Origin of the sequence: Rahnella sp. ATs2 (assembly GCF_051851855.1) — a bacterium.
GTDB lineage: Bacteria > Pseudomonadota > Gammaproteobacteria > Enterobacterales > Enterobacteriaceae > Rahnella > Rahnella variigena.
The window spans coordinates 171,874-229,544 of record NZ_JBLYPL010000002.1 but is presented as its reverse complement, the minus strand read 5'-3'; the positions used below and the strand labels follow the sequence as shown (position 1 = coordinate 229,544).

General features: G+C 53.3%; 50 protein-coding genes and 3 pseudogenes (2 of these 53 only partly in view). 24 read left to right on the top strand and 29 right to left on the bottom strand.

Translation table 11 applies throughout. The annotated features are described in order from the left end of the window. The 3 genes in view from ACJY2G_RS02740 to ACJY2G_RS02730 are tightly spaced (each overlapping or abutting the next) and all read left to right on the top strand, a layout consistent with a single transcriptional unit that may run on beyond the window. Positions 1–300, top strand: partial view of a type I restriction-modification system subunit M gene (locus tag ACJY2G_RS02740; protein ID WP_439291168.1) — the 3' portion only. Its footprint begins 2,049 nt before the window's first position; the window shows 300 of its 2,349 coding nt (coding positions 2,050–2,349); the start codon falls outside the window, past its left edge; it ends in the stop codon at positions 298–300. Next, complete coding sequence (locus ACJY2G_RS02735; RefSeq protein ID WP_430320293.1) at positions 297–1,655, top strand: restriction endonuclease subunit S; 1,359 nt, start codon at positions 297–299, stop codon at positions 1,653–1,655. Before ACJY2G_RS02740 ends, ACJY2G_RS02735 begins: the two co-directional genes overlap by 4 nt. Next, the gene (locus tag ACJY2G_RS02730) at positions 1,652–4,900 is read left to right on the top strand and encodes a type I restriction endonuclease subunit R (protein ID WP_430320294.1); all 3,249 of its coding nucleotides are present in this window, start codon (positions 1,652–1,654) and stop codon (positions 4,898–4,900) included. Before ACJY2G_RS02735 ends, ACJY2G_RS02730 begins: the two co-directional genes overlap by 4 nt. A gap of 45 nt (positions 4,901–4,945) precedes the next feature. On the opposite strand, the gene ACJY2G_RS02725 is transcribed toward ACJY2G_RS02730, so the two are convergent. Both ACJY2G_RS02725 and ACJY2G_RS02720 read right to left on the bottom strand, forming a co-directional pair. Beyond that, positions 4,946–5,242 (bottom strand): SelT/SelW/SelH family protein, encoded by a 297-nt coding sequence (locus ACJY2G_RS02725; RefSeq protein ID WP_430320295.1) that lies wholly within the window; start codon positions 5,240–5,242, stop codon positions 4,946–4,948. A 49-nt stretch (positions 5,243–5,291) separates the two neighbouring features. Further along, positions 5,292–6,194, bottom strand: a complete 903-nt coding sequence (locus ACJY2G_RS02720) for a LysR family transcriptional regulator (protein ID WP_430320388.1) — start codon at positions 6,192–6,194, stop codon at positions 5,292–5,294. A 122-nt stretch (positions 6,195–6,316) separates the two neighbouring features. Here ACJY2G_RS02720 and ACJY2G_RS02715 point away from each other — a divergent pair, with 122 nt between their 5' ends. Then, positions 6,317–7,414: an NADH:flavin oxidoreductase/NADH oxidase gene (locus ACJY2G_RS02715; RefSeq protein WP_430320296.1), complete on the top strand. Its 1,098-nt coding sequence runs from the start codon at positions 6,317–6,319 to the stop codon at positions 7,412–7,414. A gap of 190 nt (positions 7,415–7,604) precedes the next feature. Next, the gene (locus ACJY2G_RS02710) at positions 7,605–8,108 is read left to right on the top strand and encodes an SRPBCC domain-containing protein (protein ID WP_430320297.1); all 504 of its coding nucleotides are present in this window, start codon (positions 7,605–7,607) and stop codon (positions 8,106–8,108) included. Positions 8,109–8,187: 79 nt separating this feature from the next. Here ACJY2G_RS02710 and ACJY2G_RS02705 read toward each other — a convergent pair whose 3' ends face one another. The 10 genes and pseudogenes from ACJY2G_RS02705 to ACJY2G_RS02660 form a co-directional block, all read right to left on the bottom strand. After that, positions 8,188–8,394 carry a hypothetical protein gene (locus ACJY2G_RS02705; RefSeq protein WP_430320298.1) on the bottom strand — a complete coding sequence of 69 codons (207 nt, stop codon included), beginning with the start codon at positions 8,392–8,394 and terminating at the stop codon, positions 8,188–8,190. A gap of 640 nt (positions 8,395–9,034) precedes the next feature. Next, a complete protein-coding gene (locus tag ACJY2G_RS02700) occupies positions 9,035–9,265 on the bottom strand; it encodes a hypothetical protein (RefSeq protein ID WP_430320299.1) in 231 nt (76 codons plus the stop codon). 13 nt (positions 9,266–9,278) lie between these two features. Next, positions 9,279–9,422: a hypothetical protein gene (locus tag ACJY2G_RS02695; protein ID WP_430320300.1), complete on the bottom strand. Its 144-nt coding sequence runs from the start codon at positions 9,420–9,422 to the stop codon at positions 9,279–9,281. Next, positions 9,396–9,473: pseudogene (locus ACJY2G_RS02690) on the bottom strand (integrase); the annotation flags it as partial. The pseudogene ACJY2G_RS02690 and the gene ACJY2G_RS02695, both read right to left, overlap by 27 nt. Next, positions 9,473–9,876, bottom strand: a pseudogene (locus tag ACJY2G_RS02685) (transposase); the annotation flags it as partial. The pseudogenes ACJY2G_RS02690 and ACJY2G_RS02685, both read right to left, overlap by 1 nt. Before the next feature lie 226 nt (positions 9,877–10,102). Further along, positions 10,103–10,492 (bottom strand): contact-dependent growth inhibition system immunity protein, encoded by a 390-nt coding sequence (locus tag ACJY2G_RS02680; protein ID WP_430320301.1) that lies wholly within the window; start codon positions 10,490–10,492, stop codon positions 10,103–10,105. Beyond that, positions 10,489–10,923, bottom strand: a pseudogene (locus tag ACJY2G_RS02675) (VENN motif pre-toxin domain-containing protein); the annotation flags it as partial. The pseudogene ACJY2G_RS02675 and the gene ACJY2G_RS02680, both read right to left, overlap by 4 nt. Before the next feature lie 17 nt (positions 10,924–10,940). Further along, entirely contained in the window at positions 10,941–11,240 is a 300-nt protein-coding gene (locus tag ACJY2G_RS02670) for a hemagglutinin repeat-containing protein (RefSeq protein WP_439291200.1), read from the bottom strand. A 164-nt stretch (positions 11,241–11,404) separates the two neighbouring features. After that, positions 11,405–11,671, bottom strand: a complete 267-nt coding sequence (locus tag ACJY2G_RS02665) for a hypothetical protein (RefSeq protein WP_113878396.1) — start codon at positions 11,669–11,671, stop codon at positions 11,405–11,407. Beyond that, positions 11,664–13,163, bottom strand: coding sequence for a VENN motif pre-toxin domain-containing protein (locus ACJY2G_RS02660; RefSeq protein ID WP_430320302.1), 1,500 nt, complete (start codon positions 13,161–13,163; stop codon positions 11,664–11,666). The genes ACJY2G_RS02665 and ACJY2G_RS02660 overlap by 8 nt, the downstream gene beginning before the upstream one ends. Before the next feature lie 5 nt (positions 13,164–13,168). Between ACJY2G_RS02660 and ACJY2G_RS02655 the strand changes: the two genes are divergently transcribed. Next, the gene (locus ACJY2G_RS02655) at positions 13,169–13,273 is read left to right on the top strand and encodes a SymE family type I addiction module toxin (RefSeq protein ID WP_430324181.1); all 105 of its coding nucleotides are present in this window, start codon (positions 13,169–13,171) and stop codon (positions 13,271–13,273) included. A 36-nt stretch (positions 13,274–13,309) separates the two neighbouring features. On the opposite strand, the gene ACJY2G_RS02650 is transcribed toward ACJY2G_RS02655, so the two are convergent. Next, positions 13,310–13,552, bottom strand: a complete 243-nt coding sequence (locus tag ACJY2G_RS02650) for a hypothetical protein (RefSeq protein ID WP_113878388.1) — start codon at positions 13,550–13,552, stop codon at positions 13,310–13,312. Then, positions 13,552–13,737 (bottom strand): hypothetical protein, encoded by a 186-nt coding sequence (locus tag ACJY2G_RS02645; protein ID WP_147243288.1) that lies wholly within the window; start codon positions 13,735–13,737, stop codon positions 13,552–13,554. Before ACJY2G_RS02645 ends, ACJY2G_RS02650 begins: the two co-directional genes overlap by 1 nt. 8 nt (positions 13,738–13,745) lie before the next feature. Between ACJY2G_RS02645 and ACJY2G_RS02640 the strand changes: the two genes are divergently transcribed. After that, the gene (locus ACJY2G_RS02640; protein ID WP_304486050.1) at positions 13,746–13,859 is read left to right on the top strand and encodes a SymE family type I addiction module toxin; all 114 of its coding nucleotides are present in this window, start codon (positions 13,746–13,748) and stop codon (positions 13,857–13,859) included. 40 nt (positions 13,860–13,899) lie between these two features. Here ACJY2G_RS02640 and ACJY2G_RS02635 read toward each other — a convergent pair whose 3' ends face one another. From ACJY2G_RS02635 to ACJY2G_RS02625, 3 genes are read right to left on the bottom strand one after another with little or no spacing between them, the layout of a single operon-like run. Then, on the bottom strand, positions 13,900–14,124 hold the full coding sequence (locus tag ACJY2G_RS02635; protein WP_113878390.1) for a hypothetical protein: 225 nt from the start codon (positions 14,122–14,124) through the stop codon (positions 13,900–13,902). Then, on the bottom strand, positions 14,125–23,733 hold the full coding sequence (locus tag ACJY2G_RS02630) for a hemagglutinin repeat-containing protein (protein WP_430320303.1): 9,609 nt from the start codon (positions 23,731–23,733) through the stop codon (positions 14,125–14,127). Between the two features lie 21 nt (positions 23,734–23,754). Further along, positions 23,755–25,413, bottom strand: coding sequence for a ShlB/FhaC/HecB family hemolysin secretion/activation protein (locus tag ACJY2G_RS02625; protein WP_430320304.1), 1,659 nt, complete (start codon positions 25,411–25,413; stop codon positions 23,755–23,757). A gap of 346 nt (positions 25,414–25,759) precedes the next feature. Here ACJY2G_RS02625 and recC point away from each other — a divergent pair, with 346 nt between their 5' ends. From recC to recD, 3 genes are read left to right on the top strand one after another with little or no spacing between them, the layout of a single operon-like run. Further along, positions 25,760–29,218 (top strand): exodeoxyribonuclease V subunit gamma, encoded by a 3,459-nt coding sequence (recC, locus tag ACJY2G_RS02620; protein WP_430320305.1) that lies wholly within the window; start codon positions 25,760–25,762, stop codon positions 29,216–29,218. Next, positions 29,215–32,928: an exodeoxyribonuclease V subunit beta gene (gene recB / locus ACJY2G_RS02615; RefSeq protein ID WP_439291165.1), complete on the top strand. Its 3,714-nt coding sequence runs from the start codon at positions 29,215–29,217 to the stop codon at positions 32,926–32,928. The genes recC and recB overlap by 4 nt, the downstream gene beginning before the upstream one ends. Further along, entirely contained in the window at positions 32,925–34,976 is a 2,052-nt protein-coding gene (gene recD, locus ACJY2G_RS02610) for an exodeoxyribonuclease V subunit alpha (RefSeq protein WP_430320307.1), read from the top strand. The genes recB and recD overlap by 4 nt, the downstream gene beginning before the upstream one ends. 21 nt (positions 34,977–34,997) lie before the next feature. Here recD and ACJY2G_RS02605 read toward each other — a convergent pair whose 3' ends face one another. The 4 genes from ACJY2G_RS02605 to ACJY2G_RS02590 all read right to left on the bottom strand — a co-directional run bounded on the left by ACJY2G_RS02605 (position 34,998) and on the right by ACJY2G_RS02590 (position 36,987). Next, positions 34,998–35,240, bottom strand: a complete 243-nt coding sequence (locus ACJY2G_RS02605) for a hypothetical protein (RefSeq protein WP_181955537.1) — start codon at positions 35,238–35,240, stop codon at positions 34,998–35,000. Positions 35,241–35,363: 123 nt separating this feature from the next. After that, a complete protein-coding gene (gene yniD / locus ACJY2G_RS02600; RefSeq protein WP_013574326.1) occupies positions 35,364–35,471 on the bottom strand; it encodes a small membrane protein YniD in 108 nt (35 codons plus the stop codon). A gap of 24 nt (positions 35,472–35,495) precedes the next feature. Beyond that, positions 35,496–35,645: a hypothetical protein gene (locus tag ACJY2G_RS02595; protein WP_167459610.1), complete on the bottom strand. Its 150-nt coding sequence runs from the start codon at positions 35,643–35,645 to the stop codon at positions 35,496–35,498. 97 nt (positions 35,646–35,742) lie between these two features. Further along, positions 35,743–36,987: an MFS transporter gene (locus tag ACJY2G_RS02590; protein ID WP_430320308.1), complete on the bottom strand. Its 1,245-nt coding sequence runs from the start codon at positions 36,985–36,987 to the stop codon at positions 35,743–35,745. Between the two features lie 114 nt (positions 36,988–37,101). On the opposite strand from ACJY2G_RS02590, the gene ACJY2G_RS02585 reads away from it, so the two are divergent. The 4 genes from ACJY2G_RS02585 to ACJY2G_RS02570 all read left to right on the top strand — a co-directional run bounded on the left by ACJY2G_RS02585 (position 37,102) and on the right by ACJY2G_RS02570 (position 40,802). Next, positions 37,102–38,010 carry a LysR family transcriptional regulator gene (locus ACJY2G_RS02585; protein WP_430320309.1) on the top strand — a complete coding sequence of 303 codons (909 nt, stop codon included), beginning with the start codon at positions 37,102–37,104 and terminating at the stop codon, positions 38,008–38,010. Positions 38,011–38,026: 16 nt separating this feature from the next. Next, a complete protein-coding gene (locus ACJY2G_RS02580) occupies positions 38,027–38,518 on the top strand; it encodes a GNAT family N-acetyltransferase (RefSeq protein ID WP_430320310.1) in 492 nt (163 codons plus the stop codon). Positions 38,519–38,630: 112 nt separating this feature from the next. Continuing rightward, positions 38,631–39,110, top strand: coding sequence for a 2TM domain-containing protein (locus ACJY2G_RS02575; protein ID WP_112288955.1), 480 nt, complete (start codon positions 38,631–38,633; stop codon positions 39,108–39,110). Positions 39,111–39,299: 189 nt separating this feature from the next. Further along, positions 39,300–40,802 (top strand): diguanylate cyclase, encoded by a 1,503-nt coding sequence (locus ACJY2G_RS02570; protein WP_430320311.1) that lies wholly within the window; start codon positions 39,300–39,302, stop codon positions 40,800–40,802. A gap of 69 nt (positions 40,803–40,871) precedes the next feature. Here the strand turns inward: ACJY2G_RS02570 and ACJY2G_RS02565 are convergent, their stop codons facing one another. After that, complete coding sequence (locus ACJY2G_RS02565) at positions 40,872–41,144, bottom strand: hypothetical protein (RefSeq protein ID WP_113875950.1); 273 nt, start codon at positions 41,142–41,144, stop codon at positions 40,872–40,874. Between the two features lie 90 nt (positions 41,145–41,234). After that, the gene (locus ACJY2G_RS02560; protein ID WP_112288952.1) at positions 41,235–41,963 is read right to left on the bottom strand and encodes a DUF3053 domain-containing protein; all 729 of its coding nucleotides are present in this window, start codon (positions 41,961–41,963) and stop codon (positions 41,235–41,237) included. 176 nt (positions 41,964–42,139) lie between these two features. Here ACJY2G_RS02560 and ACJY2G_RS02555 point away from each other — a divergent pair, with 176 nt between their 5' ends. Both ACJY2G_RS02555 and cspE read left to right on the top strand, forming a co-directional pair. Continuing rightward, complete coding sequence (locus ACJY2G_RS02555; protein ID WP_430320391.1) at positions 42,140–43,201, top strand: DUF1615 domain-containing protein; 1,062 nt, start codon at positions 42,140–42,142, stop codon at positions 43,199–43,201. A 365-nt stretch (positions 43,202–43,566) separates the two neighbouring features. Continuing rightward, positions 43,567–43,779 (top strand): transcription antiterminator/RNA stability regulator CspE, encoded by a 213-nt coding sequence (cspE, locus tag ACJY2G_RS02550; protein ID WP_056781364.1) that lies wholly within the window; start codon positions 43,567–43,569, stop codon positions 43,777–43,779. 683 nt (positions 43,780–44,462) lie between these two features. On the opposite strand, the gene ACJY2G_RS02545 is transcribed toward cspE, so the two are convergent. The 3 genes from ACJY2G_RS02545 to ACJY2G_RS02535 form a co-directional block, all read right to left on the bottom strand. Then, positions 44,463–44,600, bottom strand: a complete 138-nt coding sequence (locus tag ACJY2G_RS02545; RefSeq protein ID WP_430320312.1) for a hypothetical protein — start codon at positions 44,598–44,600, stop codon at positions 44,463–44,465. A gap of 514 nt (positions 44,601–45,114) precedes the next feature. Then, entirely contained in the window at positions 45,115–45,276 is a 162-nt protein-coding gene (locus ACJY2G_RS02540; protein WP_244220231.1) for a hypothetical protein, read from the bottom strand. A gap of 178 nt (positions 45,277–45,454) precedes the next feature. Beyond that, positions 45,455–46,705, bottom strand: a complete 1,251-nt coding sequence (locus ACJY2G_RS02535) for an L-lactate MFS transporter (RefSeq protein ID WP_120161497.1) — start codon at positions 46,703–46,705, stop codon at positions 45,455–45,457. A 361-nt stretch (positions 46,706–47,066) separates the two neighbouring features. On the opposite strand from ACJY2G_RS02535, the gene ACJY2G_RS02530 reads away from it, so the two are divergent. The 6 genes from ACJY2G_RS02530 to ACJY2G_RS02505 all read left to right on the top strand — a co-directional run bounded on the left by ACJY2G_RS02530 (position 47,067) and on the right by ACJY2G_RS02505 (position 53,066). After that, positions 47,067–48,116 carry a FecCD family ABC transporter permease gene (locus tag ACJY2G_RS02530; RefSeq protein WP_439291161.1) on the top strand — a complete coding sequence of 350 codons (1,050 nt, stop codon included), beginning with the start codon at positions 47,067–47,069 and terminating at the stop codon, positions 48,114–48,116. Beyond that, positions 48,113–48,889 (top strand): ABC transporter ATP-binding protein, encoded by a 777-nt coding sequence (locus tag ACJY2G_RS02525; RefSeq protein WP_430320314.1) that lies wholly within the window; start codon positions 48,113–48,115, stop codon positions 48,887–48,889. Before ACJY2G_RS02530 ends, ACJY2G_RS02525 begins: the two co-directional genes overlap by 4 nt. A 14-nt stretch (positions 48,890–48,903) precedes the next feature. Continuing rightward, complete coding sequence (locus ACJY2G_RS02520; protein ID WP_430320315.1) at positions 48,904–51,036, top strand: TonB-dependent receptor; 2,133 nt, start codon at positions 48,904–48,906, stop codon at positions 51,034–51,036. 18 nt (positions 51,037–51,054) lie between these two features. Continuing rightward, positions 51,055–52,068, top strand: coding sequence for an ABC transporter substrate-binding protein (locus ACJY2G_RS02515; RefSeq protein ID WP_430320316.1), 1,014 nt, complete (start codon positions 51,055–51,057; stop codon positions 52,066–52,068). 155 nt (positions 52,069–52,223) lie between these two features. Continuing rightward, positions 52,224–52,454, top strand: coding sequence for a hypothetical protein (locus ACJY2G_RS02510; protein WP_120161506.1), 231 nt, complete (start codon positions 52,224–52,226; stop codon positions 52,452–52,454). Positions 52,455–52,502: 48 nt separating this feature from the next. Next, the gene (locus ACJY2G_RS02505) at positions 52,503–53,066 is read left to right on the top strand and encodes a DNA-binding protein (RefSeq protein ID WP_430320317.1); all 564 of its coding nucleotides are present in this window, start codon (positions 52,503–52,505) and stop codon (positions 53,064–53,066) included. Between the two features lies 1 nt (position 53,067). On the opposite strand, the gene ACJY2G_RS02500 is transcribed toward ACJY2G_RS02505, so the two are convergent. Continuing rightward, positions 53,068–53,844, bottom strand: coding sequence for an alpha/beta fold hydrolase (locus tag ACJY2G_RS02500; protein ID WP_430320318.1), 777 nt, complete (start codon positions 53,842–53,844; stop codon positions 53,068–53,070). A gap of 265 nt (positions 53,845–54,109) precedes the next feature. Here ACJY2G_RS02500 and ACJY2G_RS02495 point away from each other — a divergent pair, with 265 nt between their 5' ends. Both ACJY2G_RS02495 and mrdA read left to right on the top strand, forming a co-directional pair. Then, the gene (locus tag ACJY2G_RS02495) at positions 54,110–54,508 is read left to right on the top strand and encodes a hypothetical protein (RefSeq protein ID WP_244220230.1); all 399 of its coding nucleotides are present in this window, start codon (positions 54,110–54,112) and stop codon (positions 54,506–54,508) included. A 220-nt stretch (positions 54,509–54,728) separates the two neighbouring features. Next, on the top strand, positions 54,729–56,675 hold the full coding sequence (mrdA, locus tag ACJY2G_RS02490) for a penicillin-binding protein 2 (protein ID WP_430320319.1): 1,947 nt from the start codon (positions 54,729–54,731) through the stop codon (positions 56,673–56,675). A 14-nt stretch (positions 56,676–56,689) separates the two neighbouring features. Here the strand turns inward: mrdA and ACJY2G_RS02485 are convergent, their stop codons facing one another. Together ACJY2G_RS02485 and ACJY2G_RS02480 are read right to left on the bottom strand one after the other, a co-directional pair. Further along, positions 56,690–57,445 carry a hypothetical protein gene (locus ACJY2G_RS02485; protein WP_120161514.1) on the bottom strand — a complete coding sequence of 252 codons (756 nt, stop codon included), beginning with the start codon at positions 57,443–57,445 and terminating at the stop codon, positions 56,690–56,692. 93 nt (positions 57,446–57,538) lie between these two features. Beyond that, positions 57,539–57,671: the end of a hypothetical protein gene (locus ACJY2G_RS02480; protein WP_430324179.1), read on the bottom strand. 590 nt of this gene lie beyond the right edge of the window; the window shows 133 of its 723 coding nt (coding positions 591–723); the start codon falls outside the window, past its right edge; the stop codon is at positions 57,539–57,541.

Sequence of the window (57,671 nt, the reverse complement as noted above, 5' to 3'; positions counted from 1 at the left end):
TTCGAACCGGACGGTGATTTACGCGATAACGAAAACGTCCCGCTCGACCCTTCTGTCGTCACCAGCCAGCTTATCGAAAGCTATTTCGACCGTGAGGTTAAACCGCACGTCAGTGACGCCTGGATCAACGCCGACAAACGCGACACGAAGGACAACGAGATCGGCGTCGTCGGTTACGAGATCCCGTTCAACCGCCACTTCTATGTCTATCAGCCGCCACGCGATCTGAAAGAGATCGACGCCGACCTCGATGCCATCAGTGCCGAAATCATGGCGCTGTTGCAGGAGGTGCATTCATGAGCGGGCGGTATAAGGCGTATGGGGAATATAAGGATTCCGGGGTTGAGTGGCTGGGGGAAATACCAAGAGAATGGTCTGTTTTAATGGGAAAAAGAATCTTTTCCAGTATTCGTAAGACCGCTTTAAAAGATGATGTTCAATTGGCTGTAAGCCAAAAATATGGTGTCTTACCTCAATCATTAATGATGTTATTAAATGATTCAAAGGTAATGCTGGCTTTAAAAGGGACTGATTCATTTCGCCATGTTGATCAAAATGATTTTGTCATCAGTCTTCGCAGTTTTGAAGGCGGTATTGAATATAGCAAATACTCCGGATGTGTCTCTCCAGCTTATACTGTCTTGAATAATGTTAAAAAGATAAGCCATAACTATTATAAGTATCTTCTGAAATGTGCACCTTTCATATCAGCGTTACAATCGACAACAGATAGTCTCAGAGATGGGAAGTCAATTTCCTATGAACAATTCGGCGCAATTTGTTTGCCTTTAACCCGGCTATCAGAACAAACTCAAATCGCCGCCTTCCTCGATCACGAAACCGCTAAAATCGATACCCTGATCGATAAGCAGCAGCAACTGATTGAACTGCTCAAAGAAAAACGTCAGGCGGTGATCAGCCATGCTGTGACAAAAGGGCTGGATCCTGATGTGCCGATGAAAGATTCGGGAGTTGATTGGTTGGGGGAAGTGCCGGAGCATTGGAAAGTTTTGGCGATAAAAAAAATTGTCTCAACTCCAATCACTGATGGTCCGCATGAAACGCCAAATTTTATTGAAGAGGGAGTTTCTTTTATTTCTGCTGAAGCAATATCGTCAGGTGTTATCGACTTTAGCAAACAGAGAGCATGCATATCAATAAAAGATCATATTAGGTTTAGTGAAAAATACAAGCCTCACCTTTATGATATCTATATAGTTAAATCAGGCGCAACTACTGGAGTGTCAGCAATTGTAGAAACTATAAATGATTTTAATATTTGGTCTCCCTTAGCAGCCATTAGATGTAGTGAAATAGCGTTTCCCTATTTTGTATTGTACTTTTTAAGATCTCAGCAATTCCTTACAGCCATCGAATTAAATTGGAGTTTTGGTACTCAGCAAAATATTGGTATGGGAGTGATAGGTAATATTTATATATCTTGCCCGCCAATTAAAGAAGCAATAATAATTTCTGATCATATTCGGCAGAAATGTTCGAAAATTGAGAAGCTAATCACTCTAGCTACTCATCAAATATCTTTAATGCAGGAACGCCGCACCGCTCTGATTTCCGCCGCCGTCACCGGCAAAATCGACGTGCGTGACAGGCAGGTTCCTGTCACGCAAACCGAATCCGACGAGGTGATGGCATGATGTCGGATCCGACCAAAGAACGGATTTTTCAGGATGAGATAATCGCGCAGTTGTGCGCTAACGGCTGGATCACCGGTAAACCGGACGGCTACGATCGCGAGCGGGCGCTGTATCTGCAGGACGTTCTGACCTTTGTGCACACCACGCAGCCGAAAGAGTGGGAGAAGCTGGCGCGGGTGTATCCGCAGGATACCGAACGTCATTTCCTCGATGCGCTGGTAGCGCAGTTAAGCAAAGCCGACACTAACGCCACGGACAAACTTTCGCGTACTTACGGCACGCTCGGCGTATTGCGTCACGACCTGAAGATCCGCAATGCCAGTTTTACCTTGTGCCAGTTCAAACCCGAGCACGACCTGAATCCCGATACGCTGACGCGCTACCGGCAAAATATCTGCCGCGTGGTGCCGGAGCTGGTGTACAGCCCGTATGCCAGCCCGGAGCATTTTGCGGCAAGCGGGGTGAAAGCTAAAAGCTGGCGCATCGATCTGGTGTTGTTCGTCAATGGTCTGCCGGTCGCCACCCTGGAGCTGAAATCCGAGTTTAAGCAGACGGTGCAAAGCGCCATTGCTCAGTACAAAGACACCCGCCTGCCGAAAGATCCCGCGACCAAAAAGCCGGAGCCGTTGCTGACATTCAAGCGCGGGGCGCTGGTGCATTTCGCCGTCAGCCAGTACGACGTATTCATGACCACCCGGCTGGCGGGCGATCAGACCTTTTTTCTGCCGTTCAACAAAGGCACGCCGGAAGGCGGAAAGGGCAATCCGACGCCCGCCGACCAGACCCGTTACGCGACGGATTATTTGTGGAATGAAGTGTTGCTGCCCGATAACCTGCTGACCATTTTAGGCAGTTACGTGCATTTGCAAATCGATGAGAAAGAAGACTGGCAGGGACTGAAATACAAAAAAGAAGCGCTGATATTCCCGCGATATCATCAGTGGGATGTGGTGAATAAACTGGTGCGTGCCGCAACGGAAGAGGGCTGCGGACATAAATACCTGATCCAGCACAGCGCGGGTTCCGGCAAATCCAACTCGATTGCCTGGACAGCGCATCAGCTTTCGACGCTGTATAACGCCGGCGGACAAAAGCAGTTTCATTCGGTGATTGTGGTCACTGATCGCACGGTGCTGGACGATCAGCTTCAGGACACTATCTATCAGTTTGAACATGCCGACGGTGTGGTCGGGCGCATCAATAATAAGACCGGCGATGGCTCAAAAGCCGAGAAGCTCGCCGCCGCGCTGGAAAACTCGCAGCCGATTATTATCGTCACCATCCAGACGTTCCCGTTTGTGCTGAAAGCGATTGAAAACAGCGTGAGCCTGAAACAGCGCCAGTACGCGATCATTGCCGACGAGGCGCACTCTTCACAAAGCGGTTCAACGGCGCGTCAGCTGAAAGAAGTGCTGATGCTGGAAAATACCGGCGACGACGTTGAGCTGTCTTCCGAAGACATCATGGACGCCACGATGGCTGCCCGGCGCGGCAGCAATAATCTCAACTATTACGCTTTTACCGCTACGCCGAAAGCCAAAACGCTGGAACTGTTTGGCCGTCTTCCCAACCCGAACGAACCGGCATCTAAAACCAACCGGCCGCAGGCGTTTCATGTTTATTCCATGCGGCAGGCCATCGAAGAGGGCTTTATTCTCGACGTGCTGAAAAATTACGTCACCTATCATGTGGCTTATAAACTGGCGCAGAAACAGCAAGATGCAGATAAAGAAGTCGATAGCAAAAAGGCCGGCAGGCGGCTGAGTCAGTGGGTGCGGCTGCATGATCACAATATTGCGCAGAAAGTGAAAGTGATTGTCGAACACTATAAAAATCACGTCATGAACTTACTCGGCGGGCAGGCGAAAGCCATGGTCGTCACCAGCTCGCGTAAGGAAGCGGTGCGCTACAAACTGGCATTCGACAAATACATTATTGAAAATAATTACCAGAAAATCAGCGCCATGGTGGCGTTTTCCGGTGAAGTGGAGTTCACCGAAAACGACCCGAACAGTGACGGGCAACTGGGACAGAAATTCACGGAATCCAGCATGAATCCCGGCCTGAAAGGACGTGATATGCGCAAGGCTTTCGACAGCGATGATTATCAGGTGATGCTGGTAGCAAACAAATTCCAGACCGGATTTGATCAGCCGAAACTGTGCGCCATGTATGTCGATAAACCGCTCGGCGGCGTCGAATGCGTGCAGACCCTTTCACGCCTGAACCGCATTTATCCCCTCAAAGCCGAATCCGGCACCTTTATTCTCGATTTCTATAACCAGCCTGACGAAATCCTCGCTGCCTTTCAGCCGTATTATCAGACCGCTGAACTGATGGACGTATCCGATCCGGCGCTCGTTTTCGAGCTGTTTGAAAAGCTGCGTACCAGCGGGATTTTTCAGTGGAATGAAGTAGAACAGTTTTGCACTGCTTTTTTCAGCAAGAACAAGTCCAGCGCCGCGCTCAGCAATATCAGCAGACCGGCCGTGGTGCGCTGGGAGAAACGCTATGCCTCGGCGATTGAAGCCTATAAGCAGGCAAAAAAGATGTTCGAAATTACTAAAAAGACAAGTGAGCCAATATTAATCGCCAATGCGGAAAACACCTTTAAAGACTGCAAAAAGGAAAAAGACCGGCTGGAAATCTTCAAAAAAGACCTCGGCAGCTTTGTCCGTTTCTACGAGTTCATTTCGCAGATCGTCGATTACGATAATAAAGATCTGGAGAAACTGAGCCTGTTCGCAAGGCATCTGCGCCCGTTACTGCGTGAGCAAAACGTGCAGGAAGACGACGTGGATTTGCATAACGTGGTGATGAGCCATTACCGTTTATCGAAAATACGCGAGCAAAGTCTGCGGCTTACCGACAGCAGTCGTGACGACCGGTTGCAACCCGGCAATGACGTCGGCTCGGCGAAACCCAAAGACAAGAAAGAGGATTTTCTGTCGCATGTGCTGGAGCGTTTAAACGAACTGTTTATTACCGATAATCTGACGGATAAAGATTTGATCAGCGGCTTACACACTGTTTGCGGCAAGATTTCTGAAAATCAGACGGTTATGACGCAACTTGCCAATAATACGTCTGAGCAGGTGATGCTGGGAGACTTTCCAAAAGCGGTTGATGAAGCCATCATGGACTGTAACGCCGCCCAGCAGGAAATCATGCTGCAATATCTCTCCAGTCCCGCCATCGCTAAAGGCTATGCAAGAGTCATTTTAGATATGCTTAAGGCCGGTTAACACGTGAATGGGCTGCGGCTAAAGCCGCAGCGTCAATGCAACGACTTACTCTTCAACAATCTTCTTCTTATCCACATGCCCCAGCGATCTGTCAGGGAAACAGATATCGCGCACGCGTTGTTTGAGCGGCGCAGCATCCGGAAAACCGCCGTCGCGTTTGCGTTCCCAGATAATCTCGTCATCGACTTTGATTTCGTAAATACCACCGGTACCGGGGACCAGCGTCACGGAGGCCAGATCGGTACTGAACGAATTCAGCAGTTCCTGCGCCATCCATGCGGCGCGAAGCATCCAGTTGCACTGGGAACAATAAGTGATGGTAATGGCAGGCAGTTTTTCCATGGTGCTGACCCTTTTTGGAAGATTTTATCGACGTTTTAGAAAGCAGATATTAGTATCCGCTACAGACCTGCGCCAGTTGTTGTCTAAGCCACTGATGCGCAGCAGAAAGATGCGAGCGTTCGTGCCACGCGGCGACTTTAGTAAAGCCGGGAATGTCCAGCGGGGGCGGCATGACTTCCAGCCCTGTGACGTCGCGCACCAGCCGTTCCGGTACCACGGCGATCAAATCCGTGGTCTGTAAGACCGGCGGCAGCACCAGAAAACTGTTTACCGACAGCACCACATTGCGCTTTTTACCCAGCGCCTGAAGCGCGGTATCCGTCACGCCGGTAAAATTCTCTCCGCTTAGCGACACCAGCGCATGATCGTACTGACAAAAGGTATCGAGTGAAATCGTCCCCTGTTCCAGCGCCGGATGGCCCTTGCGCAGCGTACAAACATAGCGCTCATCGTATAAATGGCGGATATGCAGATCGGGCGGGGTAGTCTCCGGCGTCAGCAGCGCGAGGTCGATTTCACCGCGCTCCAGCCGCCCCTGAATGGTCGAATCCTCAACCCGCTGGACTGACAGATGAATGCCGGGCGCCAGCTTCTGTAACAGGGAAAAGAACGGCACGATAATCACGCTCAGCGCGTAATCGGTAGCGGCGAGGGTAAACGTCATCTCGCAGTCAGCAGGCACAAAGACTTCCGGCTGCAACAGTGCCTCGATTTCCGCCATCACCCGCTTCACCGGTTTAGCCAGCGCCAGCGCGCGTTCGGTCGGTACGATGCCGTAGCGCGCCCGCACAAATAACGGGTCGTCAAAACTTTCCCGCAGGCGCGTCAGCATGCTGCTCACGGCGGGTTGCGTCAGGGAAAGACGCTCTGCGGCGCGGGTCACGTTGCGTTCGTCGAGCAATGCATCGAAAGTCTTTAGCAGGTTGAGGTCGAGACTTTTCAGATTGCGCATGGGCAGGGCACCGATTGAGTTATAACGAAATTTGATACGCACTATAATATTTCTACACTTCTGCTTATAGCTCTTTGGCAGCACTCTGTGTGCTGAATGTGCCAATCCACCGAGGAAATATTATGTCTGCACTATTTACGCCGTTAACGTTGAAAGACGTCACCTTAAAAAACCGCATTGCGGTTCCGCCTATGTGCCAGTATTCCGCCACTGATGGCGTGCCGAATGACTGGCATCAGGTGCATTACGCCACGCTGGCACGCGGCGGCGCGAGCCTGGTGATTGTCGAAGCGACGGCGGTTTCACCGGAAGGCCGTATCACCCCGGGATGTCTGGGGATCTGGAACGATGAACAGGCCGCTGAACTGGCGAAGATCGCCAAATCCATCAAAGCTGCAGGCGCAGTACCGGGGATCCAGATCGGTCACGCAGGCCGCAAAGCCAGCGCCAATCTGCCGTGGGAAGGGGACGACCATATTGCTGAAGGCGATCCGCGTGGCTGGGCGACCATCGCGCCATCCGCGGTTGCATTCGGCAAACATCTGCCAAAAGTGCCGAAAGAAATGACCAAAGCTGATATCCAGCGCGTGATGGCCGATTTTGTCGCTGCCGCAAAACGCGCACGCGATGCCGGTTTTGAATGGCTGGAACTGCATTTCGCCCACGGCTATCTGGCGCAAAGCTTCTTCTCCGTGCATTCCAACACCCGCACCGACGAATACGGCGGTGATTTCGCCGGTCGCAGCCGTTTCCTGATTGAAACTTTCGATGCCGTGAATGCCGTCTGGCCGAAAAACCTGCCGATCACCGCGCGTTTTGGCGTGATCGAATACGATGGCCGTGATGAAGAAACCCTGGCGGAATCTATCGAACTGACCCGTATTCTGCGTGAGAAAGGGCTGGATATGCTTAACGTCAGCGTCGGTTTCTCGACCTGGGAAGCACAGATCCCATGGGGTGCTGGTTTCCTTGCGCCGGTGTCGCGCCGCGTGCGTGCCGAAGCCGGTTTACCGGTGGCAAGTTCATGGGGTGTCGCTTCCGCTGAAATCGCCGAACGCTGCATCAGCGAACAAGATATGGATCTGGTGATGATTGGCCGCGCTATGCTCGCCAACCCGCATTATCCGTATGCACTGGCGAAAGAGCTGGGCGAAGACAACCCTTCATGGGTTCTGCCTGCGCCTTATGCACACTGGCTTGAGCGTTACAGCATCAGCTGATATTCGTTTTACATCAGCGCATTAACCCACAGGCAGAAGCTTTCTTCTGCCTGTTTTTTTGTCCGGCGCTTAGATATAAAAATAATGAATATTTATCATCACTAGCGGTGATTTCCTTAATATCTCAGCGATGCGTATTCTTTGTGAACACCAGCCAGCGAGCTGTTCCACAGATAAAAAGGAAACACACATGAATGCGATTAACTGGCCACAGGGCTACATTCCCGGCGAAACCGACAACTTCGCGTCTAACGAAATGATCATCACCGGTGTGACCTTGGAAGACCTCTGGGCACAACTTGATAACACTGCCGCCTGGCCGGTTTACTACAGTAATGCATCTGATATTGACTTCCACGACGGCAGCGGACCGGGCCTGAGCGATGGCGCACGTTTTCGTTTCAGCACCTTCGGTTTTCCGGTGGAAGCGCAGGTTAATGAATATGTCCCGCCGGTCAAAGGCCAGCCAGCGCGTATGGCGTGGCACGGCTGGGCAGAAGGCGATGCCGACACCCGTCTCGACGTGCATCACGCGTGGCTTATCGAAGAACTGTCCGGCGGCCGCGTTCGTATCCTGACGCAGGAAACCCAAAATGGAAAACCCGCACGCGAACTGGCAGTAACGCGACCTAATCCGATGATCAACGGTCATCAGCAATGGCTGGACGGGATGATTAAAGCGGCGCGGGGATAGCTGATCATCCGGCTGGCGACCGAAGGGTAATTAGCTGACGTATAAAGTAAGATCCCGCCAACGAGGGCGGGATTTCTTATTAAAGTTTAATCTTATTAGCTTCCGCAATATCACTTAGCAAAGCACCGAATGCTAAAAGCTCTTCTCTAGTCCAGCCCGTTAAAGTGGGTATCTCATCTTTACTGCATGATATCAGTACGGCTGACTCTAGTTCTCTTATGAGATTAAATTCCCTATGTGTAATTTCAACCATAAGCAACTCATCATTTTTATCTATTATTTTCAATCGACTATCCTCGTTAATTCATTGATGGAGGTGCGCACGATGTCCGCGACTTGCGAGCCAATCTGCGCGATGGCGCGGTTCTCGTCGATGCGCTGCTGTTCTTTGGCGGGGATGATGATCGTGCTGCTGGCAATGGCACAATCATGAAGTTGTCACCGTGTTTTTATAAGTAATGCTGAAGAGGATATGTACATCGGTAATGATTTAAGGCAAAGAGCTTTTAATTATTGGGTTGTTAAAGAGCAACAATCAAACAAAGTCCATCTAACATATTCAGTGCATAACTCAGAAAATCGACAATATATTCCCAGCTAGCATCCAAGGGTAACTGGCCAAAAAGAGTATCCGTTGCGAAGTCCGCCAGCTAACACCACTTTTCCTAGTGCAGTCAGCAGATTACAACCTATTTTCGCCAGTGCATTCTGATGTACGGACGCATAAGCCCCGAAGTGCACTTTTGCACCCCGTTTCCCGCGCAGCCAGAGATCATGCATACTTTGAAGAAGGTCTGTAAGCTCTCAGGCCGCAAGCAACAGCAGCTCATTAATTTTATTGAGATGTTCACGGCTAAGCGACCCCCAATGGGGAAGTGGATCTGACAGGTAAAAAAATCCCAACCGTAAGGGTTGGGATTTTTATGTTATTTAGATAACGGCTCAAGATTAAGAAGATGGGATTTTGCTTTTTCTATAACCTGCAAAAACTCATCATAATTAAAATAAAGGATATCGCTATCATGCGGATAAATACTAATATTCACAGATTTTTTATCATCCGAGAGCGATATTTCCCCCCATTGGACCCGGTTAAAAGATAGTTCCGCATATAGATCATCTCTTTCTATTGAACTACCTACACTATATTCCAACATATTGAGACTCTCTCTATTTGATTGGTGGCTCACGGAAGCCTATTAGCCTTGAACCATCTGCATTAAATCTCAATGCACGACCATCAGGTGCAGTTGCTTCTGTAAGCATACCTGTTTTAGTTCCACATACTTTTGAGAGTTCCGGTTTTTCAGCCATCAGCCGGTATTCTTCCGGCGTCAGGTTATTCAGGGATTCATGAGGCCGCTCACCGGTTCATCACGCCGGGTATCGGGCTGATAAAAATACACCGTCCTGCTCAGCGATACTGTCCTGCATGCCTGGCGGATGCTCATGGAAAATTGTGCAGTCAGATAGCTGACAAGCTCCCGCTTTATCGCTGGTTTTAGAGCTTTTTTTCAATAACGTCCTTCAGCGCCCGGCATTCCAGACTCAGATCGGCAAACATCTGCTTCAGACGACGATTCTCGTCCTCAAGATCTTTGATTTTTTTGATATCAGCGGCTTCCATCCCGCCATATTTCGCCTTCCAGTTGTAGTAGCTGGCTTCGGAAATAGCGGCTTCGCGGCACACATCTTTGACGGTGCGCCCGGCTTCGACAGACTTCAGAACGGCGATGATCTGGTGCTCGGTGAATCGGATCTTACGCATAGCGATCTCCACTGGTGACATAATCAGTATGTCGGAAGATCTCTAAAAGTGAATGGTTCGGTTAAGCGGGATACTTACAGTATTTCTACCCGTATACGGGTTGCCATCAGTGTTACCTGTATTGCTTGTTGACCCACCATTAGAGATACCAGCGGGATAAGCAACGATGTGCTTCGGCTGACTGACAGACAAAAAGATCCCGACTTGGTGGCCGGGATCTGTATTTCTAACAAGAAGTTAATTGATCTATTTTCTTTATATCTAACAGTAGCCGCTCATTAAAATCACTTTTATCTAATTGATTTAAAATTAAACTTATTCTTTTAAGATAAGGTAATACGCTTTTTGCTTCGTTAGGGCTCAAGGATGCGATTGATGATATTAGCTGCCCATCGTAATCATCCCCAGCTAAGGGGTCACCTTGCAAAATAGCCTCTGCTCTTGGTAACACATCACCTAAAAACAGATTTTGTCTTATAGCTCGTGCAATATCTCCAACATCCAGTTTATCAAGTGGTACATCTACAATACTGCTAAACCACTCATCAAGAGATGATCTGGCGTTGGGCTCATAATTACAACCTTTCGCCATTAATCGGTCTCTAAACGTTGTCATATGCCGTATCCTTTTATAGCTGATTCTATTTTATTAATCGCTTCTGTTGCCCTTCCATATGCTGCCTGAGCTTCCGGATTATTAACATTTTTCAGGGTGTTTGCATGATTCCTTAAACCATTAAGGGTATCTTGCATCTCCTTCATATGATTCCAGTTTTGCCCTGGACTATCCGGTTTAGGGATAGGGTTACCATCCATGTCTTTAAGAGAGCCTGTAATATCATCATCTTTTAATGAATTTTTTATGAGGTTGTCGATTTTTCTAACAGAACTTTCTTGCTTCTGATTCAATTTTTCGACTTTTTTCTCTTCAGAATTTTTTGGATCATTTTCTGGCGGTGGTGGTGTTCCTGAACCTGTACCCCCTAACTCAGCTTTATCTGCATCTGTTAGATCTTTACCGATATTTGGAGTGGAATCAGCATCAGAATTGAGCATACCTGCTATCAGATGTAATGCAAAAGCAGCTTCCATAGGGCAGCTTCCGCCTGATAAACACTGTTTGACGGCGTCCTGACCAAATTCAGTGACTGCTTTATCCAGTGCCAGCGCGGCTTCCTGATTCGCGCTTCGTACTGATGGCCAATCTCAGCGGTGATCTGCTCACCGGAAACCTGTGCGCCCCTGATGTTCAGATCGTTACCGGCATTGATGTTCAGGTTGTTGCCTGCGCCGATTTCGGAATTCGTCCAGGTGGTGCCGTCGCCGTGGTTTTTGCCTGCGGCAGCGTTGACGTCGGTGAAGATTCTGATGCCAGGTTTTTAAAGAGCGTCTGGATTAACGGCCTAGCTTAATTACTAAGTGACTCAAACTTCACCATTTCCGGAGACCAGCGGGGGTACGCAACGATGTGCTGCGGCTGAATGATAGATAATAAGATCCCGGCGACTAGGCCGGGATCTTATTGTATTTAATGGGTTATTAATATATTTACTAACTTCTCAGCAATAGCACGTTCCACATCTTCATTACCATCCAAACACATGTAATCATTAACAACCCACCGAAGGTAAGTATAGATTTCGTTAACACTTTTTCCTTGATTAAGCATCTCAGAGATTGGGTGTACATATGAGTCATATTCATCCTGAGCGTCTGGTAAATCACTAACACCGATTGGATCCCAATCGTGCAGTAAAATGGTTCTTATTTTTTCATATAGCATTACATTATTCATTTTTCGGTGCCCCTGGAATAACTGTCACAACACTCCCAGTATTTGAGTTAACAATTACACGCAAATTATTTGTCGAATCATAGTAACCAGTCGTCCCAGATTTAGTGGAATATTGTGTTCCAGTCTTGATTGTATTTTCTATTGCTGATGGTGGAATTCCTCTTCCTTGCATAAGGTCAACAGCATGGGCTGAGTAATTCCGTTCACCGATAACTGTGGATACGTTGGAGCCTTTAGTATTTATGGGATTCCCACTTCTTCCCGTAGGATTGTATGATCCACCACGTGGCCCCCCGCCTCCAAATCCACCATCCATCGGATCAACCAAGGATTTACAAGTCATTGGACTACAATTACGCCCCAGCGCATTATTCTCCGCCTCATTTTTCCCGCCCTTAGCCCCATCGATCCCCGAGCTTACATCTCCCCCCACAACGCCACCGGCGATCCCTGAGGCTAACGTTGCCAGCGCAACTACACCTTGTTTCTCTTCCTCGCTCAGATCTTTGATGTCTTTGCCCGGATAGAGCGCTTCGGCGATGTACTTCGCGCCTGCTGCTGACAGCCCGGCACCGGCCGCGCCCGCTGCGGCATTGCCGCCTTGCATGTCGGCGACGACGGCACCGGCCAGCGCGTGGCTGATGATGCGTTCAGCGCCTTCGGCGGTGTGGGTTTTGATATATTCAGCCATGTAAGGCGCGGCTGCGCCCGCCACGGCGGAGCCCCAGTCGCCTCCCGTCAGGCCTTGTACGGCGGCGGTGATCGCCTGTACGGCTTTCTGTTTATCGCTGCCGGTGCCGTAGTCGTTTAGCGCCGTGTCGTAGGCGCGTCTGGCGATGTCTTCACCAGTTGGCGTTTTCCCTTCAGCTTCCAGCGCGGCTTTCGCGGCGGCGAGATTGTCGGGATTTTTCGCCGCTTCCTGTGCCGCGATTTTCCCTTCGGTGCGCACGATGTCCGCGACCTGCGAGCCAATCTGCGCGATGGCGCGGTTCTCGTCGATGCGCTGCTGTTCTTTAGCGGCATCGAAGATGGGCGCCAGCGTGCTGTGGGCGTTGTCGGTGTCGCGGCTTAACTCAGCGACATCCTGCGTATGTTTCTCTTTATCGCGGATAACGATCGTGCCGTCCGCGACAGCGGAACCGGTAGTGCTGGCGGCGCTGCCGTCGTTGTTCAGCCCGGCGAGCATGCCGTTAGCCATATTGCCCATGAACTGTGAGGCGGTGTTGCCGCTGGAGCTCATGCTGGCGCTGCTGCTCTCGACGCTGTAATCAGCTTTGTTGCGGATGTCGTTCCAGCCCAGCGTGCCGGTATCGAGGCGGTTTTTGTCCGACGTGGCACCGGAGGCAATCACGCCGCCGTTAAGCTGGGTGTGGTTGCCGACGGTGATGTCGAAGCCGCCGTTGCCCGCGAATATGCCGCTCTGGTCGGTGACGCTGGCATAGTCGGCGTTCATTTTGTCCTGCGTCAGGCTGATGTAACCGCCACCGTACACCCAGCCTGCTCCTGAAGAGCGACTGGCTGGAAGAAGACGGATTAGGGACTGATACGCCGGTTACGACTGCTGTTGAACGAGGGCAACTGGTGATCAGGCCTGCTGAGTGACTGAAAAGAAATCCCGGCGATTTGGCCGGGATTTACTTACTTGTAGGATCTGTAATGACGATAGTAAATCAGCCAGCTACCTGAGCCACAAATAGGCCCAGCAAATAGACTAATACGGTAAGCTCTTCGAATATCTTCAAGTGAAAAAAGAAAATCTCCACCAAAAGAGAACCATACAAATGTTCTCAGCATTAAAAAAATAACCACAGCCATAGAAAGAACAACCAATACCCATATGATATTGAACATAAAAAAAGAAAATACTGCCTTCATATTCATTATTTTTTCTCCTGAAGACTATTTATTTGCTCGTTAATAATGGCACCAGACCCTTCTGTTGCAATAGCAGCTCCTGTATTACCTGCTATACCGGGAATAGAACTTGGTGTTAATGGTTTTGATATGCCCATTCCCATATCAACCCATTCATAGCTTTTCCAGTTCGGATTAAATATGTTGTTCAAAGATCCCTGTGCAAACTTACCGATCCCGTAACTGGCTGGAAGAGGCGGGGTTTGGGACAGATACGCCGGTGAATGTGACCGTAGAACTGAGCCAGTTGGTGATCCGACCATTAGCTGAGTGACAGGTAAAAAAATCCCAGCCGCAAAGGCTGGGATTTGAGCTTACCGGTGACGATATAAATTAAATATATGCATAAGCCAAGTGCCTACACCACCGATAGCGCCGCCTGCTAATCCTACTTTAAAACTTATATAAAGCAGTTCCTTAAATGGAATAGCAATATCATTAGACCAATATGTAAACAGTCGACTTAAGAAAGCGACAACAAAAATGATAAAAGTACCCATTGCTATTACATATATAAGAATGAGCAATTCTCGCTTCATTTAATTGGATCCTTTCTTTTTATTCTGCTCTACCATTTTAGAACCGCCCTGAGCAGCACCTTCGGTGGTGGTTGAACCAGCTATAGTACCCCACGTTTCTGGACGAGCATCAAATTGCAATGGCTTACTAATCCCCATCCCCATATCCACCCATTCATAACTTTTCCATGTAGGGTTCAACACTTTATTCAGCGGCAATTCAATCAAATATTTACCCATCCCGTAGCCCAATGCAGATCCACCTGCTGCCCAGCCAGCCCCTGTCAGAGTATCACCTCCGTTAAGGTAGCTTGATGTCGCCCCCCCAGCAGCATTCCAGCCTACCGTACCAATAAATCCGGTATTTGCCGTAAATGCACCAACATAGGTCGCGATTAATACATCTGTTGGATTAACTGTTCCGTTAATCGCATATTGAATACCAGCGTTCGCTGTACCACCGATGCCAGCAGTGACCTGCATTCCACCCGGTATGTAGATGAGACCTGCGGTCGCCATAGCTGTTGCATAGGCCTGATTCTCGGCGAGTCCTCGCTGACAACTTGCTGAGTTTGGAGCTGTTGCACATGAAAGTACATCTTCTCCATGCGCTTTTACTTTTTGCTCCTGACCCCATTCCGTACCACCGAATAGATTATTGCTGATTTCGTTTTGACCCGATTTCGCCCCATCAATCCCCGAGCTTACCTCTCCTCCGACAACGCCACCGGCGATCCCTGAGGCTAACGTTGCCAGCGCAACCACGCCTTGTTTCTCTTCTTCGCTCAGATTTTTGATGTCTTTGCCAGGATAGAGCGCTTCGGCGATGTACTTCGCGCCTGCAGCTGACAGCCCGGCACCGGCCGCACCCGCAGCGGCATTGCCGCCTTGCATTTCGGCGACGACGGCACCGGCCAGCGCGTGGCTGATGATGCGCTGGGCGCCTTCGGCGGTGTGGGTTTTGATGTATTCAGCCATGTAAGGCGCGGCTGCGCCCGCCACGGCGGAGCTCCAGTCGCCTCCCGTCAGGCCTTGTATGGCGGCGGTGATCGCCTGTACGGCTTTCTGTTTATCGCTGCCGGTGCCGTAGTCGTTTAGCGCCGTGTCGTAGGCGCGTCTGGCGATGTCTTCACCGGTTGGCGTTTTTCCTTCGGCTTCCAGCGCGGCTTTCGCGGCGGCGAGATTGTCGGGATTTTTCGCCGCTTCCTGTGCCGCGATTTTCCCTTCGGTGCGCACGATATCCGCGACCTGCGAGCCAATCTGCGCGATGGCGCGGTTCTCGTCGATGCGCTGCTGTTCTTTGGCAGCATCGAAGATCGGCGCCAGCGTGCTGTGGGCGTTGTCGGTGTCGCGGCTTAACTCAGCGACATCCTGCGTCTGTTTCTCTTTATCGCGGATAACGATCGTGCCGTCCGCGACAGCGGAACCGGTGGAGCTGGCGGCGCTGCCGTCATTGTTCAGCCCGGCGAGCATGCCGTTGGCCATATTGCCCATGAACTGTGAGGCGGTGTTACCGCTTGAGCTCATGCTGGCGCTGCTGCTCTCGACGCTGTAATCGGCTTTGTTGCGGATGTCGTTCCAGCTCAGCGTGCCGGTATCGAGGCGGTTTTTGTCCGACGTCGCACCGGAGGCAATCACGCCGCCGTTAAGCTGGGTGTGGTTGCCGACGGTGATGTCAAAGCCGCCGTTGCCCGCGAATATGCCGCTCTGGTCGGTGACGCTGGCATAGTCGGCGTTCATTTTGTCCTGCGTCAGGCTGATGTACCCGCTGCCGCCACCGCCGCCCCAGGTAAAGCTGCCGCCCGCTGCGGCGCTCTGCTGTTTCGAATCGTAATGTTCGGTGTCCTGCAGGCTTTCGACCGTCAGGTTGCGGCCAATCTCAGCGGTGATCTGCTCACCGGAAACCTGTGCGCCCCTGATGTTCAGATCGTTACCGGCATTGATGTTCAGGTTGTTGCCCGCGCCGATTTCGGAATTCGTCCAGGTGGTGCCGTCGCCGTGGTTTTTGCCTGCGGCTGCGTTGACGTCGGCGAAAATGCTTAGCCCGGCTTTTTCACCGCTGACCCCGAAACTGATGCCGATATCGCCGCCGGCGCTGCTGTTTTTGCCGGTGGTTTTTTGGGTGTTATCCGCCGCCAGCAGGTTGATGTCGTCGGTAGCGGACAAGCTCAGATCACCGTCAGCTTTGATTTTGCTGCCGATAACATTGAGGTCGCCCTCGCGTGCTTCGATCGTGGCGCTGCCGCCGGCCATCACCGACGAACCGGTGGCGGCGCGTTGATCGGTTATCTGCTCGGACCGGCTTTCCTGATGGCTGATGGAGGCCGAGATGCCGATAAAGCTATTTTCCCCGCTGTTGTTGCCGTCGAGCTGGGTACCCTGATACGCCTGATAGCCGTTCAGTCCGGCTTTGATGCCATCAAGTGCTGCCATCCGGCCGCTGCTGTCATCACTGGCACTTTGTGCGGCGGTATAGCCGCTGTTAGCGGCTGCACCGGCGGTACCCGACAGGGCGATGTTCAGGCCGGTGGTTTTTTGTTCGAAGGTCTCTTTGCGGTGCAGGGCGTCCTGACCGGGGTCAATCTGCACGCTTTTGCCGCTGATCAGCATGTCCTGAGTGGAGATCACGTCCGAGCCGCTGACGTGGACGTTGTTGCCCGCCATCAGGCTGACGTCGCCGCCGAGGCTGCCAATCGAGCTTGCGCTCTGGCTTTGTGTGGTGCCGTCTTCGTTGACGCGGTGGCGGGTTTCGGTGGTACCGAGGGTGAAGCCCAGTCCTCCGCCGCTGAACAGGCCGCTTTTTTTCTTCTCATCCAGACGGTAGGCGGATTGTTCTTCGGTGGATGCCAGAACGTTGATGTCGTTGCCTGCCAGCAGGCTGACATTGCTGTCGCCGATGACGCTGGATCCATTCACGTTGAGGTCGTGACCGGCCATCATCGAAACATTGTCGCCGCCGAGCTGGGTACCTTTCTCGTGAGTCGCGTAATCTTCCCGCACGGTGTGTGTGGTGGTTTTTGAGAAAATACCGCCCGAGGTTTTCGTCTGCTCGAAGAAGGAATAATCGCTTTCCGTGACGCTGTTAAGGGTGATGTCACGTCCGGCAGTAACGGCCAGATCGCCCGTAGCATCGACTTGTGCGCCATTGAAGGTCACATCCTGTCCGGCCTGAATGCGGGTGTCGCCACCGCTAGTGAGTCCGGTGCCTTGCTGACGGATTTGCTCATCGATCTGCTGTTTTTTCTTGCCGTGAGATTCGCTGTAGCTGCTGATGGCTTCGGCGTTGAGATTAACGTCACGTCCGGCCGCTAATGTGGCGTTGTCGCCCGCACTCATGCTGGCTGCCTGCGAATTGAGGTCACGACCGGCCACCAGCGTTAAATCCCCACCTGCGTTAAGCGTGGTGTTATCTACCAGGCTGAGGCGTTGTTCGCTGTTGCTGGTTTTGCTGCGGGCGCTCTGTTCCTGCGTTTGCAGGTTAATGTCGTTGCCGGCTTTGAGCGTGGCATCGCCTTTTGCGGCAATCTGACTGGCGCTGATGTTCAGGTCATGACCGGCCTGCATGGCGAGGCTGCCACCGGCGGAAATGCTGCTGGCCTGCGTGTCGGTACTCTCCGTCAGGGTGTTCTGGCCGCGTGAACTGCGCTGGTCAAGCTCTCGGGTCTGGTTGGCGCTGATATTGATATCGCCCAGCGCCTGCATGGCAAGATCGCTGCCAGCGCTGAGGTGTGCACCGGTGATATCGATATTTTTACCGGCGTACATCGACAGGGCATCACCCGCCGTGATCGAGGCCATATCGCCGGTCTGGGTGTCTGAGAGGGCGAGGGTATCGACGCCGGATTTACCCGCAGCGTTCCACTGATTGGTCAGTGTCTTGTTGATCAGGTTGCCGTCGAAGCTGACCAGCGAAACGCTCTGACCGCTGATGGTCGAGCCGATGTTACTGATGTCGCCGAGCGCGAACAGGCTGAGATCGCCACCCGCTTTCATCAGCCCGGCATCGAGGTTATCAATAGTGCTCTGGCCCGAAACGTAAAGACCGGAGCTGGCCTGCATCGTCGAACCGCTGTTGGTGACCGTGCCGCCCGCCAGCTGAATGTTGTTACCGGCGATCACGCTGCCGGTGGCGGGTGCGACGTCTTTCGGGGAAAGGTACAGTTTGGGGATCAGCACATTCTGGCCGTTCACCACGCTGTTTTCCCACCACAAAATACTTTTATCCAGTGAGGCCACTTGTGCCGCGGTTAGCGCCACGCCAAAGGATAAACCGAGTGACTGTTGCGCGAGGGCAGCGTTATCCATCAGATATTGCATCTGTGCCAGATCGGAGCCAAATCCGTTGATGTAGCGGCTGCCGGTGGTGTTAATCAGCGCGTTGCTGACGTAGCGGGTATCGAATGCCGCATCGCCGAGGAAACGGTAGTCGTAATCAGGGTGCAGATTCAGGCGGTCGAGGAAATAGGCTGAGCCGATAAACGAGGATTCTTCCGTGTACTGGCGGCCGGTTTCACGTGGCGCGACCGGCGCTTTCATTCCCTGCATCGCATAGATTTCGTTGAACAGGCTGTTATCCAGTTGTCCGAGTCCGTCCAGTTTCGGGTTGGTGATAATGAGATACGGACTTTGCGGGTCGGTGCTCACCACGAAATAGCCGCTGTTGCTGGTGGGCAGCGGGTAATCGCCGCTGTTGAGCGTCGTGCCGCCGTTCAGGGTTTGCAGAGCATCGGCAATACTGTCACGCCATTGCGGGGCGGTGATCTCTTCCTGTGAGGCGCTGGCCAGATCCTGCGACGATGCACCGGCGAATTCAGCCGGTGCGCTGAGGGAATTCAGCGCAGGGGCAGAAAGTTCATGGCTGATGCTGCCGGCATGGGCAGAGGATGAAGTGTTGCTGATATCGCTGGCAAAGGTAGCGGTCAGGTTGCCACCGGCCTGGATCACCGCGCGGTAAGCGGCGGCGTCGCTGCTGGTTTCATAAACCGGTGCACCGGTCAGGTCAAAACGAACGGTAGTTGATGATGCCTTCTGAGTGGCATATTCCGTCGCGCTCACAGACTCACGGCAACCGGCGGCTTTTGCACAGTTGTAATGATAAATCTGGTAGGCCGAGACGGTGCCGGTGTCGACAGAATTGTTGTTCAGCCGGTCGCCGGACAGCGTCATGTTACCGCCTGATAGCAGGCTGCTGGCATTATTGTCCAGTGTGCTGGCCTGCACGGTGAGATCACGGCCTGCTGCAATCCTGGCCGCATTACCTCCCGCCGTTGCCGTCCAGGTTTCATCACTGATGAGGACTTTTTTATCCTCTAGTTGCGGGCTGATCAGTACAAAATAGCGGGTCGTACAGTGGTCGTTGACGCCGCCACCGCAAATCGTTTCTTTATCGTAGGTCAGTAAAGCGGGATCAATGTCTTTCAGTGAAACGTCAATGTAGGCCTGACCCGCCGGGACATACTGATGAGTTTCATGGGAGAAACTCAGTCCGTTGCGTTCATTGAGCAAATGGCCGGTGTAAATCGAGATATCGCCATGGGTTGTTTCGATGGTCCCGGAGCTGTTGACCGTTTCACTACTGGCATTCCCTGCGGCATCTTTCATCATCCACAGGTTGTTTCCGGCCAGAATGTCGCCCTGAATATTACTGATGCGGTCAGCCAAAAGTGTCATGTCGAGCGCGGAATAGAGCAGGGCGCTGTTGGTCAGTGTGCCGGTGGCGCTCAGAAGCAGGTTCCCGGCAGTGCCGATAAATCCGCTGTTGGCGATATCTGCGCGGCTTTCAAGGCTGACATCACCGCCAGATTGCAGTCTGCCGCTGGCATTCTGCCGGATGTTTCCTGCACGGATGCTGAAGATGCCGTCACCGCCCGTCAGGGTACCCTGATTGCTGAAGTCACCTCCGCTGGTCAGTAAGAGGCTTTGCCCCTGCATCGTGCCGTTTTGAATGAAATCACCTGACGTGCCGACGTTTAATGCCTTTCCTGCCGCCACTGTGCCGTTTTGGGTTAATGCTTCCAGCAACGTCAGCGTGACATTCCCCAGCGCCACAATCTGGCCGTTTTGCGCCAGCGTGCGGCTGTTCAGCGTGATATCGCCTGCACTGAAAATTTTCGCAATGCTGGCGTTGGCGAGCGTCTGTGTCGTCAGGTTGAGCATTTGCGCGGCAAACAACGTGCCGGTGTTATTCACGCTGGCCTGATCAAGCGTCAGCGCACCTGCCTGAACCGTTCCGCTGTTTTCCAGCGCATTCCCGCCGAGCGTGGCCTGATTTTGGGCAATCAGCGTGCCGCTGTTGGTCAGCGTATTTGTGATATTCAGGTTAAGGCTGTCACTTTGCAGCCAGCCGGTGTTGAGGAAGTCAGGGGTATCAAGGCTTAACTGTCCGCCGGAAAGCAAACGTCCCTGATTACTGATGCCCTGCGAGAGATCAAAGGTGGCTCGCGTCGTGCCCTGCGCGATGCCGTCGTTGTTAAACGTCGCGGCGTTAAGATTCAGTGTGCCGTCGCTGAGGATCACACCACCGGCATGGTTTTGTGCATCGCCGGTCAGGGTCAGATCCATTGATTCCCGCGCCTGCAGGGTGCCGCTGTTATCGAGACGGGCAGTATTCAGTGTCAGCGCGCGGGTTTGCAGTTGTCCTGCGTTATCAAGGTGGCTGGCGGTGATCTCTGTGCTGCCGTTACTTTGCAGTTTGCCGGAGGATTGCTGAGTCAGTGCGTTTTGCAGCGTGAGAGTCAGTCCGTCCACACCGGAGATTTCGCCTTCATTATTCAGCGTATTACCGGAAATGCTCAGGTTTTTGGCGATCCACTGCCCCTGATTGGTCAGCGCCAGTGCCTGAAGTGCCGCCGTTCCGCTGGCAGTCAGCTTGCTATTTTGACCACTGATGAAGTTCTGCGTGAGCGTGAGTGTCAGCGCATCGGCGCTTTGAATCGTGCCGTTGTTGGTGAGCTGCTGGCCGCTGAGCAAAATATTCTGCCCCTGCCAGATACCGTCATTGACGACGGATTGCGCAGAAACCGACAGATCTCCCTGAGAGAGCAATGCGCCTTGCTGACTGTTACTGAGATCCTGCAACAACGTCATCGCCAGCGTATTAAGACCAGTCAGCGCACCACGGTTATCCACCTGCGTCTGCTGGATATTGAGCTGGCTGGCCTGCACGGTGCCGCTGTTGGTCAGCCGGTTACCGTTCAGCGCGAGGCTGCCTTCACTGAGCAGGGAACCGCTGTTTTCCAGCGTTTCTGCGCTGATTTGCATCGCACCATGGCTCATCACTTTGCCGGTGTTATCAAGCTGATGGCTGACCGTGGCCTCAAGTGATTGCTGCCCCAGCACGCTGCCACTGTTGGTAAAATCTGTGGCGAAGAGACGGGCGTTTTCACCCTGGATGATGCCGGCGTTGCCCAGTTGCGCCGCGCGGAGCGTCAGATCTGCGCCGCTCAGCAGACGACCCGACGCCGCATTCCCGAGCGTGTCGGCATGGATATCCAGCAGGGAAGAGCCCTGAATTGTGCCGGTGTTATTGAGCGAATCTGAGGTCAGGGAGAAGCTGTCCGCCAGCAGCAAACCGGCATTATTCAGTTGTGGCAGAGTAAGATCGAGCGCGCCACCGGTGACAATCTGGCCGCTGCTCAGGTTATTCAGCGAGGCGACATCCAGTTGCATGGCGCTGTTGCCCTGAAGGATCCCGCTGTTGATGAGTGAATCTGTGCTCACATGCAACGTCTCAGCCGACACGTTGCCGCCGTTACTCAGGGTGTCCGCGCGCAGGCTGACATGTTGTGCCGCCGTTTGTCCCTTATTATTAAGCGTAGCGGCCTGAACCGCCAGATTACCCCCGGCGACCTGCGTTCCGTGCAAATCAGCCGATTCCTTCAGCGTTAAGGTCATGTCCTGTTGCGACTGCAACTGCGCCTGCGTGCCGGTCACCAGCCGGTCTGCGTTGAGTGTCAGCGTGCCGAGTGAGGCCAGCTGGCCGTCAATTTGTGCATCGGACAGATGAAGCGACAACCCGCCGTCGCTGGTCAGTGAACTGTTCTGTGAACCGGTAAAACGATCGCCCTGAAGGGAGACCAGATTGTTTCCTTTGGCGGTACCGGCCAGAGAAAACTGACTGAACGTCAGCCCCAGATCATGTCCGGCAAGCAACTGCCCGTCAGCGTTCAGGCTCAGGGACGAACCGGTAAACGTGAGATCTTCTCCTGCGCTGACCATCCCGCTGAGCGTAGCCGTTTGTGCGTTTATCGCCAGCGACCCGCCTGACAGCAACTGTCCGGAATTATTCAGGGTGCTCAAGTCCAGAGTAAAATCCCCCTGAGACTGAAGTTTTCCTTTATTTTCCAGCGTGGTGGCGTGAATAACGGTGTTGCGGCTGGCGGTGATATTTCCCTGATTACTCAGCTTATCGCCCGTGAGCCGGACATCCTGCCCGGCGGTCAGACTACCTTGCAAGGCAAGGTCGCCGCTGCTGGTCAGTTCCACATCACGCTGTGCATCGATATGCGTGCCGTTATCCGCCGTTAACCGGGCACTTTGCATTTTCACCGTTTGACCGGAGGTTATCTGGCTGCCCTTTGCCTGCAACTGACCATTGCTGGTCAGGGTGAGATTCTCGTTGCTGGTGATGGTGGCGTTTTGCAGCTGCATTTCGCCCTGGCTGGTCATCGAGACGGACTGCGCCTGATGCTTGCCGCTGAGCTGAATGTCCTGCGCACGGGCAGCGAGCGAGCCTGCCGTCGCGCTGTTGCTGAGCGTCAGTTTGCCATTGGCGTCAAGCTGCATATCGCCCTGACGCGCATTGATATTGCTGAGATTGACGCCGACGCCTTTATCGCTTGAAACCAGTTTAATGCGGTTGGCGTACATGCCGCCCAGCGCGCCGGTGTCGATGGCGACACGCGGTGCGTCGCCTTTGCCCGCTAACGGCGTGACGTTGCCGCTGGCGTCAACGCGGTTGGCTCCTGCGATCACGGTCAGATCCTGCGCATTAAGTTGCGCATTGATTTCTGTTGCGCGGGAAATCAGAGAGAAATAGCCACTCTGGCTGGCGTCCAGCCCTTTGCCTTCAACGGTGATCGCGCCTTGCGTGACTTCCAGGGATTGCAGCTTGCCGTCAGCACCCAGTACCGGTTTACCGGTGGTCAGGGTGGCATTCGGCGTATTGATAAATCCGCAGCCGTTACAGGTGATGCCGTAAGGGTTGGCAACCATTACGCTGGCGCCTTTCCCCGCCACTTCCATATACCCGTTCAGTTGTGAACGGTTTGCCGACGTGACTTCGTTAATGATTGCTTTGGCTTCCTGCCCGGCCTTCAGATTAGGGTTGTTCTGGATCAGGCCGCCGAGCTGGCTTTGGGTCAGCCGGTCAGTGCCGTTATTGAGGATTAAGCCTTCGGTGCCGACGTTGAAATTCTGATACTGGTTATGGGATACGCCCGCCTGATTCGGTGTCGCGATGTTAACCACCGGCACGCCGTTTCCTGCCTGATCAACCTGCGTCGCGCCGTTTGCCACCTGCACACCTGCCGCCACGGCAGGCATCACCGGCTGAATGGCGAGAAAGGTCATCAGGGTGTAACTCATCAGACGACGCCAGACAGCGACCGGCGGTAACGTATTCTTTTCCATTTTCGATATCCTTATCAGAAATTACAGCACGACATTCAGGTGGTAATACACCGTGACGCGGTCAGGCGCTAAATCGCCGGGGTAACGCAGGGGCCAGCCGACGGTAAACTGGCTGGAGAAATGACTTGCGCTGCTGCTAAGCCCTACCGCACCGCCCCATAGCGTGCCTGCCGCGTTAACGTCATGATTGTCATGATGCAGATATCCGCCATCAACCGCGGCCACAGCATTGATGGCACCCAGCAAGGGCATACTGAACAGCGCCGTGTTGAGTTCATTTCGCCAGTAACCGCCGTTGTCACCGGAAAGATATTGCTCTTTGAAGCCGCGCACCGAGCTTTCACCGCCAATCGTCAGGCGTTCGTTGCCGTAAAGACGGTCGCCGGTCCACTGACCGTAAACGCTGGAAAGGAAGGTGACTTTCTGGCTGACCGGCTTGTAGTAACTGCCGGACAGTGACCATTTGGAGAACTCTGCTTTGGGCGCATCGTCAGGTTTGTGTTGATCGTCTTCCGCGCCTAACCAGGGCACGCCGCGGCTGAATGTCGGGTTCAGCGTGGACAATCCGCCCCACAGTTTCTGGCTATGGTTGATGCCCACGCTGACATTGCTGAGCTTGCGGCTGCTGCTGGCCAGCGGAGCATCATTAAGATAGTTACGCGCCATATTGTTGCTGATCCCGACAGATACGCCGGTTTTGATATCGCTGTTTCGAAATACGACGCGGGAAAGATTGAGACGATGAGTTTGGGAATCGCCGGTTGACCGCCAGCCGAAGCCCTGAGAATTCACCGTGCTGAGATAATCGCTGTAGCTGTAACTGTAATTCATCAGCCAGTAGCCATAAGGCACGCTCATGCCAGCCTGCACGCTGCGGGCGTCGTGGCTGCTGGAGAAATCGCTGCTTTTCGCGCCGCTGACAAACCACTGATCTGCCAGTCCGAGCACATTACTGGCGATCAGCGAGCCGTTCATCTGGCCGGTGCCGGTGCTTTTTTGCCCGCTGTTATCGAATCCCACACCCAGGCTGAGTGGAAACTCCGGCGTGGCGGTTAAATTCACAATGGAGTAACCCGGTTGTTCAGCCGGAAGGATCTCTATCTGGACCGGTGTCTGGCGCAACCGGTTGATCTGTTCCATGCCCTGTTCGATATCGCGCAGATTAAGGATTTTGCCTTTAAGGCCAGGGAAAGCCATCACCAAAATACGGTCACTGTGTTTATCTAATTGAATATCCTGAAGCTTGCCTTCCATCACGGTAATATTCAGCTCTCCCCGTGAGAGATCCTGCTCGGGAAGAAAAGCACGGCTGGTGATATAACCGCGTTCGATATAGGCATCAGATATTTCCTGCACGAGCTGGGTAATTCTCTTAATGCCTAAACACTTTCCAATTAAAGGTTTCGTTAACTTTTCTTGAGTGCTGGAAGATAAATGATTGGCTTGAGTAATATTTATGGTGGAAATAGTAAAGCACGGTTTTTCGTCAGCGTTAACCGGAGCGGGGGCGGGTAAAGAGAGCGTCTGGCTTCTTTCCAGCTCATCACGCTGCATTTGCTGTTGTTGCAGGCGATCTCTTTGTTGTTGCTCAATATTGTCCCTGTCTGCCGGACTGAGCAAAGCGGCATGCACCGGAAAGGTTGCCAGAACGATAGCCCAGCAGGTGGCTTTAATATTCATTGTAAATGTCCTTATTTACGAATCAATTAGTTTTAGTTATGCGTCAAAGGCCTGACGCCGTCTTTATATCAGTTTACGTTTCATTACACAAAATCTCATTTCTTAATATTTCTAAAACTCAGATTTTTATTTCAGATAAATAGAAAATCATTAGTATTCTTAGTATTTTATGAAAATTCTTAATTAAACGATTGAATAAAAAGATCTGATAACCGAAAAACAAAGTTAACTCTCCGGCGGGATGAGGATGTCTTCTGGCCCTGCCTCTTTTCTTTTCTGTCCTTTCAATCCTTTCCAAATCAACGCAAAATCTCAACCCTGACAGGCGATAACAAGGGATGCGGGCGTGAATTCAGGTTTGATGGTATTACACGGAAATCACTCAGAAGCGCTGAGGGACGTGCTGGTCTCGTGGATGGCGGCGCATCCGCTTTCACCGCTGGAAAACGAAGTGATTCTGGTGCAAAGCAACGGCATTAATCAGTGGCTGAAACTGGCGCTGGCGCGCGATGTGGCAGAAGGCGGTTGCGGCATTGCGGCGGCGCTGGATATCAAACTACCGGCGCGCTTTTTCTGGCAGGTATACCGTGCGGTGCTCGGCAAAGAACAGGTGCCGGAATCGTCGCCGTTCGACCGTCCGCTGCTGACCTGGCGTCTCATCCGCCTGTTGCCAGAACTGCTTGCCGAACCGGTGTTTGCGCCGCTGGCCCGTTTCTTAAAAGATGACGGCGATATGCGCAAGCTGCATCAGCTTTCACAACGTCTGGCGGATTTATTCGACCAGTATCAGGTTTACCGCGCTGACTGGCTGGAAGACTGGGGCAACGGGCTGGACGTCCTGCGCACCAGCCGCACAGGCAGCGAGCCCTTGCCGGAAAACCTGCTGTGGCAGCCGCAACTGTGGCGTGCGCTGCTGGCGGATGTGCCTGAAAACGAGCGCAACACCAGCCGTGCGGCGCTGCATCAGCGGTTCCTGCAACACGCGCAGACCCTTCCTGAAGACCAGCGTCCGGCCGGTTTACCCGCGCGGCTGGTGGTGTTTGGCATCTCCTCGTTACCGCAACAATCTCTTGAAGTGCTGGCAGTGCTGGGCCGCTGGACACACATCTTCATGTGCGTGCATAACCCGTGCGAGCACGACTGGAGCGATATCATCGCCGATAAGGATCTGCTGCGTGCGGAACGCAAACGCCAGTTGCGTAAGCCCGGCATGCCGCAGGTGATTGCCGAAGATGAACTCCATCAGCATGCCCATCCGCTGCTGGCGGCGTGGGGCAAGCAGGGGCGCGACTATATCGGTCTGCTCAATGAATATGACAACCACGAATCCTATGCCTCGCAGCTGGCGCCGGTGATCCCGCGCATCGATCTCTTTACGTCGAACGGTACCGATACCCTGTTGCATCAGCTGCAGGAAGATATTTTGCAGCTGCGCCCGCTGGCTGAAACGATCGATGAATGGCCTCCGGCAGATGTTCAGCATGACGATTCCCTGCGTTTTTATATTACGCACAGCGCCCAGCGTGAAGTGGAAGTGCTGCATGACCGTCTGCTGGCGGCGCTGGCGGCAGATCCGACGCTGAAAGCCCGCGATATCATCGTGATGGTGCCGGATATTAACGGCTATGCACCGCACATTCAGGCGGTATTCGGCCTGACGGAGCGCAGCGATCCGCGCTACATCCCGTTCACGGTTGCCGATCAGGGACCGCGCCAGAACAACTCGTTACTCGGTGCGCTGGAAAGCCTGCTGGAACTGCCGCAGTCGCGTTTTGCGGTCAGCGATTTGCTGGATTTACTCGACGTACCGTCTGTGCGTCAGCGTTTCGGCATTGAGGAAGAACAACTCCCGCTGCTGCACCGCTGGATCCGCGCCGCCAATGTGCGCTGGGGGCTGCATGCGGAACAGCGCCAGAGCCTTGAACTGCCGTTATCGCCGGAACAAAACAGCTGGTTCTTTGGCCTGCAACGTATGCTGCTGGGTTACGCGGTAGGCAGTGGCGAAGCCTGGGAAAACATCGAGCCGCTGGATGAAATCGGCGGACTGGATGCGGCGCTGATCGGTCCGCTGTCGCATCTGCTGAACTGCCTTGATGACACCTGGCGTCAGTTGCGGGAACCTGCCGCGCCACAGGTATGGGGCGAGCGCCTGCGCACGATCCTTTCTCAATACTTTGCCGAAGATGACGGCGAAGACGGCTTTATTTTAGTGCGTCTGCACGGCGAACTGGAAACCTGGCTGGAAGCCTGCGAAAGCGTTGATCTGCAGGCTGAACTGCCGCTGTCGGTGGTGCGCGATCACTGGCTGGCGCAGTTTGACCAGTCCGGCCTGACACAACCGTTTTTCGGCGGCGCGGTGACCTTCGCCACGCTGATGCCAATGCGTGCCATTCCTTTCCGCCACGTCTATCTGCTGGGGATGAACGACGGTGATTATCCGCGTAACCGCGTGCCGATGGATTTCGATCTGATGGGGCGTGATTACCGCCCCGGTGACCGTTCACGGCGCGAAGATGACCGCTATCTGTTCCTCGAAGCGCTGCTTTCTGCCCGTGAGCGCTTACACATCAGCTGGGTAGGCCGCAGCATTCATGACAACACCGAACGCCCGCCATCCGTGCTGGTGGCGCAGTTGCGTGATCATCTGACGGCAGGCTGGAAAGCCGAAAACGGCGAAGATTTGCTGCATGCGCTGACTGTTGAACATCGCCTGCAACCGTTCAACCGCGACTATTTCAGTCAGGAAAGTTCGTTGTTCAGCTATGCCCACGAATGGCGTGCCGGACTGGAAGCGGAAGCTGCGTCCGTGGCCGCACAACCGCTGCAACCGGTGGAACAGGAAGGTGCGCTGACGCTGCGTCAGTTGTCGGATTTTCTGTCGGATCCGGTGCGCAGTTTCTTCCGTCAGCGGCTGAATATCTATTTCGAGCTGGAAGATCCCGGCAGTGAAGATCAGGAGCCGTTCGACATTAATGCGCTGGAAAACTGGCGCTTGCAGGACGAACTGATCCGCGCGCAGAAATGGGCGCTGGAAGCGGGTGTTTCGCGTCAGGACGTTTTACGTCAGCAACTCGAACGCATTGAGCGGCGCGGCGAGCTGGCACCGGGCGAATTTGCTGCGGTGCTGAGTGAAGATCTGGCCGAGCCGATGGACACCCTGTTTGCCAGTTATCAGCAGGTACTCGATAACTGGCCGCAACCGCTGGCAAATGAGGCGCTGGAAGATGACACCGGCGGCGTGATGTTCTCCGACTGGCTGAGTGAACTGCGGGCAAATGCGGCGGGAGACCGCGCGCGCGTGGTGCTGGAAAGTATCGGCATCATAAAAGATCGTGCTTACCGCTTCGACCGGCTGCTGCCTTACTGGGTCGCGCATATTGCAGGGCATCTCGACGGAAAGCCGATGCACACAGTGATTGTCAGTAAAAACGGCACGGCTGAATTGCCGCCGCTGGATATTGAACAGGCGCGCAATTTATGGGAAACGCTGATTGAAACGTGGAAAGCGGGTCAGCTGCGTCCGTTGCCGCTGGCAGTGAAAACCGGGTTTATATGGCTGAAAAAAGAGGGCACGGAGCACAGCGCACCAGACAGTGATGCCTGGTTTGCCGCCCGCGACAATTACGAAAATCATGACCCGGCGAACATGAAATTTGGTGAGCGTGACAGCAACGCCTATCTGGCCCGCGCGTGGCCGGATTTCGCCGCACTCTGGTCGGACGGTGAGTTTGCCCGTCTCGCCGATACCCTGCTGGCACCGCTGAGAAATCATCTGGCACGCAGCAAAAAAGGAGCGAAGGAATGACGGAGCAGACGTTGCCATCCACCCTGAACGTGCTGAGTTTTCCGCTGACAGGCAGCCGCCTGATTGAAGCCAGCGCTGGTACCGGCAAAACCTTTACCATCGCCGCGCTGTATGTGCGGCTGGTGCTCGGGCACGGCGGGGATAACGCTTTCAGCCGTCCGCTGACGCCGCCGGAAATTCTGGTGGTGACCTTCACCGATGCGGCGACCAAAGAACTGCGTGACCGTATCCGCGCGCGCTTGTCGCAAGCGGCGGGATATTTTTTAGGTAATCCTGAAGCGGAAAAAGACAGCGACGAATTTTTGCAAAATTTGCGCGAGGAATATTCACCGGAGCAATGGCCGGGTTGTGCCCGTAAGCTGCAACTGGCGGCGGAATGGATGGATGAATCCGCCGTTTCCACCATTCACGGCTGGTGTAACCGTATGCTCGGCGAGCACGCATTCGACAGCGACAGCCTGTTTACCCAGACGCTGGAAACCGATCAGACCGAACTGCTGATGAACGTGGTGCGCGATTACTGGCGCAGTTTCTATTTCCCGCTGAGTGAGCAGGAAATCCGCACGCTGCGTGGCTGGTGGCGTGCGCCGGAAGATTTACACCGCAGCGTGATGCCGTTGCTGGAATACGCTGAAGAGCTCGGCTCAGAGCAGACGCCAGCCGACGTGGTCGAAACGGTGAACAACCAGAAAGCGGCTGAACTGGCCGCGCTGAAACAAGACTGGCCGCAATGGACGCAGGAACTTCGCATCCTGCTGGAAGGCGCAGTGGCGGCGAAAGTGGTCGATGGCAAAAAAATTCAGGCGCGATTTTTCAATCCGTGGCTGGAAAAGCTGTACACCTGGGCAACCACAGATGACGTTAAACCTGATTTAGGCAAAGGCTGGGATCGTCTGACTCATGCGGGATTAAAAGATGCGTGGAAGCAGGGCGAACCGCCTGCGCATCCGGCGCTGACCGCGATGGAAACCCTGAAATCCCGCCTTGAAAGTTTGCCGGATGCGCGCAGCGGTTTGCTGCAACATGCCTGCCGCTGGATAAAAAATCGTTTTGACCTCGAGCAGCAGAAACGCGCGCAAATGGGCTTCAACGATTTACTGACCCGTCTGGATTCTGCCCTGCGCAGCGACAACGGTGCGCGGCTGGCGGAGATCATTCGCACACAATTTCCGGTGGCGATGATCGACGAATTCCAGGACACCGATCCGCTGCAATACCGCATTTTTGATACCGTCTACCGTGTGGCAGAAAACGTGCCGGAGCAGGGACTGATCCTGATCGGCGATCCGAAACAGGCGATTTACGCCTTCCGTGGTGCGGACATTTATACCTATCTGCGCGCCCGCCGCGATACCGGCGGTCGCCACTACACGCTGGCGACCAACTTCCGTTCCACCCGCGCCATGGTAGCGGCAGTTAATGAAGTGTTCGAATTAGCCGAAAACCGCCGCGCCGGTGAGGGCGCTTTCCTTTTCCGTCAGGGTGATGAAAATCAGGTGCCGTTCCTGCCGGTAGCAGCCAAAGGACGAGCCGACACGCTGGTCATTGACGATGCCGAAGCCACTGCGCTGACATTGTGGTATCCCGAAAATCAGACGGAAACGCTGCCTAAAACGCAATACGTTCAGCTGATGGCAGAAGGCTGTGCGGCGAAAATCGTCCAGTTGCTGCGCCTTGGCCAGCAGGGTTCCGCCGGTTTCGGTCAGCCTGGTGAAATATTAAAACCGGTGATGCCGGGGGATATCGCGGTGCTGGTGAATACCGGCCGTGAAGCGGCGGCGATACGCCTCGCGCTGTCGAAAAGTGGCGTGCGCAGCGTGTATCTTTCTGATAAAGAATCGATTTTTGAAAGTGCGCAGGCAGGCGAATTACAGTACTGGCTGGCGGCCTGTGCCGCGCCGGAAAACGATCGTCTGCTGCGCGCGGCTCTCGGGACGCCTTCGCTGAACCTGAGCTGGGAAGCGCTGGACCGGCTGAATCAGGATGAAAACGAGTGGGAACGCTACGTTCAGCAGTTTCAGGCATTGCGAACCTGCTGGCGCAAACAGGGCATTCTGCCGATGCTGCGCCGACTGATGTGGGAATTCGACGTGCCGCGCCGTCTGCTCGGGCGTGGTGACGAACGCGCGCTGACTGATTTGCTGCATCTTTCTGAACTGCTGCAACAGGCCAGCGTGCAGCTCGATGGTGAACATGCGCTGATCCGTTATCTGGCGGAGCAATGTCAGGACGAACATCAGGGCGGCGATGCCCGCAAACTGCGTCTCGAAAGCGATGCGGATCTGGTGAAAGTGGTTACCGTGCATAAATCCAAAGGTCTGGAATATCCGCTGGTATTCCTGCCCTTTGCCTGTGCATTCCGCGCCGTGAAAAAGCAGGATTCACCGCTGAAATGGCATACGCCGGAAGGTGAGCTGGAAGTGGCACTGAGTGCATCTGATGAGCAACTGGTGCTGGCTGACCGCGAGCGTCTGGGAGAAGACCTGCGTAAGTTTTACGTGGCGCTGACCCGTTCGCGTTACGCGCTGTGGCTGGGTATGGCCCCGCTGAAAGAGTTTGAAAAGAGCGCACCCGGTTATTTATTTTTCAGTGACCTTCTTAACGGCGGCGAGGCGATGGATGCTGAGGCGCTTCCTGCCAGTTTGCAGGCACTGGAAACGGCGCATATCCGCGCGTGGCCGTTGCCGGTATCTGACGGCGCAGTGTATCGCAGCGAGCAGACATTGCCGGAACTCGGGCCGCGTCCGCCGCTGCGTCTGCATAAAGGGCCGCGCTGGTGGGTGTCGAGTTTCTCCGGTCTGCAAATTGCGCCGGCAGGCACGTATATCATGCCGGAGACCCTGAACCGCGAGCCGCAGAGAGAAATCGAAAGCGCCGCGCAGGACAGTTATCTGGAAGATCAGAAAACGCAAAACAGTGCGAAGGAGCCAGTGAAGGATCCGCTGCATGAACTGTCGCAGCCTATGACCGGCGAGAATTTGTATGACTTCCCGCGCGGGCCTGCACCGGGTAATTTCCTGCACGGTTTGCTGGAATGGGCGGGTGACGAAGGGTTTGCGGCGCTGGCGGCAGACCCGGAAAGGATTGCCGATCAGGTTGCGCGACGTTGCAATACGCGTGGCTGGGAAAAGTGGATTGTGCCGCTGACTGGCTGGCTGACCGCGATGCTGACGCAGCCTTTACCGCTGCCGGGAGGCAATACGTTTACCCTGGCAGAACTGCCGCCGTATCAGGTTGAAATGGAGTTCTGGTTCTCGCTGACAAAGGTGCCGACACGACGTCTCGACACGCTGGTTCAGCAATATACGCTGGACGGCGCGGAGCGTGCGCCGTTACTGGCGGAAGACCTCAACGGTATGCTGAAAGGCTTTATCGATCTGGTGTTCGAACATGACGGGCGTTATTACGTGCTCGATTATAAATCCAACTGGCTCGGTGATGACGCCAGCGGCTATGACCAGGAAAATATGACGCAGTCCATGCGCGATCACCGCTATGACTTGCAGTTCTCACTGTATCTGTTTGCGCTGCATCGCCTGCTGAAATCCCGCATACCGGATTACGATTACGACCGGCATATCGGCGGCGCAGTCTATTTATTCCTGCGCGGCAGCCACGCGCCGGGTAACGGCGTCTGCGTTCAGCGACCGGATAAAGCCTTAATGGAACAACTCGACGCTCTGTTCAGCGGCACGGAGGAACACGCATGAAAATCAACAGCCGTGAAGCGCTTGCGCAACTGCTGGCGAGCTGGGTGGAATGTGGCTGGCTGCGGGAACTGGATCGCGCACTGGTGACGTTTCTGGCAAAAGAAGCGCCGGACGCGCATCCGTTATTACTGCTGGCGACCGCACTGACCAGCTATCAGCTGGGGCGCGGACATGTGTGTCTGGATTTGCAGGCCACGCTCGACGACAGCGCATTTTCACTCTCGCTGCCACCGGAAGGCGATCACGCTGACGGCGCTGTGATCCGCCCTGCGGCAGTGCTGGACGACCTGAGTTTGCAGGAATGGCTGGCGGCGCTGGCGCACCCGACACTGGTCGGGCACGGTGAGGGAAATTCTCCGCTGGTGCTGAGCGGGCAGCGCCTGTATCTGCGCCGTTACTGGCAGTACGAACAGAATGTGCGCGCAGCGATAGAACAGCGTCTGACCCGCAGTGCCCTGCACACATTACCGGCGCAAACCTTACAGGCACCGCTGACGGCATTATTCCCGGCGGTGAATTCTGCCACCGTTAACTGGCAGAAACTGGCCTGTGCGCTGGCGGCGGTCAACGCGTTCAGCATCATTACCGGCGGACCGGGCACCGGGAAAACCACGACGGTGGTGCGTCTGCTGGCGCTGTTGCAAACACTGGCGCTGAAGGATACCGGCCAGCCGCTGCGTATCCGCCTTGCCGCACCAACCGGTAAGGCGGCGGCGCGTCTGAATGAGTCGATTGCCGGTGCGGTCTCTAAGCTGGATCTCAGCGGGCTCGGTAACGGCAATGATGTGCGTGAGAGTATTAATACGGAAGTGGTCACGCTGCACCGTTTGCTGGGAAGCCGCCCCGATACCCGCCATTTCCGCCATCATCCGGGGAATCCGCTGATGCTGGATGTGCTGGTGGTAGACGAAGCATCGATGGTTGATCTGGAAATGATGGCGGCGCTGCTGGCGGCGTTGCCGGATCATGCGCGCCTGATCCTGCTCGGTGATAAAGATCAGCTGGCGTCGGTAGAAGCTGGCGCATTGCTGAGTGAATTATGCCAGCGTGCGGCGGGCGGACATTATCTGCCGCAAACCCGCGACTGGCTGCAAAGTGCGACCGGTGAACAGATCCCGGATACGCTGGTGGATCCGCAAGGCACAGCGATGGATCAGGCGGTCGTCATGCTGCGCCACAGTTACCGTTTTGATGCACAAAGCGGCATCGGCCAGCTGGCGGAAGCGGTCAACGACGGGGACGTTAACGCGCTGAAACAGGTCTGGAAACACGGATATGCCGATCTCGCACAACTGACGTTAAGCGCTGACGATGACAGCGAACTGCGCAACTGGGTGGTGAAGGGCAGCGCAGCGCAGTTTCCTGCGGCGGCAAAACGCGAAGGCACCGAGCCTCCGGTCGGTTATCAGCATTATCTCAACGTGATGATCAGGGAGCGGCCTGCGGACGACGAACCGCCGGAAGCCTTCAACCGCTGGGCGACCAAAGTGCTGCTGGCCTACAGTCAGTTTCAGTTGCTGTGTGCCTTACGTGGCGGGCGCTGGGGCGTGGAAGGACTTAATCAGCGCATCGCTGAAATTTTGTATAAAGAAGGATTGCTGAAAGCTTCGGTCGGCTGGTATCCGGGACGTCCGGTGCTGGTGACCCGTAACGATTACAGCCAGCGCCTGATGAATGGCGACATCGGCATCACCCTGGAAATTCCGCACCGGCTGGCGGACGGTTCAGTCGTGCCGGTGCTGCGGGTGGCGTTTCTGGCCGGAGACGGTACGCAGGATATCCGCTGGGTCATGCCGGGGCGTTTGCAGTCAGTGGAAACGGTGTTTGCTATGACAGTGCATAAATCGCAGGGATCGGAATTTACCCATACCGCGCTGCTGCTGCCGGAAAATCTGAGCCCGATATTAACCCGCGAGCTGATCTACACCGGTATCACACGTGCGCGTCACTGGTTCAGTCTGGGATGTGCCGGAGGCGTGAATGCGGTATTGCCGGAGGCCGTGAAGCGGCGGGTGTTACGTGCCAGCGGATTGATCGAAAGCGAGTAAGGCTTTGCAGAAGAGAAGCAATCAGTATTCGTATGCGTGAATTCTGACCGGTTTACGCAGCGTGCGGGCCTTGTTGCCCGCCACTTTGGTGGCTTTGTCCGGATCGCCTGCGACAAATTCCAGCGTCGGTGAGTAATAAAAAGGCAGCCAGCCGCCGTAGCCATTTTCCCACTCCCAGCGAACCGGGCAGGGCCACAGAATGTCTTCGTACATAATGTAATAGGTCCATCGCCCGTGGGGACGACGAGGTTTGCGGTTATTCATAAGCAGGCGGCAGGCTCTTAAAAAACACTAAGGATATTCTGGCTTGCGCAGCAGAAGGTTTCAAGCCCGCCGGCCGGGTTGTTGATTATTTAACCAGTGGTTATGGGGCAAATTTGCAAAACTTTACCCCCAGATCATCGCCGCCCAGCGCAACAGCATCAATGCGCCACAGATACACAGCAGTACTACAACCATTTTCCAGTGTTTGGTCATCATCCTTTTCGTTACCATAACTCCTCCTGCCATCAGGGCATTTTAGTGCGCCATGTGTTCATCCACATAGTGAATAACCTGCTCTTTCAGTTCAGGCACCGCCTGATCTGCCAGCCATTCGAACGCTGCCAGCAGCAGGGCTGCGGCGAGAATCACTGACAAAAGTATAACGGCTTTATTACGTGCTTCCATTGTTCTCATTGTTTCTGTTTTGCCTGTTTTTTAGTCTGCCAGAAAAAGTGGCTTCCGGCAGATATTCAGGCATCTGGTTCCGGAAAGGTTTAGGAAATTATACCTTTCCAGCCGTTTCTAAACTTTGATCCTGTTCCTGCTCACTAGGATTTTGTGCAATTTTGTCATGGCGGGCACCGGGCATGAAGCCGTGCTTTTTAGCGCGCCAGGCAATAATCAGTCCTGCCGCCAGCAGAATCAGCATTGTCTGCGGAAAAGTTTTAACACCGGCGGTTTCCAGCAAAATCCCTCCGGTTAAGCCGCCGCCCGCAATCGCCAGATTCCACGCCACGACCACCATCGACTGCGCCATATCGGCGTGTTCACCGGTGGCATCTGCGATAGCCGTTTGCAGTAAGGTCGCCGCGCCGCCGAACGTCAGTCCCCACAGCGCCACGCACAAAACCACCATCACGGGAGTCTGACTGAAAAACACCAGCGTCAGCGAAATCAGTGCGAACAGCAGAAGGCTGAACAGCAGAGTCTGGCGTAAGCGCCGGTCAACCAGCAGGCCGGTGATACCAATGCCTGCCAGCGCGCCAATGCCGAAGACCAGTAATATCTGATCAGCCCGTGCGCTAAGACCGGATAAGTGCAGGAACGGCACAATGTAGGTGTAGAGCAGATTGTGCGTCAGCATCCACAGCAGGATCACCAGTAAAATACTGCGCACGCCAGGCATCATCACCACATGAAGCAACGACTGGCGCTGACTGGCGGCCTGTCCGGGATAGTCCGGTACTTTTCGAATAACCCAGCCCACCAGAATCAGCGTGAGCGCGGACATCACGCCGAACGCCATCCGCCAGCCGAGCAGAGAACCCATCCAGGTGCCGAGCGGGACACCCACTGAAAGCGCCAGCGGTGTGCCGACCATCGCTACTGACAATGCCCGCCCTTGCTGCTCAACCGGCACCATCCGCCGCGCATAGCCTGCCAGCAAACCCCACGCCAGCCCGGCCGCTGCTCCGGCCATCCAGCGGGCAACAAGCGTCAGGATGTAATGCGTGGAAAAAGTGGTGAGGGTGTTGAAAACCAGAAAGCCGACGATGGCGGTCAATAACGCCGTGCGGCGGTTCCAGCTCCGGGTGAGCGCCGCAAGCGGGATCACCGCCATCAGCGAACCGGCGGCATACAGCGTGATTAACTGTCCGGCCATGGCCTGCGAAACATTCAGACCGGCGGCGATTTGCGGCAGTAATCCGGCGGGCAGGGTTTCGGTCATGATGGCGATAAAACCAGTCAGCGCCATCGCCAGTAAAGCCGAAAGCGGCAGCGGGGATTTTTGTACAGCAGTGTTCATGGCGTCTCTCAGTTTCTGAAAAAGTTAAATCACGATAGAGAACTCCCTGTTGCGGAAAAAGTAGGGTAGATTTCCAGAGTATGCGGACGCTGATGTCCGCAATCGGAGGTGAGGGTGGAAAGTCTTAGCAGCCTGAATACGTTTGTGCACGTGGCGGAAACCCGCAGCTTTGTCGCCGCCGGGCGTATCTTAGGGATTTCCGCGTCGGCGGTGGGGAAAAGCATTTCGCGGATGGAAACCAAACTGAATGTGCGGCTGTTTCACCGCAGTACCCGCAGCGTGACGCTGACGGCGGAAGGTTCGCTGTTTCTCGAGCGTTGCCGGCGCATTGTGGCGGAGCTCGAAGCGGCAGAAAGTGAGCTGTCGCAACTGGCGGAATGTCCGCGCGGCAGGCTGCGGCTGAGTCTGCCGCAGGTCAGCACCCTGCTGTTGCCGGTGCTGGGCGAGTTTATGCGCCGTTATCCCGACATTGAACTGGATCTGGATTTCACCGATCGCATTGTTGACGTGGTGGAAGAAGGTTTCGATGCCGTGGTGCGAACGGGGCAGATGGCTGATTCACGGTTATCGATGCGCAAGCTCGGCACTTTCCATCATTTGCTGGTCGGCGCACCGGCTTACTTTGAGCAGTACGGCAGGCCTGCGAAACCGCATGATCTGGGCGATCACCGTTGTCTGCATTTCCGCTTTCCGAATAGCGGAAAACTCGAATCCTGGCCTTTGCCGGAATATCAGGATTTAGCGCTGCCGGTTTCGATGGTTTGCAATAATATAGAAACGCGTCATTGCTTTGCCCTGCAGGGGTTGGGCATCGCCTGTCTGCCGGATTTCAGTATCCGCAAAGAACTGGCCCGCGGGCAGCTGGTGACAGTACTGGATGAGTACGTGAAGCGCAGTGCCGACTTTTTTATTTTGTGGCCGTCGGGCGGTTATATGACACCGAAACTTCGGGTATTGATCGACTTTTTCAGCGAGCGGGTATTCCCTGAAAACCCGGAGCTGGCACTGCTGTGTCCTAATTAAACTCAGGGAGTGTGCGATGAGTCATTCTGTCTTAATTGAACGCTTTTCTGCCGCAGACCAGCGCGGCGTGATTGATGTGATTTTGCCGATTCAGAATCAGGAATTTGGTATTCCGATAAGCGAACAGCAGCAACCAGATTTGCACGATATTCCGCAGTTTTATCAGCGCGGAACCGGGGATTTCTGGATCGCCCGCTGTAACGGAAAAGTGGTGGGGACGCTGGGCCTGAAAGATATCGGCAATGCTCAGGCGGCGCTGCGCAAAATGTTTGTGAGCGCGCCTTATCGTGGCCGCGATTACGGCGTGGCGGCATTATTGCTGAAGGCGTTACTGCAACATGCACAGGCTGAAAAAGTGAAAGACGTTTTTCTGGGCACGACCGACAAATTTCTGGCGGCCCATCGTTTTTATGAAAAGAACGGATTTCAGGAGATACCGGTATCCGCGTTGCCGGAAGCTTTTCCGCTGATGGCGGTAGACAGTAAGTTTTACCGGTTAACTTTCTGATCACTAAGGCTGTCAGCGGGCTGTCGTGTCTGTGTCAGGTTGCTGTCGTGTTGATTTCTGATCCGGCGTTGCATGCTGATTAGGTGTTCAACATTCACTCTAAGGATTAATTATGAATCAGAGCAAAATCAGGCAACTTCGGATTTCCCGTGCATGGTCTCAGGAACAACTGGCAGAGCTTTCTTCGCTCAGCGTTCGCACAGTGCAGCGCATTGAGAACGGCGAACAGGCCAGCCTCGACACGCTTGGTGCTATCGCAGCAGCGTTTGACATCAAAGTTTCAGAACTGACGGAAAACGATACGCGAGATGGCAATTCGCCGGAACACGCGCTTGACGATCAGATTGAAAGAGCCAGGCAACAGGTGGCGGAGGAAAGCAGTTTTTACCGCTCTGTTCTGTTGTGGGCGGTGGTCAATGCGGGTCTGTTCGCGCTTAACCATTACACCTCGCCGGATTCCTTCTGGTTCGCATGGCCACTATGTATCTGGGGCGGTATTCTGCTGCTGCGCGGTTTACGCATTTTTGTTTTCCGGGGAACTGTAGAGCGCTGGCAGAAGGCGCGTTTACAGAAGTTAATCCGCAAACCCTGAGCAGTAAAAAGGCCAATGTGCAATTTTTAATCGCCAGTAAAACCGTCCTGACTGCGGCATATCAAAACCATGAGTAAACATACTGCTATCCTCTGTAATATTCGTGGTCATTTGCTCAACGGACAGAGAATGCGGCAGCACCGGCGGTTTGCTTTTGATCTTAAGAGATTGATATTGCTTCTGGCGCTTGTGAGTACGGTTATTACCTTGCTCACCAGTTATCTGGCAATTTTTCAGGTAGAAAAAAAACTTCTCATCGAATCGTCATTGCGGGCGAGTCAGTCGTATGCGGCCAGACTGTCGCTGACGGCCGATCTGTTTTTCAATGCGGCACAAAAACAGGTGGCCTACAGCGCGGATTTGCTGGGTGATGAATTTGATAATAGTGATGCCATCACCGAAGAAGCTGACCGTTTACAGGTACAGAGTAAGCGTTTCAGCTCGGTGCTGGTGGTGGATAAAACCGGTGTGGTGCGCGCGGCCTCCAGAAATTCGGCGGAGATGGTCGGTTTAAAACTGGTATCCGGCGCCAATACGGCAGCACTTTCAACCCAAAATCCGGTGCTCAGTTCGCCGTTTCGCACCGCGCAAGGCAATCACATCATGGTGCTTTCCTCGCCCATTCGTAATGCGCGCGGCGGTTATCTGGGGTACCTGGCGACTGAAATTGATCTCAGCAAAAGCAGTATCGTCGATACGCTGATTAATGCCCGCAATTACCGCAAAGACGCCTATATCTATGTCATCGACCGCGAGGGCGATGTGTTGTATCGCGACGCATCGGGATGGATCGAAAGCGTGCCGCAGGGCCATGTGAATAAGGCGCTGTTAGGCGATCGTGAGCAGGGTTTTCTGCTTATGGACAATCTGCAAGGTGAGGCGTCGCTGGCGGGTTTCGCCACCATGGAAGTGGCAGGCTGGACAGTGCTGGTGCTGCATCCCGCCAGGGCCGATGTGGTGCTGCTGTATAACGTGATGATGCAGGTATTGCTCTACACGCTGCCGATTGTGATTCTTGTTTTCATCTGCATCTGGTTGCTGACGCGCTATATTTCGATGCCGCTTCGCCAGCTCGCGTCCCGTGCTGACACGATGGATTCAGAGGACGTTTCTCAGGAAATTGAACAGATCAACGCCTGGTATTATGAATCGTCTAAGCTGAAAACCGTGATGTTGCAGGGGATCCGACTTTTGCATCAGCGCATCGAAAAGCTCAGCACCGAAGCGCATACCGACCCGATGACCGGTCTGCTGAACCGGCGCGGTTTTTATGAGTTAGTGGATAAACAGCTGACAGAGGCTTCACGGATTGCGGTCATTACGCTGGATATCGATCACTTCAAAAAAATTAATGATACTTACGGCCATGACGTCGGTGACGTGGTGATCACGCAGCTTGCACGCCTGATTCTGGACAGCTCAAGGGAAGGGGATTTGCTGTGCCGCATGGGCGGCGAAGAATTCCTTTTACTGCTGCCCGGCGCGTCAGTCACGCAGGCTATCCAGCTGGCGGAACGGTTACGACGCCAGGTCGAGTCTCATCATTTTGAGGGAGCGGGTAACGTCACAATTTCGCTCGGCGTAACGCATTTCTATCCCGGCAGGGATAATATCGACGGCGCACTGAAAGCGGCGGATAAAGCGTTGTATCAGGCCAAGAATGAAGGGCGTAACCGGGTAATCAATCTGTAATTGCGGATGGTTTTAATAGCGGATAGCGATGAAAAGGCTCAGGCAGATTGCCCGGGCCTTTTTTGTGTTTTAGCGCGAGCCCGGCAACAAAGACTCTGTGCACTTGAAGACATCTTCGCGGAATTTGCGGGAAGCTTCATCCAGATCTGCCTGATTCGCGACGTCAGCGCGGTTGGCTTCCAGCGCCTGATTCACGGCGATAGTAAACGCGTTTTCCTGGCTGGCATTGAGCACATTGCCGACGCTGCCAAACAGCAGGCGCATGGCAGAAATCTGCACCAGAAGTTCACGGTTTACGCGCTCGAGCTGATCAACGCGTTTGTTCAGGGTATCGTCATTCATAGGTGTCTCCTTATTTAATTGCCGCACACCATAACAAAAGCACCGTCATGAAAAAACCGCCTTACGGCGGTCTGTATGCTGGCTGCGGGTTTAACGCACCATTTGTTGCATCTGGCGGCTCAGCTGCATCAGCTGCGCATTCAGCGGCACCAGCTTTTGCTGGATAGCATTGTATTTATCCAGTTGCTTCTGGTTGGCAAATTGAAGACGGTTGCCGGTGATGGTGACATTCTTACCCTGGCTTTTGATGAAATCGGCTTTCTCGACAATCAGGTTCAGCACCTGTGGCAGTAAGTCGAATACCTGTCCGGTGATCGCCGAAGGCTGAACGATGGTTTTATCGTAAGCCTGATCATAGACTTTTTTCAGATCATCAGGCTGTTTCAGTGCCGCATGTTGCGTGTCGGCCTGCGTTTTCAGCAGCGTGATTTTTTCTTTCCATCTTTCGCTGCTGTCCGCCATTTTCTTTAAATCGTCGCGTTGTTCAAGCAGGTTATTGACGCTGTTCACGCCGTTCATCCCTGCAAACACCGGCACCAGTGAGGAATCCAGTTCAATATTCATCTGATGATGAAAGCCGGTGATGATGGCGTAATCTTTACTGTAATCGCCAAACTCTTTCTGCTGCGCCTCGGTCAGTTGCGGCACGGCGAGCACGGGTTTATCCAGAATACGGGTCTGAAGAAAATCGATGAATGCTTTTCGCTGTGCTGGCTCTTTATCGCCACAGCCGCTGAGGGCAAACATCATCAGTAACAGCATAAAAGGCAGCAAAAATACACGGTGCAGGGGTGTTGTCCGGGTCGCAGAATGCATCATTTCCTTGTTCCTTTATCTCCATCATCAGAGCTTTAACCTTAACGCATAAAGATAATTTTTTGCTAGATCAGCATGGCTATCTTCGTTAACGTCACTCTCAGAGTCATTAATTCAGGGAATGTATAACTTTGAAGCATAAGTCATTTTCGATAAAACACATTGCGCCAGTGCTGGCTATGTTGATCCTTGCCGGTTGTACATCAACGAAAAAAAGTGAGGCACCGGCGCAAAATCCGCATGATGTGAAAGCGGACATTGTGCGGCTGATGCCTGCCAGCGCGCCGGACAAAAAAGGCTGGGCGACAGACATTACCGCCGCATTCACCACGCAAAACATTCCGGCGACTACCGAAAACATCTGTTCGGTGCTGGCGGTTGCGCAGCAGGAATCCAATTTCAATACCGATGCGCCTGTGCCGGGCTTAGGCAAAATTGCGTGGAAAGAAATTGACCGTCGCGCCGATGCGGTTCATGTGCCTCATTTCCTGGTGCATACCGCGCTGCTGTTAAAATCGCCGAACGGAAAATCCTACAGCGAGCGACTGGATAACGTAAAAACAGAGAAGCAACTGAGCGCGATTTTCGATGACTTCATTGATATGGTGCCGATGGGACAGACGTTGTTTGGCAACCTGAATCCGGTGCATACCGGCGGTTCGATGCAGGTCAGCATCGCGTTCGCTGAGCAGAATGCTAAGGGATATCCGTATAAAATTGACGGCTCAATTCGCCACGAAGTCTTCAGCCGTCGTGGCGGTGTGTGGTTCGGCGTGAAACATCTGCTGGGCTATCCGGCAAACTACTCGCAATCACTTTACCGCTTTGCTGATTTCAATGCCGGCTGGTACGCCAGCCGTAACGCCGCGTTCCAGAGAGCGGTCAGTAAAGTGTCTGGCATTCCGCTGGCGCTGGACGGCGACCTGATAAACTACGGCACCGATAAACCGGGCAGCACTGAGCTGGCGGTTCGCACGCTGAGTAAACGTCTGGATATCAGCAACGGCGCAATCCGTAAAGCGCTGGAAAAGGGCGAGCAGCTGGAATTCGAAGACACGACGCTCTATAAGCAGGTTTATGCACTGGCGGATAAAACCACCGGTAAACGTCAGCCGCGTGAAATGCTGCCGGGGATTACGCTGGAAAGTCCAAAAATTACCCGCAAACTGACCACCGCCTGGTTCGCAAAACGGGTAGACGGGCGACGTGCGGACTGTGTAAAACGCGCTAACGCCAGCTAATGTAAGGTAAAGATTCTTAAAGCCTGTCAGATATTGGCAGGCTTAATATCCTCCTGATCAGGCTGCAGCCACCGTCAGCGGCGGGCTGTGCGATATTTCATACAGAAATACAAATCCCATGAATATAATTCCGATGAAATTAACGCTTGCTTAATAAATCCCACTATGTGTAAATAGCGTCAACGGTTTGTGGTTAAGACCTATTTATGTAAGACATTTTAGTAAAGCAGTTCCTGGTTCAAGTGATATAGCAAATCCTTTCTCCGACGAATTTCCTTCTCTGATGCATCCATAAGTATTTCAAATAAAAACAGACCTATATTGCCCTATGGCATCATAAAATAAAAACGAAGAAGGTATTTCCTATGTCTAATAAAATGACTGGTTTAGTAAAATGGTTTGACGCTGGTAAAGGTTTCGGTTTCATCAGCCCTGCAGATGGCAGCAAAGACGTGTTCGTTCACTTCTCTGCAATCCAGAGCAATGATTTCAAAACCCTGGACGAAGGTCAGAACGTTGAGTTCACCATCGAACAAGGTCAGAAAGGCCCATCAGCCGGTAACGTTGTCGTTCTGTAATGTCGCCAGATATTGAAGTGAATACTCTGCAATAGCGAAGATGGGTTAAACCCGGAGCAGACAGAATAAATATTTCAGTATCGACATACTCAATGACAAAAATAAGCCCTGGCCAACGCCGGGGTTTATTATTTAAAAGCTTCTGAATTTATTTCCAGGAGCCACAACAGAAAAGCCGGTTGAATTATTTATCTCCCAGTCGATTTTTCTGTTGTGAAAAGGCCGTGCTCAGGCCGTGCAATGTCGGAGTGTACGATGGACGCTTGCACCATAATATGACGGCCGGGAAAGCACCGGCACTTCTTCCCTTCATACTTCAAGCCGCAGCTGCGTTGGCCGCACTCAGTCACCCGAATCACTTACATAAGTAAGCTCATCGGGACTCTTTCTCTTGCCGCCTTCCTGCAACTCGAATTATTCGTGAATAAGAGCAAATCGCTCATCTCCCCAAATGTTTTGTAGATATACTTTTATCCAATCCAATCCAATCCAATCCAATTCAATCCCAATGGCTGCTTTGCCGGAAAACAGGCAAAAAAAAGCCCGCACGCGGCGGGCAAAATAACAGGGTTCTACAGGGGTATTACACAGGGACATCACACAACATTTGATGGATTTAAGATATCAAACGCTGTGTATGGTTTTGTCATCACCCGGTAAGGTTAGTCCAGCAGATGTAAGGCTTATTTGTCGGCGTAGTGTGAGATAACCTGATCGATTTTGGCGTCCGCCAGCGCAATTCCTTTCTGAATCAATGATTCAGAACCTATGCTTACCAGTACAATGACGACGGCAACAATCATTAATCCTTTGTAGGTCATGTTTCAATCCTTCCGCTTTGACTGCTCAATGGCAGCATTATGCGGCGATACCGGTTGTATCGCCACGTGGCAAAACGGAAAACGGAAGAAAAAACGTTACGCGGCCAGGTGGCTGACAGTGAAATGCGTGACCAGACCGATGATGATCAGTAGCGCAATCGCAGCGGCGGTATAGAGGATAATGCGTTTAGGGCTGTAGAATTTCATTTAATATCCTTATTTTTCTGATGCATACAACGTTACAGGATTAGAGAAACTCCATCATCAAAGCCATCATGTAACCGATCCCGACAGAGCCTCCGGCCATCATTAACCAAAATGCAGTTGCCTTCATTTCACACTCCTTGTGTAGGTTTGATCATTCAGATAATCAATTCACCGCAGAAATTATATCAAACATAGAAATTATAGGGATAAATATCTGCTCTAATTTTGATCACTTAGTCTGAAAAATCTCATGAAGTGCGGTCAGGAGGACGTTTGACCGCAAAACAACCGGGCAAGCGCAAAGGATTTATTTCAGGTAATCGCTGCTGGCGGTCAGTTTGGTGTGCGCGCTGGCGTCGATGGTTGTGGAAGGGCGGGTACCGCTTTCACTGGCTTTACGGTTAATTTCGGAAGCCACTTCCTGTGCGCTGGAGGGATAAGCCTGGGCGAAACTGTTGAAAGTAGTCATTACGATTATCAGGCTAAAAAGAGCGAGGGTGGTGCGTTTCATTTTGCAGGTGTCCGGTCTGTTCACATTTTGTCATAAGGGTTGCGTGATTCAGCGGCCGATTTTAACTGCTTTATTCATAAGAAACGGGAGCAAATTGTGCTCCCGTTCATCATTTATGCTGCGCTCAACTGCTGCTTTACACGTGCTGGAGCGTATTATGACCTGCTTCTGATTTATTCGGTAAGCGAATCGTGGCAGAAAGAACCAATGATACGATCAATAATACGGTGATGATGCTGAACGTCACTGCGAAGCCCCCGAACAGGGAAGCGACCAGGGAAGCAAAGATGCTGCCGATACCGAAGCCCAGATACAGCAGACCGTAGTTTTTGGTCATGTTGTTCAGGCCAAAGAAATCGCTGACCAGCGACGGGTAAACCGTAATGGTACCGCCGAAGCTGAAGGCGACGCAGGCGACGGAGAAGAAGAACATCATCTCGTTCATCTGAGTGAACAACATCAGGCTCATCCCTGCCAGTGACACAATCTGCGCGATGGAAATAACGCGGATACGCTGCATTTTGTCGGACAACACACCCAACACCAGACGACCACTCAGGTTGGCAATCGCAATCACGGTTACGGCGTTGGCGGCGGTCATTGCATCCAGTTTTACCAGGCTCTGACCGATATCTTTCGCCACACCAATCACATATAAACCGCTCATGCAGGCAGTCAGGAACATCAGTGCCAGCATCCAGTATTGTGGCGCGCGGATGGCTTCTGCCAGGGTGAAATCGCGGGTGTCATTGGTGCTGTCATTCAGGCTGTTTTCTTCGCGGGTGACGTCTGCGGTTTCCTGTTTCGGCGCATCTTTCATCATCATTGCGCCGGCAATAACCATCACCATCGCGATGCCGCCCCAGATCATGAAGGTATTTTGCAGGCCTTCGGTCGCCAGCAGATGACCGCAAACGAATTTGAATAACAGACTGCCCAGACCGTAAGCGCCGATTGAACAGGCGGAGATCAGACCTTTGCGTTCAGGGAACCATTTTACGCAGTTGGTCAGCGTCAGCAGATAACCTGCACCGTCCGCCAGACCGACCAGCACACCAGCGCTGATGTAAAGCATCAGAACATTGTCGGAATGTGCAGTCAGTGCAAAACCGGCAGCCATCAGCAAACCTGCGGCAATGGTCACGGTGCGCACACCAAAACGTTCCTGAAGTTTACCGGCGACCGAAGAGGCCAGCGCCAGACACAGGCTCAGGATCCCAAAGGTCAGTGCCACGCGGCTCACCGGTTCACCCAGTTTCTCAGACAACTGACCGTTAAACAGACTCCATGTATAAACGGAACCCAGTGCAAGCTGAGTCAGGATAGTGCCGATTAACGTCAGTACGCGTGTGCGGTTGTAATTCTGGATGCCAGATTTGTCACTCATAGTGGGTTCTCCCGAGCGAAGTAGATTCAATTAACTGTGGCTATGATAAGTCTGGCGATGTGGGGCGGCGCATTTGCGGAGTGAGATGCACGAGTTGCGGAATGAAATGCATCCATGACGGTATGAGTCGCCATTTTGGGGCTAAAAACACCCTGAAATTGGACTTAAAACACCGCTGCAGCCCTTGCGGGGCGCGGGTTTTAGTTGATCTGGATCACTAATCCGTCATTTAGTTTTTTCAGACCCAGTTACAAATTTTGTTACAAAGGTTTCGTTGTATCATCTGGTATATAACGTTGTGCTCACCGGCATTTGGTCGTACCCTTCCGGCACTCCTCATTTTTACTTTCAGTGCTAACAAATGACTCTTTCTGCGGAACCGGCGCCTGCGTCACCGCTCCAGCGCGCCCGACTTCTGACGCCACGCCGGTGTTTTATTCTCAGCCTGCTGCTGTTGCTGGTAGGAATAATGTATTCACTGACCATTGGTAGATATCCGATTTCATTTGGCAGATTGATGAATTTCATCGGCTCTGATGTGTCAGCGCCAGATCACGCGCTGCTACATAACATTATTATTGATTCACGTTTGCCACGGATTGTGGCAGCGGTGCTGGTTGGCGCCGGGTTGTCGGTTTCCGGTGCAGCTTATCAGGCGGTGTTTCGTAATCCGCTGGTGTCGCCGGGCTTGCTTGGCGTGCTGAGCGGCTGCGCATTCGGCGCGGCACTGAGTATTGTGGCCGGACTGAACGGTTTGTGGATCCCCGCGCTGGCCTGTGTGGCGGGTTTACTGGCGGTGGCGCTGGGTGTGGGTATCGCCAGCCTGTTTGCCTCACCGTCCATTCTGATGCTGATCCTGGGCGGCATCATCAGCAATGCCTTGTTTACCGGACTGTTGTCGATCGTGAAATACGTCGCTGATCCGCAGGATCAGTTGCCAGCGATTGTGTACTGGATGCTCGGAAGTCTGAGTGCGGTCGATAATCACGCGCTGTTGCTGACCGCGCCGGTGCTGGTTGTCGCCATTGTGCTGCTGGCCGCTATCGGGCGGGTGCTGGACGTGATGACACTCAGTGAGGATGAGGCATACAGCCTTGGCGTGCCGGTGCGTTTTTACCGCTATGGCATCATTATTCTGGCGACGCTGATCTCTGCGCTGACGGTCAGTATTGCCGGCATGGTGGGCTGGGTCGGGTTACTTATCCCGCATCTGACTCGTCTGCTGGTGGGCGCGAGTAACGTCTGGTTATTGCCGGTGGCGGTCTGTCTGGGCGGCTGTTTTCTGCTGCTGTGCGACGGTCTGGCGCGGACGCTGGCACCGGGCGAAATTCCGCTGGGCATCATCACCGAACTGCTCGGTGCGCTGGCATTTATCGCGCTTTTGAAAACTGTCCGGCGGGGCTGGGCATGACTGCTTCTGTTAAACGTCTCTCGGTTAAAAATCTCTCATATCAGCTGGGTCAGCGCACCTTGCTCGATAACATTTCTTTCGACCTGAAGGCCGGAGAATGCGTGGCGTTACTTGGCGCGAACGGGGCGGGAAAAAGCACGCTGCTGAAATTGTTGCTGCGCTTGATAGCGCCCGCCAGCGGGCACATTGAACTGGCTGGAATGCCGCTTCCCACCCTGAAACGGCGCGAAATAGCCCGTCATATTGCCTATGTCCCGCAACATCATCAGCCCCATTTTCCTTTCACTGCCTGGCAGGTGGTCATGCAGGGAAGATTGCCCGTAAATGGCATGGTCAGAAGCCCGTCGCCGCAGGATATTTCGCGCGTTGAGCTGGCGTTTGAAGAAAACGGTATCGCGCATTTATCTGCACGCATTTACACCGATCTTTCCGGCGGCGAGCGCCAGCGGGTGCTGATCACACGCGCGCTGGTGCAGGACACGCCGGTCATTCTGCTCGATGAACCGGTGAATGGCCTCGATTACGGCCATCAGTTGCATCTGCTGATGCAGCTTAAAACCCTGGCTGCAAAAGGTTACACGTTGCTGATGATCACTCATCAGACGGAACACGCACTGATGGCCGCCAGCCGGGCATTAGTGCTGCACGAAAGTCGGCTGATAGCCGATGGCGCGCCGTCAGAAGTGGTGGACAGTGCGTTGATTTCCCGCATTTATCAGACACAGGTACAACAAATCGATCTGAACAGCGGACACCGTTTTTTTATTCCTTAAGGGACTGAACACAAATGCAAAGTAAAATAAAGGCGCCGCTTCTGGCTGGCGCTTGCGGACTTCTTTTGTCTGCAGGATCTGCGCTTGCAGGGGGAACTTCCGACACCATTACGGTTAACGGCAGTGCGAAAAATGCCGACACCGCTGCCGGGGATCCTTCCGCTTCCAGTTCGCAAAGCGCCACGATGGGCGTGCTGGGCAAACGCGATGTGCTCAATACGCCTTATTCCGTACAGTCCGTGCCGGAAAGTGTCATCACCCGCCAGCAGGTCAAAAGCGTCAAAGACGTGTACAAATATCTGCCATCGGTACAGGGTGACGGCGCCCGCCCGCAGACGCGTGGGATCCAGGGCAGCGTGGTGCAGAACTCAATGATCGACGGACTGAATGTCGTATCGACCACCGATTATCCGGCGGAACAGTTCCAGCAAATTGAAGTGCTCAACGGGCTGGAGGGTTCTCTTTACGGGCCGGCAAACCCGGCAGGGATGTTTAATTTTGTCTCCAGACGTCCGGGCTACACCACGAAAAACAGCCTGACGCTGGGTATGGGAACCGGGATTTCCGGACTAGGAGCGCTGGATTTAAGCGGTCCGCTGGACAGCGGCGAGCGCGTACGTTATCGCCTGAATCTGCTCAATGATCAGGGTGGAAGTTATACCTCCGGCAGCAGTAAAAAACGCCAGCTTGCCAGTCTGGCGCTGGATTTTCAGCTCACCGATCAGACCGTACTGGAAAGCAATTTCAGCTATTACCGCTATGTGACAAAAGGCCTGCCTGGCACCTTTGCACTGGCGAGCGGCGTGGCATTCCCGAAAGCCATGAACCCGACGCAGCGTAACCTGGGGCAAACTTATGCCGGTGATGACAATCACACCAGCACCTACAGCGCGCATCTCAAACATGATTTTGACGGTAACTGGCAGTCGGATATTGGCTTCCTGCATCAGGTTGCCGATCGCCAGTCAACGGCGGTGACCAATACACTGGTCAATAATAAAGGCGATTACAAAACCACGGTGTCGAGCGCGACGGCGACGCGTTTTGTCATCAACAGTTATATGGCGACCCTGAACGGCACTGTGAATACCGGCTGGCTGCAGCATGATGTAGCCTTGGGGATGCGCGGTTTCGTGTGGAAAAACTACAACCCGATTAATGGCGGTACAGCGACGCTGGGCAGCGGCAATATCAATGATTTGCAACATTTCGCCGAGCCGGATTACCCCGATTTCTCTGACCGTTATCATTCCGCGACCAGCACTCAGCAGGCATTCTCGGTGGGCGATACGCTGACCTTCTCGCCAAAATGGAGCCTGTTACTGGCAGGCAGCGAAAGTTTCCTGACCTCGGCGAACTATGCCAAAACCCGTCAGCGCACCAGCGACTCAAACGACAGCGGTTTCAGCGGTTCGGCCAGTCTGATGTATAAACCGGTTGATAACCTGACGCTTTACACCACCTACGCCGACAGCCTGCAACAGGGTGATACCGCGCCGGCTGGCTCGACCAACGCAGGGCAAATCACCGCACCGTACCGCAGCAAGCAGATTGAAGTCGGCAGCAAATTGCGTGTCGGTAAAGCGAATCTGTCGGCGGCGCTGTTCCAGATTGATCGTCCGTTTGCTTACACGTTGCAGGATGGCGAGTTTGCCAACGACGGCAACCAGCGTAACCGCGGACTGGAACTGATGGCGGATGGCAACGTGAGCCGCGACGTGCATATTTTTGGCGGCGTGACCTTCCTTGATCCAAAACTGCGTGATACTGCGTCGGCATCCAGCGAGAACAAACAAATCGTCGGCTTGTCCCGTGTGACGGCAAATCTGCTGACAGTCTGGAGTCTGCCACAGTTTGAAGGATTGGATCTGGACGCGAACGTGCATTATGTCGGCAAACGCCCGACGGATAATGCCAACGATAACTGGGTCGGCAGCTACGCAGTGTTTGATGCCGGAAGCTGCTACCGCACGCGTCTGTTCAATACCAACACCACGTTCCGCTTCGATCTGACTAACCTGACCAATCGCCATTACTGGACCAATATTGTGCCCGGTGGCCTGAACGGTTACAGCGGTGCGGGTAATGCGTCTGCACAACTCGGCGCGCCACGCATGGCGCAGGTATCGATGCAGCTTGAGTTTTAAGTCCTCTGAGGAATAGAAATGAAATTACCGACAGGTTTGATTCTGGCGCTCGGGCTGAGTCTTTTCAGTCTGGGCAGCATCAGTGCAACCCGCGAAGTGACGGATGATTCAGGAAAACAGGTTTTGCTGCCTGCCAGGGTAGAACGGATCGCTGATGCCTGGTACGCGCATCATTCCCTGCTGATGACGCTCGGCGCAGGAGGGGAAATTGTTGCTACGGTAAATCATCCCGAAAGCCAGCCGTGGATGTTTCACATTCAGCCGTCACTGAATCAGGCGCTGTCGGTAAAAGGCACCACCTTTAATGCTGAGAGTTTGCTGGCGATGAAAGTGGATGTGGTGTTTGTCAGTGCCGGTAACCGTGATGCGGTTGCGCTGCGTCAGGCTGGTTTGCCGGTAGTTGAGATGAAATTCACCGATTTCGATTCCATGAAGCGTTCCCTGCGCACCACCGCGCAGGTGCTGGGCACGCCGCAGGCTGCAAAACGTGCAGAGGATTACATTCATTATCTGGACAATCATTTACAGACGATTGCCTCGAAAACGGAAAGCCTGACCGTACAGCAACGTCCGCGAGTATTACATATTCAGTCCCTGAATCCGCTGAAAGTGGACGGCAGCGATACGCTGATCGATCAGTGGATCCGCGCAGCAGGCGGGCGTAATGCGGCCGACGGGCTGAAGGGCAATATGCAGTCGGTCTCCGCTGAACAACTGCTGGCGTGGCAGCCGGATGTGATCATTCTGGCGGCCAGCGCCGGAGATATTTCAACATCGGCGTATGCCAGTCAGTTTGCGCTGCTGGACGCGGTGAAACGGGGGCGCGTGTGGCGAAATCCGGCAGGCGTTTTTCCCTGGGATCGTTATGGCACGGAGACCGCGTTACAAATCCAGTGGGCGGCTCAGAAGCTGCATCCGGCGCTATTCCCGGATCTGAATATGGTGCAGGCCACCCGGGACTTTTACCGCCGTTTCTTTGATTATCCCCTGACGCCGGAAGAGGCACAAAAGATTCTGGCAGGGAAATTTTAAGCGGATTAAAAGCCGCAATATTTATTTTTCAAATTGTCATTTTTTCAAGGTTTTAGCCCCTGTTGCAAGGATACACTTCCGGCGTGCATGAGGGCGTATGCATGCTGGTGTTGACGAGTGTCAACGGGTGGTTATACTACAGCAACAGGAGGCCAATGAAGGCACATCCTAATAAACATATTCACGCAGCCATTGAATATGCGATTTCTAAAGGCTGGCATTTTGTCGGTGGCGGCAGCAGCTCACACTGCTTTGGTCGGATTCGGTGTGGGATACCTGCTCATCGGGAACATATGATGAGTATCTGGTCTACTCCCCGAAATCCGGAAAATCATGCTGCTCAGATCGTCAGAAGGGTAGAACCTTGCTCTCCCGATAAGCCGTAATTTTAGGCGGGAAACCGCCTTTTTCTGCCCCCTGAATAAGGAAATTCTTTGCCACTTCATAACTTCACACTGACACTTTCAGGTGTCACCTCCGATACTACAAGGCTGGAAGATGCGCTCTTCGAGAGCGGTTGTGACGATGCCCTGATTGCCTTTTATGGCACCTCGGTTTATCTGGAATTTGACCGGGAAAGTGATTCCCTGGCAAAAGCAATCATGACAGCTATCCGTGATATTGAATCTGCAGGCCTGAATGCACGTGTTGAGTCAGTGGATACTGTTTTAGTCGGGCTGAGTGATATTGCCGGGCTGGCGGGACTGACCCGGCAGTCAGTGGCGTTATTGAAGGAAGGTGCAAGAGGTCCGCGTAATTTCCCCAATCCTGTCCAGCGGCTTAAGGGGAATTCGCCTCTCTGGCGATGGAAAGACGTCGCGGGCTGGCTGGTCAGTGAAGGACGTATCACGGCCAGTGATGAGCTGGTTGAAAGCGCCGGAATATTGGCAAACATTAATCTGGCACTGCAATTGCGTTCTGCTCCTGAGCCCAAACAAGTCAGCCAGTTTGCGTACCTGCTTGAGCATCAGGAAGATATCACTGTTTTTTCGTTATGACTTACAACGCCTGTGCATTCAGCGCGGTATTAATTGCCGCCGCCACACCCGTCGGGTTTTCCCACATCATCGAATGACCTGCCTGCGGCACGACAGCGGTCTGAATACCATGCAGCGGCAGAACGGCGACATCAGGTTCTGGCAATGAAAACTCACCAAACAATACGGTCGCGGGCATTTTCAGTTGATAAAGCTGTTCGCGCCACGACACCGTTTCGCCATTGACCAGCCCGACCGCCTGACGGTGGATCGCCAGCGGTGAGGCAATGCCCATGCATCCTGCCCAGATGTGATCATTTCCGCGAACCGCTACCTTAATCAGATGCCCGTGGCCTTCGCGCAGATAGTCTTCTTCAGAATACTGGGCAACAGCGCGGCTGAATATTCCGCCCCCTGCGTCAAGATTCGGCTCGGCGACAATCAGACGCTGAATCATATCAGGGCGTTGCGCCGCCACCATAATGGCGATACTGCCGCCCATGCTATGACCGATTAAGTTGACCTGCGGTACGCCGAGGCTTTCAAGCCAGACAATCACGCAATCAACATGTGCCTGCAGGCTGTAGCTGAAATCATCGGGCTTATCGCTGTAGCCTGAACCTGCCAAATCGAGCAACAGTGAGCGGCGCGGACGTAATGAAGCATCAGTCGCCACGCGCGGAAAATCGCAGGAAGACGCACATCCCAGACCGTGAATAAAAACCAGCGGAACCCCCATCCCGGACAATTCATGGAAGCGTAAATGCATTTGCGTACCGGGTACTTTAAACGATTTCATCTCGATCCTTTGCTGACGGCTCACGTACTATTTTGCTTAAGCACTATCTGGCTTAAGTACAATCTGCGGATTATAGGCAGAAACTTCCTTACCGGCAGTACAAAAAATAAGTAAACAAACGGAGGAAGAAAACAGGCAAAAAGCTTTCCTTTTTTGTCCAGATAATCATCACATCACCGGTGCTCATTCAATAATTTGGCTTAAAGTATTTAGCCTGTGAATATTTCTTTGGCAGGCTCTTTCTATCAGCCAGACAAGTGATAGCATGGAACTCTTGCTCACTTTATGGATTTATCTGATGGTCAGGTTAGGCAGTTGTGTGACGGTGATTTTGGCACTGGCGTCGTTTTCAGCATCGGCTGTCACGCAGTATCAGTGCGTGTTAACTCATCATACTCAGTCTGATGATGGCAATGATGTTTCTGAAGTCGTGAACAAAAATGCCCAGGTTTATGATGCGGGGAACACGTTCAGTTTCTCACCTGATGGCAGCAAAATGGTCACCAGTCCTGAACTGACGGATATCATCGGCAAAGATAATCAGCCTATGAAAGCGGGCGCGCAAGATAACCTGATGTATATTCACGTCAAAGACAGCTTTGTCGTGGCAACCCAGACAGAAGGGTATGTTTACGGTGATTGCAAAGTGAATACCGCGAAGTAAAAATCTTTATCCGGGCGTTTTCTGATCCCTGTGAGCGCTGAGCCATGTCTCAGCGCCCTGCAATCTCCCCCTGCAATAAATAGAAACACTCCTGCCAGTTCATTAGCACACTTCTTATAGTCGTCCGTGGCATGACGGGCTATCCTTGCGCACTTTTCCAGTCTCCGTTTATTCATTTCGCCCGCTTCAAGAAGCAGACAAAAAAGGTATTTGCCCGCTTATGGCCTTACTTAACGACGAAATTCGCGACCATACCGCCGAGTCCGTCCTTTTCGTTCGTCGTGCCGTGATTGCATTTTTGGTCGTGATCCTGCTGTCTTCTGCGCTGGTGTTCAATCTGTACCACCTGCAGGTGGGCATGCATGATTTTTACCAGACCCGCTCAAATCAGAATGACATCAAAATGCTGCCGATCGCCCCAAGCCGCGGGCTGATTATGGATCGCAACGGCGTGGTGCTGGCGCAAAATATTACCCTCTATCAGATTGAAGTGATCCCGGGCAAGGTGCCGGATCTTAACGCCACGCTGAACGCACTGAAACCGATTGTCGATCTCACACAAGACGATCTGGACAGTTTCCACGACGCCATGATCCACGGCCGTCGTTTTGCACAGATACCGCTGAAGCTGGCGCTGACCGATGTGGAAGTCGCGCGTTTTTCCGTGAACCAGTTTGATTTTCCTGGCGTTTCCATCAGTACCTATCAGCAGCGTCGTTATCCTTATGGCGCGGAGCTGGCGCACGTGGTCGGCTACGTGTCTAAAATTAACGATAAAGATGCCAAACGTCTTGATGCCGAAGGGATTTCGGAGAATTACGCCGCTGACCACGATATCGGCAAGCAGGGCGTTGAAAAGTATTATGAAAATATCCTGCATGGCCGTACCGGTTATCAGGAAGTGGAAGTGGATAACCACGGCCACGTGGTGCGCCTGCTCAAAGAGGTTCCGCCGCAGGCCGGACAAAATATCTATCTGACGCTGGATCTGGGGTTGCAGCAGTACATCGAGAAAGTCCTGAAAGGTCAGCGTGCGGCGGTAGTGGTGATGGATCCCCGGGACGGCGGCATTAAAGCCATGGTCTCCAGCCCGAGCTATGATCCGAATCCGTTTGTGAACGGGATTTCCACCAGGCAATACAGTGCGTTACTGAAAAACCCTGACCTGCCGTTGATCAACCGTGTTACGCAGGGGCTTTATCCGCCAGCTTCCACGGTCAAACCTTTTATGGCCACGTCGGCGTTGTTTGAAGGGGTGATCACACCGCAAACTACGTTCTTCGGTGCGCCTACCTGGACGCTGCCGGGCACCGAACGCCATTACCGCGACTGGCTGAAAACCGGCCACGGTATGCTGAATGTGACCAAAGCGATTGAGGAGTCTGCCGATACCTTCTTTTATCAGGTGGCCTATGAAATGGGCATCGATCGTATTCATACCTGGCTGAGTAAATTTGGCTACGGGCAGTCGAGCGGGATAGATCTCGACGAGCAATATAGTGGCGTGCTGCCAAGCCGTGAATGGAAAATGAAAGTCCATAAAAAAGGCTGGTATCAGGGGGATACGGTTTCTGTCGGCATCGGGCAGGGCTATTGGGTCGCGACGCCAATTCAGATGGTGCGGGCGCTCAGTGCGCTGGTGAATAACGGTAAGCTGGAAACGCCCCATCTGCTTTATTCAGCAAAAAGCGGCAAAGTGATTACGCCATATAAAATGCCGCCGACGCAGCAAATAGCGGATCCGAAATCGCCAATCTGGGGGATTGTGAAAAACGGCATGTTTGGCATGGCAAATTTCCCGAATGGTACCGGCTATAAATTATTCCACACGGCGCCTTATCAGATTGCGGCGAAATCCGGTACATCGCAGGTTTTCAGCCTGCGTGAGAATCAGGTTTATAACGCTAAAATGACGCCGGTTCGCTTGCGTGACCACATCTTCTACACGGCGTTTGCACCTTACAAACATCCGACGGTGGTGATGGCGCTGATCATGGAAAACGGCGGCGGTGACGGCGTGGTGGCCGGACCCACCGCGCGTGCCATACTCGACCATATCTTCCTGCCACCGCAGGCGACAATGTGCGATCCGGCAAAAGCGGATAATCCGGCAGACTGCGAACAACCGGTTCCGACACCTAATTCGCTGGGTTTTAGCGAGCATTGATGCCGGGCGTTGAGTCAGATCATCTCGAAGGGCACGTTGTTGAGCCGGGCAACGTGTTTTCCGATCTCTTCCGTGGTCTTCATGTGATCAAAATGGACATTACTGTAGTCAGGGAACAGGGTTTTATCGACGCCTAACACTTTGGTCACCCGGATGTTTTGAGTGGGAGGCAGCCCTGCATATAAATTCAGGCCCGGGCGTCCGATAACGAGTATTTCATTGTGGCTGTATTGTTTACGGGTCAAATTATCTTGCGTCATGAGATTTGCAGGCGTTAAAAGTTGCTGGTATCCACCGGCACATCTGAATTTCCCTTTCCCTCTGCCGCTCTTAATACAGTCCACAAGTTCGTAGGGTCTGACCACCGCTCCTGCGGGGTTGTAGTATTCCCGTCCTGCATGGTTGATAAAATTCACGTCACGCGGGAATGTGCCGAGTATATTTTGTCGGGGGACTTCAAGTACCAGCGCGACGTTGTGATACATCCCGGTGTACCTTGAGGTCTCTGCCGTGAGTTTTTTAATATCTTTTAAATCAACCAGTGATGTGCTGAAGATATCCCAGCCATTAAACAGAGAAGCGGCATCCTGGCGGCAGAACGGACTTTCGTGCAGTTGGAAAGTGTGAACTAACACATGGTTCTCAGGAAGAACAGCCCAGCTTTGCAGTGTGGCCGTTCTCTGCATCTCGAGCATTTTTTTATTTTCCTGCTCAGCTAACAGCAGTCCTTCCGGGGATAATTTTGCGGTTTTTTTTTTGAGAAATGGCATGTTATCAATCCTGAAATAGTCAATATTTTATTAAGCCTGCTTTCATCGTTATGGTGTTACATCAGGCGGGATCCTGTACTTATCGAAATTCCTTCAAACTATTTCGTATTCTAATTCGTTGATTTCCGCCACTTTAGCGGCGACTGTTTCTGGTGAGCCTGCATAATAGTCATACATGCCGTTACTCTCTGTCGGTTCGGCAACGACTATTTTGCGCACCCGGATC

Excerpts from the sequence above, each read along its gene's own strand:
- ACJY2G_RS02735 (WP_430320293.1), top strand. The coding sequence starts at position 297 with ATGAGCGGGCGGTATAAGGCGTATGGGGAATATAAGGATTCCGGGGTT.
- ACJY2G_RS02730 (WP_430320294.1), top strand. The coding sequence starts at position 1,652 with ATGATGTCGGATCCGACCAAAGAACGGATTTTTCAGGATGAGATAATC.
- ACJY2G_RS02725 (WP_430320295.1), bottom strand. The coding sequence starts at position 5,242 with ATGGAAAAACTGCCTGCCATTACCATCACTTATTGTTCCCAGTGCAAC.
- ACJY2G_RS02720 (WP_430320388.1), bottom strand. The coding sequence starts at position 6,194 with ATGCGCAATCTGAAAAGTCTCGACCTCAACCTGCTAAAGACTTTCGAT.
- ACJY2G_RS02715 (WP_430320296.1), top strand. The coding sequence starts at position 6,317 with ATGTCTGCACTATTTACGCCGTTAACGTTGAAAGACGTCACCTTAAAA.
- ACJY2G_RS02710 (WP_430320297.1), top strand. The coding sequence starts at position 7,605 with ATGAATGCGATTAACTGGCCACAGGGCTACATTCCCGGCGAAACCGAC.
- ACJY2G_RS02700 (WP_430320299.1), bottom strand. The coding sequence starts at position 9,265 with ATGTTGGAATATAGTGTAGGTAGTTCAATAGAAAGAGATGATCTATAT.
- ACJY2G_RS02695 (WP_430320300.1), bottom strand. The coding sequence starts at position 9,422 with ATGGCTGAAAAACCGGAACTCTCAAAAGTATGTGGAACTAAAACAGGT.
- ACJY2G_RS02680 (WP_430320301.1), bottom strand. The coding sequence starts at position 10,492 with ATGACAACGTTTAGAGACCGATTAATGGCGAAAGGTTGTAATTATGAG.
- ACJY2G_RS02665 (WP_113878396.1), bottom strand. The coding sequence starts at position 11,671 with ATGAATAATGTAATGCTATATGAAAAAATAAGAACCATTTTACTGCAC.
- ACJY2G_RS02650 (WP_113878388.1), bottom strand. The coding sequence starts at position 13,552 with ATGAATATGAAGGCAGTATTTTCTTTTTTTATGTTCAATATCATATGG.
- ACJY2G_RS02635 (WP_113878390.1), bottom strand. The coding sequence starts at position 14,124 with ATGAAGCGAGAATTGCTCATTCTTATATATGTAATAGCAATGGGTACT.
- ACJY2G_RS02630 (WP_430320303.1), bottom strand. The coding sequence starts at position 23,733 with ATGGAAAAGAATACGTTACCGCCGGTCGCTGTCTGGCGTCGTCTGATG.
- ACJY2G_RS02625 (WP_430320304.1), bottom strand. The coding sequence starts at position 25,413 with ATGAATATTAAAGCCACCTGCTGGGCTATCGTTCTGGCAACCTTTCCG.
- recB (WP_439291165.1), top strand. The coding sequence starts at position 29,215 with ATGACGGAGCAGACGTTGCCATCCACCCTGAACGTGCTGAGTTTTCCG.
- recD (WP_430320307.1), top strand. The coding sequence starts at position 32,925 with ATGAAAATCAACAGCCGTGAAGCGCTTGCGCAACTGCTGGCGAGCTGG.
- ACJY2G_RS02605 (WP_181955537.1), bottom strand. The coding sequence starts at position 35,240 with ATGAATAACCGCAAACCTCGTCGTCCCCACGGGCGATGGACCTATTAC.
- yniD (WP_013574326.1), bottom strand. The coding sequence starts at position 35,471 with ATGGTAACGAAAAGGATGATGACCAAACACTGGAAAATGGTTGTAGTA.
- ACJY2G_RS02595 (WP_167459610.1), bottom strand. The coding sequence starts at position 35,645 with ATGGAAGCACGTAATAAAGCCGTTATACTTTTGTCAGTGATTCTCGCC.
- ACJY2G_RS02590 (WP_430320308.1), bottom strand. The coding sequence starts at position 36,987 with ATGAACACTGCTGTACAAAAATCCCCGCTGCCGCTTTCGGCTTTACTG.
- ACJY2G_RS02580 (WP_430320310.1), top strand. The coding sequence starts at position 38,027 with ATGAGTCATTCTGTCTTAATTGAACGCTTTTCTGCCGCAGACCAGCGC.
- ACJY2G_RS02575 (WP_112288955.1), top strand. The coding sequence starts at position 38,631 with ATGAATCAGAGCAAAATCAGGCAACTTCGGATTTCCCGTGCATGGTCT.
- ACJY2G_RS02565 (WP_113875950.1), bottom strand. The coding sequence starts at position 41,144 with ATGAATGACGATACCCTGAACAAACGCGTTGATCAGCTCGAGCGCGTA.
- ACJY2G_RS02560 (WP_112288952.1), bottom strand. The coding sequence starts at position 41,963 with ATGATGCATTCTGCGACCCGGACAACACCCCTGCACCGTGTATTTTTG.
- ACJY2G_RS02555 (WP_430320391.1), top strand. The coding sequence starts at position 42,140 with ATGTTGATCCTTGCCGGTTGTACATCAACGAAAAAAAGTGAGGCACCG.
- cspE (WP_056781364.1), top strand. The coding sequence starts at position 43,567 with ATGTCTAATAAAATGACTGGTTTAGTAAAATGGTTTGACGCTGGTAAA.
- ACJY2G_RS02545 (WP_430320312.1), bottom strand. The coding sequence starts at position 44,600 with ATGACCTACAAAGGATTAATGATTGTTGCCGTCGTCATTGTACTGGTA.
- ACJY2G_RS02540 (WP_244220231.1), bottom strand. The coding sequence starts at position 45,276 with ATGACTACTTTCAACAGTTTCGCCCAGGCTTATCCCTCCAGCGCACAG.
- ACJY2G_RS02535 (WP_120161497.1), bottom strand. The coding sequence starts at position 46,705 with ATGAGTGACAAATCTGGCATCCAGAATTACAACCGCACACGCGTACTG.
- ACJY2G_RS02530 (WP_439291161.1), top strand. The coding sequence starts at position 47,067 with ATGACTCTTTCTGCGGAACCGGCGCCTGCGTCACCGCTCCAGCGCGCC.
- ACJY2G_RS02525 (WP_430320314.1), top strand. The coding sequence starts at position 48,113 with ATGACTGCTTCTGTTAAACGTCTCTCGGTTAAAAATCTCTCATATCAG.
- ACJY2G_RS02520 (WP_430320315.1), top strand. The coding sequence starts at position 48,904 with ATGCAAAGTAAAATAAAGGCGCCGCTTCTGGCTGGCGCTTGCGGACTT.
- ACJY2G_RS02515 (WP_430320316.1), top strand. The coding sequence starts at position 51,055 with ATGAAATTACCGACAGGTTTGATTCTGGCGCTCGGGCTGAGTCTTTTC.
- ACJY2G_RS02510 (WP_120161506.1), top strand. The coding sequence starts at position 52,224 with ATGAAGGCACATCCTAATAAACATATTCACGCAGCCATTGAATATGCG.
- ACJY2G_RS02500 (WP_430320318.1), bottom strand. The coding sequence starts at position 53,844 with ATGAAATCGTTTAAAGTACCCGGTACGCAAATGCATTTACGCTTCCAT.
- ACJY2G_RS02495 (WP_244220230.1), top strand. The coding sequence starts at position 54,110 with ATGGAACTCTTGCTCACTTTATGGATTTATCTGATGGTCAGGTTAGGC.
- mrdA (WP_430320319.1), top strand. The coding sequence starts at position 54,729 with ATGGCCTTACTTAACGACGAAATTCGCGACCATACCGCCGAGTCCGTC.
- ACJY2G_RS02485 (WP_120161514.1), bottom strand. The coding sequence starts at position 57,445 with ATGCCATTTCTCAAAAAAAAAACCGCAAAATTATCCCCGGAAGGACTG.